60 protein-coding genes (2 of these 60 cut by a window edge) are annotated in these 55,120 nt (G+C 59.7%); 33 read left to right on the forward strand and 27 right to left on the reverse strand.

Features of this window, described 5'->3' with window-relative positions:
* The 4 genes from ACOQOY_RS13525 to ACOQOY_RS13540 form a co-directional block, all read left to right on the forward strand.
* Positions 1-128, forward strand: partial view of a flagellin gene (locus ACOQOY_RS13525; RefSeq protein WP_420585930.1) — the final stretch only. It extends 1,084 nt beyond the left edge of the window; 128 of the gene's 1,212 nt are visible here — the last part of the coding sequence; its start codon lies beyond the left edge, outside the window; its stop codon occupies positions 126-128.
* A gap of 77 nt (positions 129-205) precedes the next feature.
* Positions 206-580 carry a flagellar biosynthesis regulator FlaF gene (gene flaF / locus ACOQOY_RS13530; RefSeq protein WP_420585931.1) on the forward strand — a complete coding sequence of 125 codons (375 nt, stop codon included), beginning with the start codon at positions 206-208 and terminating at the stop codon, positions 578-580.
* Positions 580-981, forward strand: coding sequence for a flagellar biosynthesis repressor FlbT (gene flbT, locus ACOQOY_RS13535; protein ID WP_420585932.1), 402 nt, complete (start codon positions 580-582; stop codon positions 979-981). Before flaF ends, flbT begins: the two co-directional genes overlap by 1 nt.
* Entirely contained in the window at positions 978-1,769 is a 792-nt protein-coding gene (locus ACOQOY_RS13540; protein ID WP_420585933.1) for a DUF1217 domain-containing protein, read from the forward strand. Before flbT ends, ACOQOY_RS13540 begins: the two co-directional genes overlap by 4 nt.
* Before the next feature lie 8 nt (positions 1,770-1,777).
* Here ACOQOY_RS13540 and ACOQOY_RS13545 read toward each other — a convergent pair whose 3' ends face one another.
* The 3 genes from ACOQOY_RS13545 to ACOQOY_RS13555 form a co-directional block, all read right to left on the reverse strand.
* Positions 1,778-3,349, reverse strand: a complete 1,572-nt coding sequence (locus tag ACOQOY_RS13545) for a DUF427 domain-containing protein (protein ID WP_420585934.1) — start codon at positions 3,347-3,349, stop codon at positions 1,778-1,780.
* A gap of 105 nt (positions 3,350-3,454) precedes the next feature.
* Entirely contained in the window at positions 3,455-4,156 is a 702-nt protein-coding gene (locus ACOQOY_RS13550) for a winged helix-turn-helix domain-containing protein (protein ID WP_420585935.1), read from the reverse strand.
* Positions 4,128-4,415, reverse strand: coding sequence for a hypothetical protein (locus tag ACOQOY_RS13555; protein WP_420585936.1), 288 nt, complete (start codon positions 4,413-4,415; stop codon positions 4,128-4,130). The genes ACOQOY_RS13550 and ACOQOY_RS13555 overlap by 29 nt, the downstream gene beginning before the upstream one ends.
* A 174-nt stretch (positions 4,416-4,589) precedes the next feature.
* Between ACOQOY_RS13555 and ACOQOY_RS13560 the strand changes: the two genes are divergently transcribed.
* From ACOQOY_RS13560 to ACOQOY_RS13575, 4 genes are all read left to right on the forward strand, one after another.
* The gene (locus tag ACOQOY_RS13560) at positions 4,590-5,057 is read left to right on the forward strand and encodes a hypothetical protein (RefSeq protein WP_420585937.1); all 468 of its coding nucleotides are present in this window, start codon (positions 4,590-4,592) and stop codon (positions 5,055-5,057) included.
* Positions 5,058-5,168: 111 nt separating this feature from the next.
* Positions 5,169-5,786 (forward strand): ribonuclease HII, encoded by a 618-nt coding sequence (locus tag ACOQOY_RS13565; protein ID WP_420587247.1) that lies wholly within the window; start codon positions 5,169-5,171, stop codon positions 5,784-5,786.
* A 107-nt stretch (positions 5,787-5,893) separates the two neighbouring features.
* On the forward strand, positions 5,894-6,994 hold the full coding sequence (locus tag ACOQOY_RS13570) for a site-specific DNA-methyltransferase (RefSeq protein WP_420585938.1): 1,101 nt from the start codon (positions 5,894-5,896) through the stop codon (positions 6,992-6,994).
* 146 nt (positions 6,995-7,140) lie between these two features.
* The gene (locus ACOQOY_RS13575) at positions 7,141-8,529 is read left to right on the forward strand and encodes an adenylate/guanylate cyclase domain-containing protein (RefSeq protein WP_420585939.1); all 1,389 of its coding nucleotides are present in this window, start codon (positions 7,141-7,143) and stop codon (positions 8,527-8,529) included.
* A gap of 78 nt (positions 8,530-8,607) precedes the next feature.
* Here ACOQOY_RS13575 and ACOQOY_RS13580 read toward each other — a convergent pair whose 3' ends face one another.
* Entirely contained in the window at positions 8,608-9,744 is a 1,137-nt protein-coding gene (locus tag ACOQOY_RS13580) for an alkane 1-monooxygenase (RefSeq protein WP_420585940.1), read from the reverse strand.
* Positions 9,745-9,811: 67 nt separating this feature from the next.
* Positions 9,812-10,867, reverse strand: a complete 1,056-nt coding sequence (gene mutY, locus ACOQOY_RS13585; RefSeq protein WP_420585941.1) for an A/G-specific adenine glycosylase — start codon at positions 10,865-10,867, stop codon at positions 9,812-9,814.
* Between the two features lie 81 nt (positions 10,868-10,948).
* Between mutY and ACOQOY_RS13590 the strand changes: the two genes are divergently transcribed.
* Positions 10,949-11,455 carry a DUF721 domain-containing protein gene (locus tag ACOQOY_RS13590; RefSeq protein WP_420585942.1) on the forward strand — a complete coding sequence of 169 codons (507 nt, stop codon included), beginning with the start codon at positions 10,949-10,951 and terminating at the stop codon, positions 11,453-11,455.
* 14 nt (positions 11,456-11,469) lie between these two features.
* Positions 11,470-12,132, forward strand: a complete 663-nt coding sequence (locus ACOQOY_RS13595) for a DsbA family protein (RefSeq protein ID WP_420585943.1) — start codon at positions 11,470-11,472, stop codon at positions 12,130-12,132.
* A 36-nt stretch (positions 12,133-12,168) separates the two neighbouring features.
* Here the strand turns inward: ACOQOY_RS13595 and lpxK are convergent, their stop codons facing one another.
* The 5 genes from lpxK to ACOQOY_RS13620 form a co-directional block, all read right to left on the reverse strand.
* Complete coding sequence (gene lpxK, locus ACOQOY_RS13600) at positions 12,169-13,167, reverse strand: tetraacyldisaccharide 4'-kinase (protein ID WP_420585944.1); 999 nt, start codon at positions 13,165-13,167, stop codon at positions 12,169-12,171.
* Complete coding sequence (locus tag ACOQOY_RS13605; protein WP_420585945.1) at positions 13,154-14,389, reverse strand: 3-deoxy-D-manno-octulosonic acid transferase; 1,236 nt, start codon at positions 14,387-14,389, stop codon at positions 13,154-13,156. The genes lpxK and ACOQOY_RS13605 overlap by 14 nt, the downstream gene beginning before the upstream one ends.
* Complete coding sequence (locus tag ACOQOY_RS13610) at positions 14,386-15,186, reverse strand: inositol monophosphatase family protein (RefSeq protein ID WP_420585946.1); 801 nt, start codon at positions 15,184-15,186, stop codon at positions 14,386-14,388. Before ACOQOY_RS13610 ends, ACOQOY_RS13605 begins: the two co-directional genes overlap by 4 nt.
* The gene (locus ACOQOY_RS13615) at positions 15,173-16,519 is read right to left on the reverse strand and encodes a TldD/PmbA family protein (RefSeq protein ID WP_420585947.1); all 1,347 of its coding nucleotides are present in this window, start codon (positions 16,517-16,519) and stop codon (positions 15,173-15,175) included. The genes ACOQOY_RS13610 and ACOQOY_RS13615 overlap by 14 nt, the downstream gene beginning before the upstream one ends.
* A gap of 156 nt (positions 16,520-16,675) precedes the next feature.
* On the reverse strand, positions 16,676-18,199 hold the full coding sequence (locus tag ACOQOY_RS13620) for a DUF2125 domain-containing protein (protein ID WP_420585948.1): 1,524 nt from the start codon (positions 18,197-18,199) through the stop codon (positions 16,676-16,678).
* A gap of 139 nt (positions 18,200-18,338) precedes the next feature.
* On the opposite strand from ACOQOY_RS13620, the gene ACOQOY_RS13625 reads away from it, so the two are divergent.
* Both ACOQOY_RS13625 and ACOQOY_RS13630 read left to right on the forward strand, forming a co-directional pair.
* Positions 18,339-19,085 (forward strand): SDR family oxidoreductase, encoded by a 747-nt coding sequence (locus tag ACOQOY_RS13625; RefSeq protein WP_420585949.1) that lies wholly within the window; start codon positions 18,339-18,341, stop codon positions 19,083-19,085.
* A 79-nt stretch (positions 19,086-19,164) separates the two neighbouring features.
* Positions 19,165-19,902, forward strand: coding sequence for a VOC family protein (locus ACOQOY_RS13630; RefSeq protein ID WP_420585950.1), 738 nt, complete (start codon positions 19,165-19,167; stop codon positions 19,900-19,902).
* Here the strand turns inward: ACOQOY_RS13630 and ACOQOY_RS13635 are convergent, their stop codons facing one another.
* Entirely contained in the window at positions 19,903-20,199 is a 297-nt protein-coding gene (locus ACOQOY_RS13635; RefSeq protein WP_420585951.1) for an HNH endonuclease, read from the reverse strand.
* A 48-nt stretch (positions 20,200-20,247) separates the two neighbouring features.
* On the opposite strand from ACOQOY_RS13635, the gene ACOQOY_RS13640 reads away from it, so the two are divergent.
* Complete coding sequence (locus tag ACOQOY_RS13640; RefSeq protein WP_420585952.1) at positions 20,248-21,429, forward strand: TIGR03862 family flavoprotein; 1,182 nt, start codon at positions 20,248-20,250, stop codon at positions 21,427-21,429.
* On the opposite strand, the gene holA is transcribed toward ACOQOY_RS13640, so the two are convergent.
* The 4 genes from holA to ACOQOY_RS13660 all read right to left on the reverse strand — a co-directional run bounded on the left by holA (position 21,426) and on the right by ACOQOY_RS13660 (position 26,024).
* On the reverse strand, positions 21,426-22,454 hold the full coding sequence (gene holA / locus ACOQOY_RS13645) for a DNA polymerase III subunit delta (RefSeq protein WP_420585953.1): 1,029 nt from the start codon (positions 22,452-22,454) through the stop codon (positions 21,426-21,428). The two genes, ACOQOY_RS13640 and holA, sit on opposite strands and share 4 nt — an antisense overlap.
* The gene (gene lptE / locus ACOQOY_RS13650) at positions 22,451-22,942 is read right to left on the reverse strand and encodes an LPS assembly lipoprotein LptE (protein ID WP_420585954.1); all 492 of its coding nucleotides are present in this window, start codon (positions 22,940-22,942) and stop codon (positions 22,451-22,453) included. Before lptE ends, holA begins: the two co-directional genes overlap by 4 nt.
* Positions 22,929-25,463, reverse strand: a complete 2,535-nt coding sequence (gene leuS, locus ACOQOY_RS13655) for a leucine--tRNA ligase (RefSeq protein WP_420585955.1) — start codon at positions 25,461-25,463, stop codon at positions 22,929-22,931. The genes lptE and leuS overlap by 14 nt, the downstream gene beginning before the upstream one ends.
* 72 nt (positions 25,464-25,535) lie before the next feature.
* Complete coding sequence (locus tag ACOQOY_RS13660) at positions 25,536-26,024, reverse strand: DUF3576 domain-containing protein (protein WP_420585956.1); 489 nt, start codon at positions 26,022-26,024, stop codon at positions 25,536-25,538.
* 281 nt (positions 26,025-26,305) lie between these two features.
* Between ACOQOY_RS13660 and ACOQOY_RS13665 the strand changes: the two genes are divergently transcribed.
* Both ACOQOY_RS13665 and ACOQOY_RS13670 read left to right on the forward strand, forming a co-directional pair.
* Positions 26,306-27,328 (forward strand): porin, encoded by a 1,023-nt coding sequence (locus ACOQOY_RS13665; protein ID WP_420585957.1) that lies wholly within the window; start codon positions 26,306-26,308, stop codon positions 27,326-27,328.
* 102 nt (positions 27,329-27,430) lie between these two features.
* Positions 27,431-28,090 (forward strand): YggS family pyridoxal phosphate-dependent enzyme, encoded by a 660-nt coding sequence (locus ACOQOY_RS13670; protein ID WP_420585958.1) that lies wholly within the window; start codon positions 27,431-27,433, stop codon positions 28,088-28,090.
* On the opposite strand, the gene ACOQOY_RS13675 is transcribed toward ACOQOY_RS13670, so the two are convergent.
* Both ACOQOY_RS13675 and ribA read right to left on the reverse strand, forming a co-directional pair.
* Positions 28,074-28,574: a L,D-transpeptidase family protein gene (locus ACOQOY_RS13675; RefSeq protein WP_420585959.1), complete on the reverse strand. Its 501-nt coding sequence runs from the start codon at positions 28,572-28,574 to the stop codon at positions 28,074-28,076. The genes ACOQOY_RS13670 and ACOQOY_RS13675 overlap by 17 nt on opposite strands.
* Positions 28,571-29,665 (reverse strand): GTP cyclohydrolase II, encoded by a 1,095-nt coding sequence (gene ribA, locus ACOQOY_RS13680; RefSeq protein ID WP_420585960.1) that lies wholly within the window; start codon positions 29,663-29,665, stop codon positions 28,571-28,573. Before ribA ends, ACOQOY_RS13675 begins: the two co-directional genes overlap by 4 nt.
* A gap of 162 nt (positions 29,666-29,827) precedes the next feature.
* Between ribA and ACOQOY_RS13685 the strand changes: the two genes are divergently transcribed.
* Positions 29,828-30,514 (forward strand): response regulator transcription factor, encoded by a 687-nt coding sequence (locus tag ACOQOY_RS13685; RefSeq protein WP_420585961.1) that lies wholly within the window; start codon positions 29,828-29,830, stop codon positions 30,512-30,514.
* A 510-nt stretch (positions 30,515-31,024) separates the two neighbouring features.
* Here the strand turns inward: ACOQOY_RS13685 and ACOQOY_RS13690 are convergent.
* Complete coding sequence (locus tag ACOQOY_RS13690) at positions 31,025-31,264, reverse strand: hypothetical protein (RefSeq protein WP_420585962.1); 240 nt, start codon at positions 31,262-31,264, stop codon at positions 31,025-31,027.
* A gap of 56 nt (positions 31,265-31,320) precedes the next feature.
* Here ACOQOY_RS13690 and ACOQOY_RS13695 point away from each other — a divergent pair, with 56 nt between their 5' ends.
* The 4 genes from ACOQOY_RS13695 (at position 31,321) to ACOQOY_RS13710 (ending at position 33,951) form a co-directional block, all read left to right on the forward strand.
* Positions 31,321-32,109 carry an exodeoxyribonuclease III gene (locus ACOQOY_RS13695; RefSeq protein WP_420585963.1) on the forward strand — a complete coding sequence of 263 codons (789 nt, stop codon included), beginning with the start codon at positions 31,321-31,323 and terminating at the stop codon, positions 32,107-32,109.
* Between the two features lie 76 nt (positions 32,110-32,185).
* Positions 32,186-33,100 (forward strand): thioredoxin, encoded by a 915-nt coding sequence (gene trxA / locus ACOQOY_RS13700; RefSeq protein ID WP_420585964.1) that lies wholly within the window; start codon positions 32,186-32,188, stop codon positions 33,098-33,100.
* 27 nt (positions 33,101-33,127) lie between these two features.
* Positions 33,128-33,769: an LON peptidase substrate-binding domain-containing protein gene (locus ACOQOY_RS13705; protein ID WP_420585965.1), complete on the forward strand. Its 642-nt coding sequence runs from the start codon at positions 33,128-33,130 to the stop codon at positions 33,767-33,769.
* A complete protein-coding gene (locus ACOQOY_RS13710) occupies positions 33,766-33,951 on the forward strand; it encodes a Trm112 family protein (RefSeq protein ID WP_420585966.1) in 186 nt (61 codons plus the stop codon). The genes ACOQOY_RS13705 and ACOQOY_RS13710 overlap by 4 nt, the downstream gene beginning before the upstream one ends.
* On the opposite strand, the gene ACOQOY_RS13715 is transcribed toward ACOQOY_RS13710, so the two are convergent.
* Positions 33,948-35,210: an FAD-dependent monooxygenase gene (locus ACOQOY_RS13715; RefSeq protein WP_420585967.1), complete on the reverse strand. Its 1,263-nt coding sequence runs from the start codon at positions 35,208-35,210 to the stop codon at positions 33,948-33,950. The two genes, ACOQOY_RS13710 and ACOQOY_RS13715, sit on opposite strands and share 4 nt — an antisense overlap.
* A 55-nt stretch (positions 35,211-35,265) precedes the next feature.
* Here ACOQOY_RS13715 and ACOQOY_RS13720 point away from each other — a divergent pair, with 55 nt between their 5' ends.
* The 4 genes from ACOQOY_RS13720 (at position 35,266) to ACOQOY_RS13735 (ending at position 41,456) form a co-directional block, all read left to right on the forward strand.
* Positions 35,266-36,594: an amidase gene (locus ACOQOY_RS13720; RefSeq protein ID WP_420585968.1), complete on the forward strand. Its 1,329-nt coding sequence runs from the start codon at positions 35,266-35,268 to the stop codon at positions 36,592-36,594.
* 108 nt (positions 36,595-36,702) lie between these two features.
* Positions 36,703-37,884 carry an aminotransferase class I/II-fold pyridoxal phosphate-dependent enzyme gene (locus ACOQOY_RS13725; RefSeq protein ID WP_420585969.1) on the forward strand — a complete coding sequence of 394 codons (1,182 nt, stop codon included), beginning with the start codon at positions 36,703-36,705 and terminating at the stop codon, positions 37,882-37,884.
* A 14-nt stretch (positions 37,885-37,898) separates the two neighbouring features.
* Positions 37,899-40,820, forward strand: a complete 2,922-nt coding sequence (locus tag ACOQOY_RS13730; protein WP_420585970.1) for a DNA translocase FtsK 4TM domain-containing protein — start codon at positions 37,899-37,901, stop codon at positions 40,818-40,820.
* Between the two features lie 39 nt (positions 40,821-40,859).
* Positions 40,860-41,456: a LolA family protein gene (locus ACOQOY_RS13735; protein WP_420585971.1), complete on the forward strand. Its 597-nt coding sequence runs from the start codon at positions 40,860-40,862 to the stop codon at positions 41,454-41,456.
* Between the two features lie 12 nt (positions 41,457-41,468).
* On the opposite strand, the gene ACOQOY_RS13740 is transcribed toward ACOQOY_RS13735, so the two are convergent.
* Both ACOQOY_RS13740 and ACOQOY_RS13745 read right to left on the reverse strand, forming a co-directional pair.
* Positions 41,469-42,050, reverse strand: coding sequence for a lytic transglycosylase (locus ACOQOY_RS13740; protein WP_420585972.1), 582 nt, complete (start codon positions 42,048-42,050; stop codon positions 41,469-41,471).
* A gap of 60 nt (positions 42,051-42,110) precedes the next feature.
* Positions 42,111-42,992 (reverse strand): AEC family transporter, encoded by an 882-nt coding sequence (locus ACOQOY_RS13745; RefSeq protein ID WP_420585973.1) that lies wholly within the window; start codon positions 42,990-42,992, stop codon positions 42,111-42,113.
* Positions 42,993-43,072: 80 nt separating this feature from the next.
* Between ACOQOY_RS13745 and hspQ the strand changes: the two genes are divergently transcribed.
* The gene (hspQ, locus tag ACOQOY_RS13750; RefSeq protein ID WP_420585974.1) at positions 43,073-43,399 is read left to right on the forward strand and encodes a heat shock protein HspQ; all 327 of its coding nucleotides are present in this window, start codon (positions 43,073-43,075) and stop codon (positions 43,397-43,399) included.
* A 25-nt stretch (positions 43,400-43,424) separates the two neighbouring features.
* Here the strand turns inward: hspQ and ACOQOY_RS13755 are convergent, their stop codons facing one another.
* The 3 genes from ACOQOY_RS13755 to ACOQOY_RS13765 form a co-directional block, all read right to left on the reverse strand.
* A complete protein-coding gene (locus tag ACOQOY_RS13755) occupies positions 43,425-45,002 on the reverse strand; it encodes a gamma-glutamyltransferase family protein (protein ID WP_420585975.1) in 1,578 nt (525 codons plus the stop codon).
* Between the two features lie 212 nt (positions 45,003-45,214).
* Positions 45,215-45,652, reverse strand: coding sequence for an ATP-binding protein (locus ACOQOY_RS13760; RefSeq protein ID WP_420585976.1), 438 nt, complete (start codon positions 45,650-45,652; stop codon positions 45,215-45,217).
* A 31-nt stretch (positions 45,653-45,683) separates the two neighbouring features.
* Positions 45,684-46,022: an STAS domain-containing protein gene (locus ACOQOY_RS13765; RefSeq protein ID WP_420585977.1), complete on the reverse strand. Its 339-nt coding sequence runs from the start codon at positions 46,020-46,022 to the stop codon at positions 45,684-45,686.
* Between the two features lie 101 nt (positions 46,023-46,123).
* Here ACOQOY_RS13765 and ACOQOY_RS13770 point away from each other — a divergent pair, with 101 nt between their 5' ends.
* Entirely contained in the window at positions 46,124-47,296 is a 1,173-nt protein-coding gene (locus tag ACOQOY_RS13770) for a thiolase family protein (RefSeq protein ID WP_420585978.1), read from the forward strand.
* A 21-nt stretch (positions 47,297-47,317) separates the two neighbouring features.
* On the opposite strand, the gene ACOQOY_RS13775 is transcribed toward ACOQOY_RS13770, so the two are convergent.
* Positions 47,318-48,274, reverse strand: coding sequence for an IS1595 family transposase (locus ACOQOY_RS13775; RefSeq protein ID WP_420584042.1), 957 nt, complete (start codon positions 48,272-48,274; stop codon positions 47,318-47,320).
* A gap of 135 nt (positions 48,275-48,409) precedes the next feature.
* Between ACOQOY_RS13775 and ACOQOY_RS13780 the strand changes: the two genes are divergently transcribed.
* Complete coding sequence (locus ACOQOY_RS13780; protein WP_420585979.1) at positions 48,410-48,868, forward strand: GAF domain-containing protein; 459 nt, start codon at positions 48,410-48,412, stop codon at positions 48,866-48,868.
* Between the two features lie 9 nt (positions 48,869-48,877).
* On the opposite strand, the gene ACOQOY_RS13785 is transcribed toward ACOQOY_RS13780, so the two are convergent.
* The gene (locus ACOQOY_RS13785) at positions 48,878-49,321 is read right to left on the reverse strand and encodes an inorganic diphosphatase (protein ID WP_420585980.1); all 444 of its coding nucleotides are present in this window, start codon (positions 49,319-49,321) and stop codon (positions 48,878-48,880) included.
* Between the two features lie 27 nt (positions 49,322-49,348).
* Positions 49,349-49,624 carry a DUF1294 domain-containing protein gene (locus tag ACOQOY_RS13790; RefSeq protein WP_420585981.1) on the reverse strand — a complete coding sequence of 92 codons (276 nt, stop codon included), beginning with the start codon at positions 49,622-49,624 and terminating at the stop codon, positions 49,349-49,351.
* A 116-nt stretch (positions 49,625-49,740) separates the two neighbouring features.
* On the opposite strand from ACOQOY_RS13790, the gene ACOQOY_RS13795 reads away from it, so the two are divergent.
* The 6 genes in view from ACOQOY_RS13795 to ACOQOY_RS13820 are tightly spaced (at most 16 nt apart) and all read left to right on the forward strand, a layout consistent with a single transcriptional unit that may run on beyond the window.
* Complete coding sequence (locus ACOQOY_RS13795; protein ID WP_420585982.1) at positions 49,741-50,310, forward strand: helix-turn-helix domain-containing protein; 570 nt, start codon at positions 49,741-49,743, stop codon at positions 50,308-50,310.
* Positions 50,310-50,933 (forward strand): LysE family translocator, encoded by a 624-nt coding sequence (locus ACOQOY_RS13800; protein WP_420585983.1) that lies wholly within the window; start codon positions 50,310-50,312, stop codon positions 50,931-50,933. Before ACOQOY_RS13795 ends, ACOQOY_RS13800 begins: the two co-directional genes overlap by 1 nt.
* 4 nt (positions 50,934-50,937) lie before the next feature.
* Complete coding sequence (locus ACOQOY_RS13805) at positions 50,938-51,318, forward strand: GFA family protein (protein WP_420585984.1); 381 nt, start codon at positions 50,938-50,940, stop codon at positions 51,316-51,318.
* Positions 51,319-51,333: 15 nt separating this feature from the next.
* Entirely contained in the window at positions 51,334-53,781 is a 2,448-nt protein-coding gene (locus ACOQOY_RS13810; RefSeq protein WP_420585985.1) for a GcvT family protein, read from the forward strand.
* A 16-nt stretch (positions 53,782-53,797) separates the two neighbouring features.
* Positions 53,798-54,274 carry a cupin domain-containing protein gene (locus ACOQOY_RS13815; RefSeq protein WP_420585986.1) on the forward strand — a complete coding sequence of 159 codons (477 nt, stop codon included), beginning with the start codon at positions 53,798-53,800 and terminating at the stop codon, positions 54,272-54,274.
* Between the two features lie 12 nt (positions 54,275-54,286).
* Positions 54,287-55,120 carry the 5' portion of an alcohol dehydrogenase family protein gene (locus ACOQOY_RS13820; protein ID WP_420585987.1) on the forward strand. The gene runs 219 nt beyond the window's last position, so 834 of the gene's 1,053 nt are visible here — the first part of the coding sequence; its start codon is at positions 54,287-54,289; the stop codon falls past the right edge of the window.

Raw genomic sequence — 55,120 nt, forward strand, 5'->3', positions numbered from 1 at the left:
TGGTCGACGCCGACATGGAAGAGACCTCGGCCCGTCTGCAAGCCCTTCAGGTGCAGCAGCAGCTGGCCACCCAGTCGCTGTCGATTGCCAACCAGGCACCGCAGTCGATCCTGTCGCTGTTCCGCTAAACTTCGGAACCTGACCGGGGCGTGGAACCGCGCCCCGGTCCTGACCGCCAAAAGACGGCCTATTGGAAGGATTTCAAGTGACACCGCAAACTCTTGCACAGCGTGCCTATGCGCAGACTGCCGCTCCGACCCGAACTCCGCGCGACACCGAGTACGAGGCGATTTCCAAGATCACGCATCGGCTCAAGGCCGCGGCTGCCCGGCGCAAGGCCGATTATGGCGGGTTTGTTCAGGCGCTGCACGAAAACCGCCGTTTGTGGACTGTTCTGGCCACCGGCGTTTCGGATTCCGACAACGCTCTGCCCAACGAGTTGCGCGCGCGGATTTTCTATCTGGCAGAGTTCACAGAACAGCACAGCAGTCAGGTGCTGGGCAACAAGGCAACCGTCGAGCCGCTGCTTGAGATCAACATGGCGGTGCTACGTGGTCTGCGGCAGATGGGGGCAACCTGATGGGGGGGCTGGTTCTGAAACTGGCACCGAAGGAAAGGGTGCTGATCAACGGTGTGGTCGTCGAAAATGGGGACCGTCGAAGCCGGTTCTCAATCATGACGCCGGACGCCAATGTCCTGCGCCTGCGCGATGCGATCCATCCCGATGAGGTGAACACGCCCGTGCGGCGAGTGTGCTATGCCGCTCAGCTTGTGCTGTCGGGCGATATGGAACCGGACAGCGCACGACAACAGCTTTTGCGCCGTGTTGAGGAGCTGAGCCAGGTCTTCACGGATGCCGACAGCCGTCGGGTCCTGTCCGAAGCGACTGAGGCCCTGCTGGCCGAGCAATACTACAAATGCCTCAAATCGCTGCGGGCGTTGTTGCCGCGCGAAGAGCGCCTGATGGCCTATCAGCAATGACCTTTCAACCAGTCATCCCGTCAGGCGGTGTTGTCGGCTGGCGTTTCTTGCAGCGCACCTATGACGCGCAGCTTGAGAGCTTTGCGTCATCTGCCGTCAATGAAAGGGAGACGAAGTATTTTCTGGAAAACATCGGCAACGTACAAACTGCCGAGGATCTGGTGTCAGACCGGCGCTTATTGCAGGTCGCGTTGGGGGCCTTTGGGTTAGAGGATGACATCAATAACCGGTATTTCATTCAGAAAATTCTGTCGGATGGCACCAGCGCCGATGACGCCCTGTCCAACCGTCTGGCCGACAGGCGGTATCGGGAGTTTTCCGAAGCCTTCGGACTGGGTCCGGGTGAAATCCGCAGGACTGGCTTGGTCACGTTTATGGAAGACATTGCGCAGGACAATGTTGTTTCCCGGTTCGAGGTCGCTGTGGGTGAGACCGATGAGACGATGCGCATTTCGCTTTATACCCAACATACACTGACTGATCTGGCGGCGCAGGACAGCAGTGCGGATACCAAATGGTTCGACCTGATGGGCCAGCCGCCCTTGCGCAGCATGATGGAGACAGCGCTGGGCCTGCCATCAAGCTTCGCTCAGCTGGACATCGACAGACAACTTGAGGTGTTCAAGGACAGGCTGTTGGGTGTGACCGGGTCGGATGATCTTGCGCAATTCACGGATGAGGCGGCGGTGGCGACGCTTACGGATCAATATCTGGCACGCAGTCAGATCGCGCAGTTGCAAAGCACGATCTCGCCGGCGCAAACTGCTTTGATCTTGCTGGGTGGCTAGAAAAGCCGTCACGCACCCAGAATAGCGTCCGCCGATGTCCTGAGCGCATAAGATGACACCGGCTGAGAAACATTATGCAGTTTGACATCCCCCAAAGGCAGAGCATTGGCACATGCGGGTTGAATATCCCCGGATACAACGATCCGGTGCCCCACCGTTTTGCCGTACTCGCCCAGCCGGGCGGCGATATTCGCGGCCTGACCGATGACGGTGAAATCCAGCCGCTCGCGCGAGCCTACATTGCCGTAAGTCACGCGCCCATAGGCGACACCGATTGAGCAGTCGCAATGGATGTCGGACCCGTCCTTGCGCAACTCTCCCAACCGCTCGACGATTTCGACGGCTGAGCGTTGTGCATTTCCGCGCGCGACGATGGAGTCCTCGCCCTCTGGGAAGACAGCCAGCACAGCGTCGCCGATGAACTTCAGCACTTCTCCGCCGTTTTCATGCACGATGCCGGACACGGTTTCAAAGAAATCGTTCAACAGGTTGATGTAAGCGGCGCGGCCCAACTGCTCTTCCAGACTGGTCGAGTTGCGCAGGTCGCAGAACATGATGGCGGCGTCGATCTCATCCCCGTCGCCGCGCCGGATCTCGCCGCCCAACACCCGGGCGCCGGACCGTTTGCCCACATAGGTTTCCAGCAGAACCTGCGCGTTTTCGCGTTGCATGAACACTTCGTAATACCGGGCGATTACGGCAGAGCATTCAAAAACCAGCCCTAAATTCTCTGTTGTGAACCCATGCGGGTGATCGCATGTCAGGGTCAGCACATTGGTCCGGCCATCCGAGAACGGCAACGGCATGGCGACATAGTCGGTGGCCCCTTTGGCCCGCAGGTCCTCCATGATGGGAAAACTGTTTTGCGGGTTGTCGTCATTCAGGCGCTGACGTACGCCGCCCAATCCGTTTGAGACATGACGCAGAGGGCTATTGATGTAAGCCGGATGGTCGTGGATTTCATAAGTGGGAACGTTGGTCGAAATCTCGGCCTCGCCTTTTTCCCAGATGTAATGCTTGCCAGCGATCAGTGGGTGCAAGGACCAGGCCAGAATGCTGAGCCGCTGAATGGCGATACCGTGTTCCAGCATCTTTTCGGCCAATGCCTTGGTGAAGGTTTCGGGCGTGTCATTCTCGGACGCGCCGCGCATCAACCAGTCAATCAGTGGACCGCTGATATTGCCGTCCTCAGGCGCGCGCAGTTTGTTTTCCCCCAGATCGACCCGGGTGTAGGCGCTGGGCATGAACCCGATATGCCCCTGAATGGCTGCACTTTCCGGCAGGGCGTCCTCATAAGCCCAGACGGAATTGGCCAACCGCTGACCGTCAACAACGACATCGTGATAGGTGGCGGTTCCTTTGAACGGGCAAAAGGTCTGTAACTCGGTCTCGTCCCCCAGATCGACGCAGACATCATCGCGCGGGATGTAGATCATCGCGGGCAGCCGTGTTTCATACATGACCTTGGCGTTGGTGCTTTCGGCCAGCAGGGTCTGATCCCGGTATATCGCGATCCGACCGTTCAGCGGCTCGACCGAGATACCGTAGCCTGTGGACTTGGGTGTGGAATGTGCATTCATCATCAGACTCCCTGACGCGACCCTTATTAGGATGGGTCTTTCAACGGTACATTCCAAGGGTAAGACTGTTATTTTATCACACATATAGTGTGCAATGCGGCAGGGTCAGACCATCTGAATGACGTCTTTTTCGATCGACAGCATATATCCTTTTTTGGCGATGTTCTTCACCAGCAGCTCACTGACCATCTGGTTGCCCAGCGCGTCGCGCAGACGTTTGATCCGTGTTGCGCCTGCTGCCTCGTCACAGTCGGCGGCGTCCTTGCCGGAAATCACCGCCTCGATCTGCACACCTGAGAGCACTTCGTCATCCAGTCGGGATTCAGCCAGCACCGAGAGGGTTTCCATCGCTGCGGGGGTTAGTTTGAAATCCATATTGTTCAGGTAGACGGTGTTTTCCTCGCGGCTGATCAGCAGGGATGTGACCTGAATGCCTGTGCGTTCAATCTGGGCCATGCGTCTGTTCAGCATGACCAGCATGACCAGAAACACCAGCGCGGTGATCAGCATGGCAGTGGCAAAAACCAGCAGCACAAAGATCACCATACGATAGCTGGACAGCGTATCGGCAAAGGCAGTGCCGGATTGCGCCAGAATTTCCAGCAGACGAATCTCGGTCTGTGAGGTCAGGTCGCTTTCGACAAACAGCCGCTCGACCCGCGCGTTAAAGGCGTTGGCGTCGGGCAGGGTCCAGAATAGGAAGATCGCGGCCGTCACCAGAATCAATACGATCGCCGCGATGCCCGCGCCGACCAACCTGACACCAGAGCGGCGGGCCTCAGTAACGGAGATAGAATTTTCCGGCATTGGCCTTCCTTTTATCCAACCCTTCCGGCCCAAACACGGACATGACGTTCAGCAGGGTCCAGCCAGATCCACCGAGGCGCTGAGCGACCTCTTTTTTTGCCTGTCCTTTGTCGCAGGCCGAAACCTGCATGACGCCGTAATGCAGACGCAGCGGGTTATCCTGCTTGGCCTTGTAATCGGCATAGCAATCGGCCGCCGAAGCCGCAGTGCTTAGGGATATCAGGGCCAGGAAAGCCAGAGAAGAGAGGATCTGTTTCATAGGCCGCATCCTGCGCATGGCTTCGACGGATATTCAATAACCAAAGGGGTTTCGGCCTCCTGATATCCGATAACACTTGCGCGTTATTGCTTGTCTGAGTGGGGCGCCCCCAGTGTCGGTGCAAGGAATTCACGATCCTGCCCGGATCGCATCAACACAAAAAGGACGAGCATCATGCACCGGAAATTCATCGCACTTATCGTAGCCACGGCAATTGCTGTAACGGGTGTCTCGGCGTCGCAGGCGCGGGCCGCGGATGCGAAAGACATCCTGGGCGGTTTGGCGGCCATCGCGATCATTGGTGCGGGGGTTCACTACTACAACAAGGAAAAAGACAAGCAGCGGGTTCATCGGCAGCGCACGCAGGTCCACCGCCCCAAGCCCGTGCAACCCTATTATCCGGTCCGTCCGCTGCCGCATCACGTCGCCAAATACGATCTGCCGCAGAAATGCCTGAAGACTTATAACAAGTATTCCCCAAGGCACCCTCTGCTTGGGCCGAAATGCCTCAAGAAACACTACAAATATGTCGATAGCCTGCCGCGAGAGTGCAAAGTCGGGTTCTGGAATGGCAAAAAGGTGAAGCGGGCGTATGAACCTGCGTGCCTGCGCCAGCAAGGATACCGCGTCGTTTACCAGTAATCGTTTTCGAGCAGGAGCAGCGCCACAGAAGCGCCGCGAAGAGGGAGGGTGGCCAGCGCTGCCCACTCTTTTTTTCTTGCGGCGGGTGGTGAAACGCGGTTTGCCAGTGGGATGACGACTCCGGATTATGAACTTGAAAAGGCGCTGATGGCGCGGGGATCGCTGCGCATTGCAGGGGTGGATGAAGTTGGGCGTGGCCCGCTGGCCGGGCCAGTTGTGGCTGCGGCGGTGATCCTGAACCCCGAGGATATTCCCGAGGGGCTGAACGATTCCAAAAAACTGACCGCCAAACGGCGCGCGGCATTGGATGCGGCGCTGCGCGACAGGGCCGAGTTTGCCGTGGCCGAAGCCTCGGTTTCTGAGATTGACGAACACAACATCTTGCGTGCATCGCATCTGGCGATGGCGCGTGCGGTGGCTGCACTGGACCCGGCCCCGGATTTTCTGCTGATCGATGGCAACATGATCCCTCGGGGTTTGAAAATCCCGTCGCAGGCGGTGGTCAAAGGGGATGCCCGGTCGGTGTCGATTGCGGCGGCATCAATCCTTGCCAAAAACTGGCGCGATCAGCTGATGGTGGATTTGGCGCAACAGCATCCCGGCTATGGCTGGGAGACAAACGCAGGTTATCCGTCGAAACAACACAAGGAAGCACTGCGAAATCTTGGTGTAACCCCACACCATAGACGTTCGTTCAAACCGGTCCACAACATCTTGTATCAAGAGTAAATTGTAAGTCGCTGATTCAAAAAAGAAATTGACGGCGAATCGTCTTTGACTCATCCTTGTCTCAACCAAATGAGCGCAAAAGCGCCGTGGACACTTGAGGCAGTGATATGACGACAACCACCAAAAAGGGCGCAAAAGCGCTCCCTTTAAACACGATTCTATCCGGGGACTGCATCGACGTGATGAACAGTCTGCCCGAGGCGTCGGTAGACCTGATCTTTGCAGATCCGCCCTATAACTTGCAGCTGAAAGGCCAGTTGCACCGGCCCGATAATTCTCAGGTCGATGCGGTCGATGATCACTGGGATCAGTTCAGCAGCTTCGGTGCTTATGACCAGTTCACGCGTGAGTGGCTGAAGGCGGCGCATCGTCTGCTGAAGCCCAACGGCGCGATCTGGGTGATCGGCTCATACCACAACATCTTCCGTGTGGGCTCGGCCCTTCAGGACGCGGGATACTGGATTCTGAACGACGTCGTGTGGCGCAAGTCGAACCCGATGCCAAATTTCCGCGGTAAACGTTTCACCAACGCGCATGAGACGATGATCTGGGCGTCCAAACGTGAAGGTGCGAAATACACGTTCAATTACGAAGCGCTGAAAGCCCTGAACGAAGGCGTGCAGATGCGCAGCGACTGGGTGCTGCCAATCTGCACCGGGCATGAACGCCTTAAGGACGAAAACGGCGACAAGGCGCATCCGACGCAAAAGCCGGAGTCTCTGCTGCATCGCGTTCTGATCGGCTCGACCAATCCGGGTGACGTGATCCTTGATCCGTTCTTTGGGACTGGCACAACCGGTGCAGTCGCCAAGATGCTGGGCCGCGAGTTCATCGGCATTGAACGCGAAGAAGCCTATCGCAAGGTTGCCGAAAAGCGCATCGCCAAGGTTCGCAAATTCGACCGCGAGGCTCTGGAGGTCAGCGCCAGCAAACGCGCCGAGCCGCGCGTGCCCTTCGGCCAACTGGTCGAGCGCGGTATGCTGCGTCCGGGCGAAGAGCTGTATTCCATGAACCAGCGCCACAAAGCCAAGGTTCGGGCCGATGGCACGCTGGTGGGTGATAACGTCAAGGGCTCGATCCATCAGGTGGGCGCGCATCTGGAAAACGCGCCATCCTGCAATGGCTGGACTTACTGGTGCTTTAAGCGTGACGGCAAGACGGTGCCGATCGACGTGCTGCGTCAGCAGATACGGGCCGAGATGAATTGATTTCACGAACACCGCCGGTGCCTGTGGCCTGACACAAGGCACTACGCCTTGCCCCGCCGATCGTTCGGCGGGGTCTTTTGTTTTTCTGATATCTGGTCTCAGATCGTGCCTTCTGTATCCTGCACCGCAGTGAAGGAGCTTGTGCCATGTCGGATACCACAGCCAGCGAATCCCGCTTTGACCGATTCTTTGTGACCCGTCCGGATACCTTCGACCTGGAGAACAAATACACCGAGGCCGCGCTGGAACGACACAAGCGCGAAGGCTTAGAGCTTGCCGTCCGCGCCCGCTGGATCGCGATGGCGCTGACCGGGGTTTTGCTGATCTTCCTCAATCCGCATTGGGAGGTGCTGTGGTACCACTTCATCCTGCTGCTGATCTGTGCCAACGGCTGGCTGATCCGTCGCGCGGGGCGCGTGGGGCAATCGCGGGTGGAACTGCTGCTGATCTTCGTAGACCTGCTGATCATGACGCTTGGGATGATTGTGCCGAACCCGTTCAGCGACGATGTTCGCCCGCTGGCGATGCAGTACCGGTTCGATAATTTCCAGTATTTCTTCATCATTCTGGCGGCGGGTACGCTGGCTTACTCCTGGCGTACGGTGATAGCGATCGGGTCGTGGACGGCCGGAGTCTGGACGGCTGGCTGGATCATCGCCTGGTGGGTGGCGACGCCGATCCCAGGTATCAGCGAAAAGGTAGCAGAGGCGCTATCGGGTTATCCGGATGTGGCTGAGTTGATGGACCCGAACAGTTTTCGGCCGAACCTGCGCATTCAGCAGATCGTCGTTTTCGTGATGGTCGCGGTGACCCTGGGGGTGTCCATGCGGCGCTTAAACCGGCTTTTGATGACCAATGCCGGCCTTGAAAGGGAGCGCGCCAACCTGTCACGCTATTTCTCGCCAAACGTTGTGGACGAGTTGAGCCAGAATGATGAGCCACTGAAACAGGTTCGCAAAGAAGATGTAGCGGTTCTGTTCATTGATATCGTTGGGTTCACCAAATACGCGGCAGGTCGCGATCCGTATGAAGTCATCGAAGTTCTGCGCGGATTTCACGCTCGAATGGAAACGGAGGTGTTCCGCCATCACGGCACTTTGGACAAATATCTGGGGGATGGGTTGATGGCCACGTTTGGGACACCGGTGCCGACGCCTCTGGACGCCAGCAACGCGGTGGCCTGCGCGCGTGATATGGTCACTGTGATTGATCGCTGGAACGTTGATCGCCGCCGGGCGGGCGAGTCCGAGATCAATGTCGGGATCGGCGTTCATTACGGTTCGGTGGTTCTGGGTGATATCGGGGCCAATCGTCTGGAGTTTGCGGTGATCGGGGACGCGGTGAACGTAGCAGCCAAGCTGGAGGCGCTGACCCGGGATTTTCAGGCGCGTGTGGTGATCAGCGATGCGGTTCGGGGTCAGTTACAGGCCGAAGGTTTCAGCCCGTCGGACCTGATGGCGGGGTTTGAAAAGCACGAAAGCCACATCGTCCGAGGCGTTGAGCGCCCGATGGATGTGTGGGTGATGCCGGGGTAGCGGCTCCCGCCGATCCGCCATGCATCATAGATGCAAGTCGGCTCGTTGGGCCGGGCAGCGCGCTGACGCGCGCTGCGGTCAGGCACCTGGCAGCGGGTTTTGTGATTTGTTGTAGGGCTGCCAGTCTGTGACCTCGGGGTAGTATTGTCGACGCCAGGCGCGCACGCGGGGATTCATGACGCGGCGCCAGAGCGGTGGGATCATGGCAGCGACTGTCATCACCGGGTAGCCGTAAGGTAGCTGCGGGGCGGTATCTTCAGAATGGTGTTGCAGCAGCGGGAAGCGCCGGTTGGGTTTGTAGTGGTGGTCCGAGTGGCGTTGCAGGTTAATCAGCAACCAGTTTGACGCTTTTTGAGAGGCGTTCCACGAATGGCGCGGCTGGACGTGTTCATACTTGCCCTCACCCAAGTATTTCCGGGTCAGGCCGTAATGTTCGATGTAGTTGACCAGCTCCAGCTGCCAGATGGCGACGCCCGCCTGTACCAGGAACAGGGCGAGGCCGGACAGCCCTCCGATCACTAAGGCCAGAACCAGCATTGCGCATTGCAACGCCCAATAGCGCCAGAATGGGTTTGAGAGGTCGGTCCATGGACGGTCCTTACGGGCCAGCATATCGCGTTCAGCCCGGAAGGCCGAGACGAGGCATTGCTTCAGCACACGGGGGTAGAAACGATGAAAGCCTTCATTATAGCGCGCAGTGACGGGATCACGGGGTGTGCCGACATAGCGGTGATGGACCAGAAGATGCTCGGACCGGAAGTGTGAATACAGCACCATAGCCAGTAGGATGTCGCCCAGCCAGCGTTCCAGCCGCCCTTTCTGGTGCATCAATTCATGGCTGTAGTTAATGCCGACAGTCCCCGAGATCACTCCCATGCCAAAGAACAGCCCGACCTTGGCCGCCGTTGAAAGGTGCTCTGTGTGCGTGGCGTACCAGATTAGTCCGTACAGGGTCAGGAACTGCACCGGGACCCATGCCTTGGTCAGCAGGATATACCAGCGCAGCGGGGCGTCGGGCGTGTCGGGATCGGCGTTTTGCAGCTGTAGCCCCGTGAGGCGGTCCAGCACCGCGAAGGCCCACCATGTGGACAGCGGCACCAGCAGAACCCACCAACTGCCCGCTATCGCAGTGAACCAGATCAACGGGATCAACAGGAACGAGATCCAGAAGGGCAGGGCCGATTGCCAGCGGGACAGGGTTTCTGATGCGATCATGGGCGGCTCCGGAGCGTTGGCGTCAGACTAACGTCAGTTTCAGGGGCCGCACAACGGTGACCGTAGGTTATTGGTTTCGCCAGAGGTCATGAGCCTTGCGCATCACGGTTGGCAGGTCGCTGGGTCGGAAATCGTGCTTCTCGATAACGATCAGGTTTGATGGGGCCGCGTTTGTGGGCAAAGGCGCTTTCCAGATACGCAGGATCAGGTGGAAATGAGTGAAGGTGTGTCGCACCTCGCCGGTCAAAACCTGCCAATCCGCTGCAAAGGGCGGAGTTTCAGCCGGTGCCTCGGACCAATCGGACCCCGGCCAGCCGAGCATCCCGCCCAGCAAGCCTTTGTTAGGGCGGCGCTCCAGCAGTAGTGCCCCGTCTTCGCGCTGGGCGATATAGGCATGGCCATACCGCGTAGGTTTGGGCTTTTTCGGTGTTTTGCGTGGCAGATCGGGTTGGGTTCCGGCGACATGTGCCCGACAGAGATCGCGCAGAGGGCAAATGCCGCAGGCCGGAGATTTCGGGGTACAGATCGTGGCCCCAAGGTCCATCACTGCCTGCGCATAGTCTCCGGGGCGCAGGTCGGGCGTCAGCGCGGCAGCCTTTTCTTTCAGCAGGGGTTTTGAGCCGGGCAGGGGCTCGTGAATGTTGTGTAGCCGCGCCATCACCCGTTCGACATTGCCGTCCAGCACAGTCTCGGGCCTGTCGAAGGCGATCGCCGAGATGGCGGCGGCAGTGTATGGGCCGATGCCCGGCAGGTTCAGCAGGGCATCGCAGCTGTTGGGGAAGGTGCCGTCATGATCTTTGGCCACCACACGCGCACATTTCAGCAGGTTGCGGGCGCGGGCGTAATAGCCCAATCCGGCCCATTCGCCCATGACCTGATCGTCCGGGGCGGCGGCCAAAGCCTGAACCGTTGGCCAGCGCGTTGTGAAGCGCATGAAATAGTCGCGCACGGCGGCCACAGTGGTCTGTTGCAGCATCACCTCGGACAGCCAGACGCGATAGGGGTCGGGCAACACACCCGCCGCCCGGTCCGCAGGGCTAACCCGCCATGGCATTTCGCGGGCGTGGCGGTCATACCAGGCCAGTAACGCGCCGCTCAGGTCTTGTTGAATGCTGTCACGCAAGTTTTATCTATCTCCCTGTCGGGTTTCGCTGGCGCCCGGTGCCATGGCCTTTACAATAGCGGCGCAGGAGTTGGAAACCAGATGCAGCGCAGACGTTCTTCGACCCGCGGGTTCAAACGCACCGCGACATTGCTGAACGGCCAGATCAGGCGCGCCGGTGAAAGCCGGGGCTTTGCCGTATCGCGCCTGTTGACCCATTGGGCCGAGATTGTGGGTCAGGATCTGGCCGCCATCGCACGGCCGGTGAATGTGGGCTATGGCAAGGGCGGCATGGGCGCCACGCTGACGGTGCTGACCAACGGCCCGCAGGCTCCGATGCTGGAAATGCAAAAGGAACAGCTGCGTGGCAAGGTGAATGCGGTTTATGGCTATAACGCCATCAGCCGGGTGCGCATCACTCAGACCGCTCCGACAGGATTTGCCGAGGGGCAGGCCAGTTTCGATCACAAACCGAAATCGGCAAAACCCATGATTGACCCAGAAATCGAGGCCGAGGCAGGCCGGACCGCACGCGACGTTCACGATGGTGACCTGCGCGCGGCCCTTGAACGTCTGGGCCGTAACGTTCTATCCAAACAAAAACGCTGAGAAAGGGCTGAGTAATGAGCCGTATTGCAACCGGAATCTGCGCGGCTGTCGCAATAGCCGCAGGCGGCTATTGGCTGTCGCTGTCGAATTCCTCGCCAAGCTATCCGCTGATCAGCAGCGCCGAAGCACAAGAGGCCGATCTGGACACCTCGACCATTGTCGAGATGGTTCAGGGGGCCGAGGACGCGCCGGTCGAGATCATCGAGTATGCCTCCTACACCTGCCCGCATTGTGCGAACTTCCATCAGGGTGCGTATAAGCAGCTGAAGAAGGATTTCATCGACACCGGCAAGGTCAAGTTCATCTATCGTGAGGTGTATTTTGACCGCTATGGCCTGTGGGCCTCGATGGTTGCGCGCTGCGGCGGACCCGAGAAGTTCTTTGGCATCTCCGATCTGATCTATGAAGGTCAATCCGAATGGACCCGCGCCGGTGGCCCCGCCGAGATCGTGGAAGAATTGCGCAAGATCGGACGTCTGGCCGGGATCGACAATGACCAGCTTGAGGCCTGCCTGCAGGACGGCACGCGCGCCCAGACTCTGGTGGCCTGGTATCAGGAAAACGCTGAGCGTGACGGCATTCAGGCGACCCCGTCCTTCATCGTGAACGGCAAGAAGGTCGACAATCAGTCTTATGCCGATTTCAAGGCGCTGATCGAAGAAGAACTGGGCAGCTAAGTCCAATTTGCGACCGGCTTTCGGGCCGGTCGCCTGTCAGGGCGACGGGGCGATTTTCAGCAGCATCTGCCGGACCCTGTCGGCCTCATTCACTTTCAGGCGCACGGGCAGAGTGATGACCTTGCTGCGGAACGCAGGTGGCAGGCGCACGGCGTCTTTTTCCGTCGTAACCATCTGAGCGCCCAGCTGGCGGGCCTCGTTTTCCAGGCGGGTCATCAGGGCAGGTGTCAGCGGCTGGTGATCATCCAGCGCCTCGGCCCGTAGCAGCGTGGCACCTTGTTGGCGCAGAGTGGCAAAGAACTTTTCCGGGTGACCGATGCCAGCGAAGGCCAGAACCTGTGTATCGCCCCAATCCATGCCGGTTTGCAGAGGCTCAACCGCGCCAGTGGCGTGAGGGACTGTCAAGCTCTGTCCCCAGCGGTTCGCAAACTGGCTTTGTGCCGCTATGTCGCCCAGCGACAGCACCAGATCAGCGCGTTGCAGCCCGACTCCGACGGGTTCGCGCAACGGCCCGGCGGGCAGGCACAAGCCGTTGCCGAAGCCGCGCACTGCATCCACCACGATGACCGAGAAGTCCTTGGCGACCGATGGGTTCTGAAACCCGTCATCCAGCAGAATCACCGTTGCCCCGGCCTCGGCTGCAGCCTGCGCACCGGCTGCGCGGTCCTTGGCGACCCACACTTCGGCAAAGGCAGCCAGCAGCAAAGGTTCATCCCCGACCTGAGCGGCGGTATGCTTGCTGGGGTCGACGCGCACCGGCCCTTCCAGTGATCCACCGTGACCGCGTGTGACCACATGAGTGTCGTGAAACGCGTCGCGCAGTTGCTCGATCATCCAGATCACGGTCGGGGTCTTGCCGGTGCCGCCCGCATTCAGATTGCCGATGCAGATCACCGGCACGCCGGGTTTGAGGCCAGTCTCCGAAGCAACCCGCCGCGCGGTGGCGGCGGCGTAGATGTGCCCCAATGGGGCCAGCAATCGCGCGCGCAGGTCCAACTGGTCAGGGCTTGTATTCCAGAACTCAGGTGCGCGCATTGTCTGTCCCCCGATGATCCAGGCAATCCTGTACCATGTCGATCAACTGATCTGCCTGTGGCGCGCCCTCGGACACGATTTCCCACCCGGCCAGCGCCATATCCGCAGCCCGGTCCGGTGCCAAAAGATCGACCACGGCGTCGCCCAGCTCGGTCGCGGTTCTGACCATGCGGGCGGCCCCTGCCGCATCCAGCTGATCGTAGATCTGCTGATGACGTTGCACAAATGGCCCATGGATGATGGCCGACCCCAGAGCTGTTGCAATCAGTGGGTCATGCCCACCTGCACCACGTTCCAGCGAACTGCCCATGAACGTCACCGGCGACACCCGATGCCAGAGGCCCAGATCTTCGGGTGCAGCCGACAGAATGACCTGTGTCGTGTCTTCGATATGTCCTTCGCCGTCCCAGTTGGTGCAGCGCAGGTCCATACTCTCAAGCCGGCGATGCAGCGGCGCGGCCTCGGTCATGTCCGCCACCTGCAACACCAGCGCCAGACGCGGCAGGATGCGCGTGGCCTGCCGGTGGGCGCTGAGGATCGAGATGAACTCGGTATCGCGCACACAGGCCGCCAGCCAAACAGGGCGCCCAGCCAAGGCATGGTTGGTTTCGATCAGCTCGTCTTCGGGCCACGGTCGCGGATTGGGGCTGACATGCAGCGGCGGGGCCTCTTTGACCTTGCCCGACGCGATACCCATTCGGCGAATGGCCCGAGCCGTGTCGGTGCTTGTCGACAGGATCGAACCGAAACAGTCCAGCGTATAGCGGGCGATATCGGGCAGCCACTTTGCGCCGCGAGTGACCTGAATGTCGATTTGGGCCTCGATCAGGATCAGGGGGATGCCGCGTTCATCGGCCCGGGTGATCACGTTGGGCATCAGCCCGCCCCCGACCCAGAGGCCGATATCGGGGCGCCAATGGTCCAGAAAGACGCGGGCCGCACCGGTCTGGTCGGGCGGCAGGGCAAGCAGCGGGTATTCGCTTTGGTCCCAGCGGCTAAGGTCAGCCTCCGGAGGGGCCGTTAGCAGAATGGACAGGTTCGGGCGCGTCTGTTGCAACCGACGGCACAGGTCGAGAACGGTGCGCAGCCGATCCTGCGCGTTAACGTGGACCCAGATCAGCTCGCCTTCCGGGCGCGGGTGTTCGGGCTGACCTGCCGCATTCGGAACGCCCCAGGACAGCACCCGATAGGCGGCAAGGCTCAGAGAGCGCGGTTTGCTCATGGCTGGATACCGGCGCTCTTGGGGTCGAGCCGCGCGTACAGAGTTTTGTGAATGTCAGCCCCGGCCCCAATGACCCCGTTCAGGCGCGGATGGGCATTGTTGAACCGCAGCGGCTGACCCGTCCGGTCCGAGCAGATCCCTCCGGCCTCGCGGATGATCAGATCCCCTGCGGCGATGTCCCATTCCCAACTGGGGCGCAGCGTCAGCATCCCGTCAAAGCGGCCCTGCCCAACCAGTGCCAGGCGATAGGCCAGTGACGGGCGGTAAACCCGCTTGAACTGTGGCACCTCACCTTGCTGCCAGTGGCGCGGGTCGAGATTGGGTTTGGCGGCCAGAATCTCGGACGTGCCGAGATCAGAGATGTCTGACACCTTGATCGGCGCGCCGTTCAGCGTCGCCCCTTGGCCTTTGGCCGCAGCATAGAGCAAATCACGGCGGGGCAGGTAGATCACCGCCGCTGTCACTTCACCCTGTTCCGCGATGGCCAGAGAATGCGCCCAGGTGCGCGACCCTTCGGCAAAGCTGCGGGTGCCGTCGATCGGGTCGATGATGAATACGCGATCCTTGTCCAGACGGTCGTCAGAATCCTCAGTCTCTTCGCTCAGCCAGCCATAGCCGGGGCGGGCGGCGGGCAGCCGCTGTTCCAGCATCGCATTGACGGCCAGATCAGCCTCGGTCACGGGACCGGCACCGTCGGGCTTGTCCCAACGTTGCGCGGTTTCGCCGGAATACCGGGTCGCGATCTGTCCGGCCTCACGCGCGGCGTCGATCAGAAGGTGCAGGTCAGCTGCCGGCAAGTGTCATCCCTTCGATCAGCACCGATGGAACCACACGCGACAGGTAAGGGCGCGCGTCATTCGCCGGGATGATCCGTTTCAGCATGTCGCGCAGATTGCCTGCGATTGTGCATTCGTTGACCGGGTGCGTGATTTCCCCGTTCTCGACCCAAAAGCCCGAAGCCCCGCGCGAATAGTCGCCCGTATTCGGGTTGATGGTCGAACCGATCATCGACGTCACCAGCAGCCCTGTGCCCATGTCGCGCAACAGGTCCGCGCGGCTGTGGGTGCCGGGTGTCAGGGTCAGGTTCCAGTTGCTAGGCGAGGGTGGACCGGACACGCCGCGCGCCGCGTTGGCGGTCGATGTCATGTCGAGCTTGCGCGCGCTCGACAAATCCAGCGTCCAGCCGGTCAGAACACCGTTCTCGACAATCGCGCGGCGGTGGGTCGCCAGCCCTTCGGCATCAAACGGGCGCGAGCCTGAAATGCGGGGGCGATGCGGGTCTTCGACCAGCGACAGATGCGCGGGCAGGACTTGTTCGCCCAGGCAATCCTTCAACCACGACGCCCCACGCGCGATTGCGGCCCCGTTGCTGGCGCCCAGCAAATGGCCGATCAGCGAAGACGAGATTCGTTCATCAAACAGCACCGGAAACGTGCCGGTCGCGGGCTTTTGCGCGCCGACCAGCGCCACGGCGCGGTCGCCTGCGGTACGGCCGATTTCCTCGGGGCTGCGCAGGTCGCTTTGGAAGGTGCGGCTGTCGCCGTCATAGTCCCGCTCCATCCCAGTACCTTCGCCCGAGATCGCCACGCAGGAGGTCGAGCGGCTGCTGCGTGCGTATCCTCCGCTAAATCCATTGGTGGCGGCAAGATTCACGCGATGGGTGCCATAGGCCGCCGCTGCATCGGAAACCTGTGACACACCCTTAACTGTCAGCGCCGCAGCTTCGGCAATCAAAGCGTCACGCATCAGATCTTCGGCGGAGGGTTCGGGGCTTGGGTCGAACAGTTCCAGAGCGGGCAAATCCCAGCCTTTTGCAAGTTGATCCGCGTCTGCCAGACCGGTGAACGGGTCCTCGGGCGCTTCGCGGGCCATGGCAACGGCGCGTTCGGCCATCGCCGTCAAGGTTTCCGGGCGGCTATCCGAGCTGGATACGATGGCCTGCCGTTTCCCAAGAAACACCCGCAGTCCAAGGTCGGTGCCTTCAGACCGTTCCGCATGTTCCAGCGCGCCACTGCGCACCTCGACCGAAACCGAAGAGCCATCAATCACGATGGCGTCCGCCGCGTCGGCCCCGGCCTTGCGGGCGGCGTCCAGCAGGTTTTGGCTGATATCTTCGGGTGTGCGGGTCATGCGGCCTCCGGTCTCAATGCTCTGGACCTAGCCTTGCACCGCCCGTCTCGCAAGACCTGTGGCAGCATTGAATCGCGCAAAATCGGGTGAATGCGGTGAGGGGACTACGCCCCGGAGGTGGGCAGAAGGCAGCTGCGCCGCCCTCTGCCAAGGTTATCACTTGATACGCTGCCCGTTGGCCAGAATCTGGCCGTCTTCGGTAAACTCGATTTTCGAGTTCAGCGTGTCGGGTTCTTCGCCCGGTACAGCCATCAGACCCATCATCATCCGAGCGCCCAGGGCGTCGCTTTCCTGAAGCAGGCCCATGCCGATCAGCTTGTCGATCAGCGCGTTGGCCCCAACCAATTGCAGGTTGGCAACGCCCGAAGGCGTCGGCAGCGCGCCAAATTCACCGGCAGCCGAGTTGTCAAAGCTGAAATCGCCATCGCCGGTCAGCTTTGCGCCGACCAGAGACACCAGCAACTCGTTGATCTTCAGCGAGTGCAGCTCGCCCGGTGCGGCACCTGAGGTCTCCAGCGCTTCGACAGAGGCGGGATCAAAGAAGTTGGTCAGGATTTTCGCGGTTCCGGTGGTGTCCAGCGCAATGGTCGCGGGATCGCGGGGCAGGTTGCCGGCGGGGTCGAAAATGCTCCACAGAATATCCGACATGGTGAAGTCGGTCAGGTTGAGGGCAAAGCCAAATGGCTGGACTTCATCGGTCTGTCCGACCGGAAATTCGAATTTCAGACCGGCATTGGCCATCGCGATTTCAATCGGGAACGGAACGCCATCCGTTGTAACCGCCAGCTTCGCGCTGTTCTGCTGGACGTCATAGGCGACACGCTCGGAATCAAGGCTGCCCGCGAGGCGACCGCCCTGAGATTCACTGCCCAGTACAAACGCCTCACCTTCGCTGGTGCCTGCGACGGCAGTTTGGCTGGAGCCATAGGTGAACTGTCCCGAGAATGAGAAGCCCGCGTCATAAAACGCCTGAGGATCGGCAACGTCAAAATCCGACGGGATCACGCTGGAGCCTTTGAAATCCAACTGGTTCAGCGCACCGTTGATCTTGCCGTCATCCTGGCTTTCAGGGTCTTGGAAAACGATGTCATAAGTCAGGCTGGAGGCGGTGAATTTCTGATCGACATCGCGGTTTTCACCGATTTTCATCGCCGAGCTGCCCGCTAGGTCGCTGATCTCGAACGCCATAGCCAGGGCGTCTTCGGGCAGTGTCTCGCCTTCAAAGTTCACGCTGTCCAGCTTCAGGCCCAGCGCGTCGGCCGAATAGTCGTAGGTCATCTCGTCCGGGTCGCCTGACACCACCATCTTCAACCCGGAATGGGTGTAGAGGAGATCGACCGAGAATTCCTCGCCCTCTTCTTCGCCTGACAAGGTCATGGGGAAACTTTCCGGCAAGCCGATGCTGACAGTGCCGTCGCCATTCTCGGTCAGCGTCATCTGCGGGATCGTCAGCTGAAACGCACCGCCTTCTTCACCCATATCCATCGCAGCGGTCATGTCCGTGATGGTGGTCACGTCGCCTGCAGTGGACTGATCCGCCGTAACATCATAGCCCATCTGTGTCAGGTAAGCCTGCCAGTCGTCCCATACCTGCTGTGCGGTGACATCGGCAAAAGCGCCTTGGGTGGCGATGGCATAAGCCAGAACTGCGCCGCTGCTGCGGCGAAGGAAAACGGACATTATAGAACCCTTCTTGATCAATTTTGCGCGCATCGTCGTGCCTGCGGCGGCGGGCGTCAAGGGGCAAGGGCTGGACGCATTCCCCGCAGGCGGGGTAAAGATTCACACAATCTCAAAACTACGGGGGTAGAGCGTCCTTATGCAGGGGAAAACCGTACTGATAACAGGGGCCAGCCGCGGTATCGGGGCCGAAGCGGGGCGCGTATTTGCCGCAGCCGGGGCGAATGTTGCGCTGGTGGCGCGCAACCGCGATCAAATCGGCACGTTGGCCGAGGCGCTGGGCGAAAACGTAATCGCATTACAATGCGACGTCAGCGATTTCGCCCAGGTGGAGCAGGCCGTTGCCGATTGCGTCGACCGGTTCGGCGGGCTGGACGTTCTGATTGGCAATGCAGGTGTGATTGATCCGATCTTTCACCTGTCCAATGCCGACGTCATGGCGTGGAGCGCTGCGATCGACATCAACCTCAAAGGTGTTTTCTACGGTATGCGCGCCGCGCTGCCGGTGATGCGGGCCGCGGGCGGGGGCACGGTGATCACGGTGTCTTCGGGTGCTGCATCGAGCCCGATTGAGGCGTGGAGCCATTATTGCGCGTCCAAAGCCGGGGCCAAGATGCTGACCGAGTGCCTGCATCTTGAGGAGGCTATCCACGGTATCCGTGCCGTGGGTCTTTCACCGGGGACAGTGGCCACAGACATGCAACGGGTCATCAAGGCCAGCGGCATCAACGCCGTCAGCCAACTGGATTGGAACGATCACATCCCCGCCGACTGGCCTGCACGGGCGCTGCTGTGGATGTGTTCGTCGGACGCGGATGAGTTTCTGGGACAGGAAATCTCGCTGCGGCGCGAGGATATTCGCAAAAGGGTTGGCTTAACCAATTGATGACCACAGCACATGATATGGCGGCGCACAGTCTGACGTTTGTCCGACAGATTGCGCCAGGTTTCGCGGGAATAAGCAGATGAGATTATCCGCAGTGATGTTGCGCGTCGCCGACATTGATCGGCTGGCCGGTTTCTATCGAGACGTACTGGGGATGGACCTGCGCGTGCAGGGGCCGAACCGGCGAATTGGCTATCCGGGGCAGGATGCCGATCTGTTGCTGATGCCGGGTGGCGGCGGGTATATTCACGACGGTGGACAGCGTTATTGGAAGATCGGGATAACCGTGCCGGATGTTGATCTTGCCGTGTCCCACCTGCGCAAGAACGGGGTTGAGGTTTCGCAGCCGAAGCAGTTCCTCGACATCGGTTATATGTGCCACCTGAAAGACCCCGAAGGGTTTGTAATCGAACTGCTGCAACATGATTTTGAGGGCAACAAGCCTGACAAAGCCGCTGATCCTGCGGTGCCATTCGCCAGGGCATGTATCGGCCAGATCACCCTGCGAACCGGCGACATCGCCGCCGAGGATGCGTTTTGCCGCGCGCAAGGGATGCGGTTGCTGTCGATTCAGGATGTGGCCCAGTACGGCTTCGACCTGCATTTCTATGCTTTCACGGATGAGGTGCCGCCGAAATCTGACCTCTGGGCCGTCGAAAACCGCGAATGGCTGTGGAAACGCCCCTACACCACGCTCGAGTTTCAGCACCTTGCCGGGGCGCAATTCGCACCGGCACCCGACTATCGGGGGTTAGAGGTTCAGGGCCTGAAGGACTCTTTGCGCGACGCGTTTGGCGATCCGGTTCGTCCGGGCTGATCACCGCCCACGCCGGTTGCCCGGCACTTTCGAGCGGAATCCGGGTGGACGTTTGCGCACCCAGTTCAGGAATTTCTCAAGCCTTGGGTGGGTACGCAGGGCTTCGACTGTGTTGAATGCGCGGGCGAGTTCAGCCTCGGACAGGGTGGCGTGGACCTCTTTGTGGCAGATGATGTGCAGCAAAACAGTGGGTCCGCCCTTGCCCCCTTTGAGTTTTGGGATCAGATGGTGCAGGCTGCCGCCCCCATCCGGGATGGGGCGGTCGCACAGCGGGCAGATCGGATCGTTGTTCGACATGGCAGGGGTAAGTTTGCGCTGGATGGCGCGAAAGGCAAGAGGACGGTAATGGCGCAGGCAGTGGTAATCGGGGCCGGACCCGCAGGCCTGATGGCGGCGGAAGAACTGGCCGCTGCCGGTCATGACGTTCTGGTTGCCGAGGCCAAACCCTCGGTCGCGCGCAAATTCCTGATGGCGGGCAAATCGGGTCTGAACCTGACCAAGGACGAACCGTTCGAGACGCTGATGCAGTCTTATGGCCCTGCGGCAGATTGGCTGGCGCCGATGATTGCCGAGTTTGACGCCGACGGGGTGCAGGATTGGGCGCGGGATTTGGGGCAAGAGCTGTTTACCGGCTCGACCGGTCGGGTGTTTCCGCCCGTTATGAAGGCCTCAACGTTGTTGCGCGCGTGGCTGGCACGGCTGGATGGGGCGGGTGTGCAGATCAGAACCCGTTGGCGCTGGTTGGGTTGGGATGCTGACGCATTGCAGTTCGATACACCGGACGGCATGCAGCGCGTCACGCCGGATGTCACTGTCCTCGCGCTGGGCGGGTCCAGCTGGGCGCGGTTGGGGTCGGATGGGCAATGGGCGCAGGTTCTGCGGAATAGTGGCGTTGCGCTTGCGCCATTTGCCCCGGCAAACTCGGCCCTTTCGGTGGATTGGAGCCCGCATATGCGATCCCATTTCGGTGCAGCGTTGAAGTCGGTGCGCTGGACGGCTGGTGACCTGCACAGCAGAGGAGAAGCCGCGATTTCGGCCAGCGGGCTGGAGGGCGGAGGGCTGTATTCCCTGACCCCAGCCTTACGTGACGGGACGCCTTTGTTTGTGGATCTTGTACCCGATCTGGACAAAGAGGCTCTGCAATCCCGATTGGCCGCAAAAAAACCGAAAACCACTCTGACGCAATGGCTTAAGAAGTCGCTCCGCCTGCCGCCGCAGAAGGTCGCGCTGTTTCATGAGATGGTAAAAGCCGCGGCAGTGCCACAGGTGGAATGGGGCGCTGCCCTGAAGCATCTGCCCATCCGTCATGAGGGATTGCGTCCGATGGACGAGGCAATCTCGACTGCCGGCGGCGTCACACACGCTGCGTTGGATGATGGGCTGATGCTGACCGCGCTGCCTGGCGTATTCTGCGCCGGAGAGATGCTGGATTGGGAAGCCCCGACCGGGGGATACTTACTGACCGCCTGCATGGCGACCGGACGCTGGGCCGGGCGCTCTGCCGCAGATTGGTTGCGCGGCGGTTAGCGCGATCGCGCCAGCATCGCCAGACGGATCATCGCGCGTTCGACCAGCGCCATCGCGGGTGCGGTCTGACCGGCCGAACGCAATGACAGGTCAGTATCCGTAAGAACTGTCAAAGCCGCCTGCAATTTCGGCGCACCCCAACCCTGCGCCTGCCGCAGAATCCTGTCGCGGCGTTTTCCGTAGACCGGCGGTCGCAGCTTGCCAATCCCCTGAGCCGCCCCGCCGGGGTCGGAGGCGCAGGCATACAGAGTTCGGAAATGCCGCGTCGCCCCGATACACAGGCTGACCGCATTGGTGCCTTGCGATTGCAGACGCCGGATCAGCGGGCCGATCTCGCCCGCGCGGCCTTCAGCCACCACGTTCAGCACATCGTCTAACGCGGCTTCGGTCGAGCGGGGCGCGCAGGCCTCGATGTCTTCGATGGTCAGTTCCGAACTGTCCCCACGTTTGTAAAGCGTCAGTTTTTCAATGGTTTGCGCAAAATCACCCGGGCTGATGCCGGTGGCAAGCTCGGTCAGAGCTGACATCGAATCGCGTGGGATGTTCTGCAATCCGGCCTCAGACAGAATCCGTTCGATTTCGCCCCGTGACGGTGGGTCGTCATAGATGCCAACCGCATACGCCGCCGGATGCGCCTCAAACGTTTTGCGGATTTTCGAGCTGGGCTTCAGCTGTCCGGCGGTGACAATGATCTGCGCGTCCCCCGGCACCCAATCTTCAAAGGCCGTGATGATCGCAGGGGCTGCAATGTCCGTGGTATCTTCGACAAAGACGGCGCGCGGGCCAGGGAAGAACCCAACCGCCTTGACCGCATCCAGCAACAGGGCAGGATCGCCGCGCAGATCGGAACCAGGCATGCGGGTCAGGCGCATTTCTTCTTCGGCATTGGGGCCGAGCAGCGCCGCCAGAACCTGCTGGCGCTTCAGCGCCACGCGCATCGCGTCCGCGCCGTAAATCAGAAGCCCGGCCTTGTCGGCGTCTGGTCGGGCAAAATACCCCTCAGCCTCGCGCGGGCTGAGCTTCATGTGCCGAGACCCGGTGTTGCGTACAGACGATTCACGATCTGGTCCGACAGAATCACCATCAGCCTTTGCTTGGCATCGCGTTCGTCCGCCAGCGTGGATACGGTAGAGCCCGCCGCCGAATATCCGACAAAATCATTGACCGTGCCAGAGGCCAGAACCTGCCCCGTCTCACTGGACCGCAGAGAATAGTTCGCGCGTCCGTCGATGGAATAGCGGTTGGTTTCGTTGGTGGTCGTGATCGCTGCGGCCCGAATGACAGTGGCGACGGATACGTTCAGGTTGTAGGCACCGCCCGACGTCGCGCTGCGGCCCAGACGTTGCTCCAGGTTCTGGACCAGCAAGTAACTGTCGGTCGAGTTCGGGGCCGATACGGCCACATTGCCGTTCAGTGCCAAACCCGCGCCGCCGGGCGCGTAGACCGGTTCAAAGCCGCAGGCGGCAAGCGCCAGCGGCATCAACAACAGGGTTCTGCGGTCAAACAACGACATTCACGATCCGGCCCGGGACAACAATCACCTTCTTCGGCGCATTGCCATCCAGCGCCTTTTGCACAGCTTCGGTGCTGAGCGCGATTTTTTCAACCTCGTCCTTGGCCATATCCTTGGCCACGCTGATTTCCGCGCGGCGTTTGCCGTTGATCTGAATCGGCAGGGTGACGGTGTCATCGACCAGCATCGCCTCATCGGCCACGGGCCATGGCGCAGTGGCCACCAGACCTTCACCGCCCAGTAAATGCCAGATCTCTTCCGACAGGTGCGGGGTTATAGGTGACATCAACTTTGCCATCGTTTTTAAGGCGAAACGTTGCACCTCTTTGCTTGCGCCATATTTTTTGATCGCATTTCCGAGAGTGTAAAGCTTTCCTATCGACGTGTTGAAGCCAAAGGACTCGTAACCAAGCGATACATCCCTGATTGCAATGTGCACTTGCTGAAGCAGTGGTTCATCTCCACGCATGGGGTCGGTGGTACGATCATCTACTTCAGTCGCGAGGCGATAAGTTCTCGCTAAGAAACGATGAGCAGATTCGGCTCCGGATGCTGTCCATTCCACGTCGCGTTCAGGTGGAGAATCGGACAGCACAAACCAGCGCGCGGTGTCGGCACCGAATGCCGAGATAATGTTGACTGGATCGACCACGTTTTTCTTGGATTTCGACATCTTGGCCGAGGGGATGATCTCGACCTCGGTGCCGTCGGCCAGTTTGCCGTCGATCACGTCCTCGGGCAGGTGATAGATCGGGCGGCCATTGGCGTCGCGGGTCTGGTAGATCTCATGCGTGACCATGCCTTGGGTGAACAGCGCATCGAAGGGCTCGATGGCCTTTTTCGGCAGGTGGCCAGTGATCTGCATCGCCCGGGCAAAGAACCGGGAATAGAGCAGGTGGAGAATCGCGTGCTCGATGCCGCCGATGTATTGGTCGACATTCATCCAGTACTCGGCTTCGGCCAGATCGGTCGGTGTTTCAGCACGCGGCGCGGTGAAACGGGCAAAGTACCACGACGAATCGACGAATGTGTCCATCGTGTCGGTCTCACGCTTGGCCGGGGCACCGCATTTCGGGCAGGTGCAATCGCGCCAGGTCGGGTGACGATCCAGCGGGTTGCCTGGTTTGTCAAAGGTGACATCGTCGGGCAGGCGGACCGGCAGGTTCTCTTTCTTTTCAGGAACGACACCGCAAGAATCGCAATGCACGACTGGAATCGGACAGCCCCAATAGCGCTGACGCGACAGGCCCCAGTCACGCAGGCGGTATTTGGTGACCCCTTCGCCCCAGCCCGCCTTTTCGGCGAAATCCACGGTCGTGTTGATGGCCTCGTCACCTGTGGCCTCGGTCAGGCCCGCGAAATGGTTCACCCAGCGGACTTTTTCGGTTTTCGGCGGAACAAAAGCGATCTTGTCGACTGGCGTATCGTTATCCAGCGCAAAGAACGTGTCGACCACCGGCAGGCCGTATTTGCGGCAGAAATCGAGGTCACGTTGGTCATGCGCCGGGCAGGCAAAAATCGCGCCGGTGCCGTAGTCCATCAGGATGAAGTTGGCGATCCAGACTGGCAGTTCCCAATTCGGGTCCAGAGGGTGCTTGACGCGGATACCAGTGTCATAGCCCAGCTTCTCGGCGGTTTCGATGGCCTCTTCCGTGGTTCCACCCTTGCGGCATTCTGCCACGAATTCAGCAACTTCAGGGTTTTCTGCCTCAAGCTGCTTAGCAATTGGGTGATCCGGAGAGATACCAACGAAAGACGCACCCAGCAGAGTGTCAGGGCGAGTCGTGTAGACGGTGATCGGCTCTCCACCATCGGTGCGTTCAAAGCCAAACTGCAGACCGCGCGACTTGCCGATCCAGTTTTCCTGCATCAGGCGGACCTTGGCAGGCCAATTGTCCAGAGTATCCAGAGCGTCCAGAAGTTCTTCGGAATAGTCCGAAATCTTGAAGAACCACTGAGTCAGCTCGCGCCGCTCAACCAGTGCGCCCGAACGCCAGCCGCGCCCGTTTTCGACCTGCTCGTTCGCCAGCACGGTCATATCAACCGGGTCCCAGTTCACCACCGCGTTCTTGCGATAAACCAGCCCGGCTTCGAGCATATCAAGGAACAGCGCCTGCTGCTGGCCGTAATATTCGGGGTCACAGGTGGCGAACTCACGCGACCAGTCGATGGACAGGCCCAGAGGCTTCATCTGCCCGCGCATGTCAGCGATATTGCCATAGGTCCAGTCCTTGGGGTGACCGCCGATGGCCATCGCGGCGTTTTCCGCAGGCATCCCGAACGCGTCCCAGCCCATGGGGTGCAGTACGTTATGCCCAGTCGCCAACTTATGCCGCGCGATCACGTCGCCCATCGTATAGTTGCGCACATGCCCCATATGGATTCGGCCCGAGGGGTAGGGAAACATTTCAAGCACATAGTATTTCGGCTTGTCCGCCTTGTGGTTGGCAGTGAAGATTCCGGCCTTGTCCCAGGCCTCTTGCCATTTTGCTTCGATTTCGTTGGCCGAGTAGCGAGACATCGTGCGGTCCTTCGTGAATGAAAACGCCGGGTAGGAACCCGGCGTGGTAATATTGTGATTTTCGGCGGGTTGCTAGAGCTTGTTGTCCGCAATGCGTAGCTGGCGCGCGCGAGAAAGGATCGCATCCTCGACCGCGCGGGTGGTTGCCGCGCTGACCGGGTTGCCGCCGCTGGTCTGCAAAGATACCGACAGCGACCGCGCCGCCAATGCCGGATCGCTGATGTGAACCGTGGCCCGGTATTGCCGCCCTCCGCCCGGCGGTGTGCCGTAACCCGTTACGATCACACCGGTAAACGGATCGACCTCTTGCACAGGCAAGAAATTCAGTACATCCAGTGACGCAGCCCACAGGTAGCGATTAACATTCGTAATCTGTTCGGCATTCGCGGTGTTGAACACATCCCAGATCGTCGAGCGATTCGGATCGTTCAACTCGCGCTCTTCCGTGCGGGTGCTATCCGTATACAGAAGATCGGGATTGGGTGCGGCACCCCGATTCTGCCCGCAGGCCGACAGTGCGGCAGTCGCTATGATCAACCCGAAAATCGTCTGCAAACGCATTGTCGACTGGTCCTGTTCACTATGGTCAACGTTGTTCCCTGCTACTCCTAGACAAGGACAAGTTCAGCAACAACCCTCTTATTGTCACATGCAGGTGGGGGTTGGGCCGGTCGGGGGCGTAAAACCGACTGTGGCATCCTTGCACCAATCTGGTGCCAATGCGCTGTTCACATTTATGCCAAGCTTGCGTGTTGGGGGCAAAAAGAGCGAAACGGTTCCCGTGCTGAGACATGTGCTGAGGCATGTGTCGAGTAGAAAACTTTGAAACCGAGGGAAACAAGATGAAAAAAGTTCTCTTCGCATCGACCGCTCTGATCGCAACCGCATCGGTTGCCGCGGCCGAAGTAAGCTTCAGCGGTTATGGCCGCTTTGGTATTGGCTACGTTGAAGATCGTTCCGGTGCCGTAACAAACATCAACACATCTGCTGGCGTTGTAACAAGCACCGGCACCGCAGTTGTTGACACCGACGACGCAATCCTGGTCTCGCGTTTCCGTCTGAACATCGACGGCTCGACCGAAACCGACGGTGGAGTTGAGTTCTCGGCTCGTGTTCGTCTGCAGGCTGACGAAAACAGCGCAAACGGCGAAGCCAACTCGGCTGGCCTGAACGGCGCACGTTTCTCGGTCATCTACGGTGGTCTGCGCGTTGACGCCGGCAACGTTGCGGGTTCGTTCGACAACCTGGCAAACTACTACGGTAACGAAGTTGGTCTGGAACTGTTCGCTGGCCAGTACTCGGGCGTCGACTATGACTTCCTGGCCTACTCGTCGACCGGTTCGGGCTCGAACGCCGTGTTCTTCCAGTACGCAGTTGGCGATTTCGCATTTGGCGCGTCGTACGACCAAGCGACCCTGGGCCTCAACGGCTCGGCAGCTGACGCTGACCGTTGGGACATCAGCGCGACTTACACCTTCAACAACATCACTGCAGCAATCGCTTACGGTCAAACCGACCTGGGCGACTTCGGCCTGAACGATCCGAGCCTGACCGTCCTGACCCTGGGCGCAGAATTCGGTGACTTCTCGGGTACCCTGTTTGTTGCAGACGATGCGACCGAAATCACAGCTACCGACGGTACTGCATGGGGTCTGTCGGCCGCCTACAACCTGGGCGCTGCAACCACCCTGCTGTTCACCTACGGTGACGGTAACGCGGACGCAGACCTGCAGCAGGTTGCTATTGGTGCCATCTACGACCTGGGCGGCGGTGCATCGCTGCGCGGTGGTATCGGCGTCAACGACTGCGACATCTGCGCGGACTCGACCACCCAAGCTGACTTCGGTGCATACTTCAACTTCTAAGTTGATGTGAACCGTAAGGTTTAAGGGCAGGTCTTCGGACCTGCCCTTTTCTTTTGCGCCGACATGGTGTTTTGCTGCGCAGGAAGCAGATTGAGGAACCCCATGTCGCTGCAAGATATCACCGCTCGTATTGCCAAAGCTGAGACTTCCGCCGGGCGGCCTGCCGGGTCAGCCAAACTGATCGCCGTGTCCAAAGTGCAGCCGGATGAGCGTGTGCGGGATGTTCTGGAACAAGGACACAGATGTTTCGGCGAAAACCGGGTGCAAGAGGCGGCGGGTAAGTGGCCGGGCTTTTTTGAGCAGTATTCAGGTGTTGATCTGCACCTGATCGGCCCTCTGCAAACCAACAAGGCGCGTCAGGCGGTCGAGTTGTTCTCGACCATCCATTCCGTCGACCGGCCCAAGCTGGCCAAAACGCTGGCGCGGTTGGCGCAGGAGGTGGGCCAATGCCCCGACCTGTTCATTCAGGTCAACACCGGCGAAGAAGAGCAGAAGGCCGGTATCCTGCCTGCTGAGGCGGATGCATTCATTGCCGAATGCCGCACCATGGATCTGCCGGTGCAGGGCCTTATGTGTATCCCGCCGGTGGATGAAGAACCCTCGCTGCATTTCGCTTTGCTGGCCAAGATCGCTGCGCGCAACGGGTTAACCGGTCTGTCGATGGGCATGAGCGGCGATTTCGAGCAAGCCATCGCGCTTGGGGCAACCCATGTCCGCGTCGGCTCGGCCATTTTTGGCGAGCGGGTCAAAGCTCAGGGATAATCAGGCGCGTGCCAACCACGACCTGCTCCGCAATCCAGTGAAGGTGGTCGCGACGGAAGGCAATACAGCCCTCGGTCGGGTATCCGGGGCGGCGCCACTGGTGGATAAAGATCGCCGACCCACGCCCCGGCACGGCATTGGGCCAGTTCCAGTCGGTGAGCAGAACCAGATCGTATAATGGGTCGGCGCGTCGCAGTTTTTCGTGGCTAAACGCGTAAGGGGCAGTGACCAAAGTATTGTAACTACTGTCCCGCCCGTCATCCGACCACAGATCACAAGGACCAATAGGCAGCGCCCATGAGGCAGGCCGGGCAATCCGGTCAGGTCGGTACAGCATTCCAACGATGTGATGAACACCGGTCGGAGTGGCCCCATCCCCTTCTTTTTTGGAAGTGCTGAGCCCACCCTTGCCGATCGTGCAGGGAAAGACCCGCCCGGCAAAACGCACACCGCGCGGGGTCAGCACCAGATCAAGGGGTGTCACAGCAGATGTCCCGATTTGGCAGCTTTGGTGGCCAGATACCCGCGGTTGTGGGCGGTTTCACCCACTTTCAGTGGTACGCGTTCGGTAACGGCAATCCCGGTCTTTTCCATCATCGCGATTTTCGCCGGGTTGTTGGTCAGCAGCCGAACAGAATTGAAGCCCAGCGACTTCAGAATGTCCGATCCCAGCCGGAAATCGCGCTCATCATCCTCGAACCCCAACCGGTGGTTGGCCTCGACCGTATCGAATCCCTGATCCTGAAGGAAATAAGCGCGCATCTTGTTGGCCAGGCCAATCCCGCGCCCTTCCTGGTTCAGGTATAGAAGCACTCCGGCCCCTTCCGAACCCATCTGCGCCAGCGCGCCGCGCAGCTGAGGACCGCAGTCGCATTTCAGACTGCCCATCAGGTCTCCGGTGAAACAGGCGGAATGCAGCCGTGCCAGAACGGGTTTGGAGCGATCCGGGCGCCCGATCTCGACGGCATAATGCTCTTCCCCGCCATCTTCGGGGCGGAAGACATGCAGTCGCCCAGCCTCGGACACCTCCATTGGCAGGCGGGCCGCGACCACCGCGTGCAGCTCGCTGCGGTCGGCCAGATGCGGTGCGGCGCGGGTGTGGTCAATACAGGTCAGGCCGTTCTGAGCTGCAAATCCGCGCCCGTCCTCGATGGGCAGCACGACGGCAGCGGGCAAGAGCCGCGCCGATTTGGTCAGGGCGATCGCGATCCGGTGCAGATTAGCATTGCCCTGACGTTCAGACATCAAAGGGCCTTTCATTGGCGCATTCAGATCATCCGACGGGTCGGCCACAGCCTGAACCCATCCGATATCCGCATCCGCGGGAATCAGCACCCGGGCCAAATCGCCGTCATAGGCTCGCGCCTTCAACGTCTCTGCCCGGCGCACTGTGATGGTGACAACCGGATCGCCACCAAGGCCGCGCAAATCCGCCAGCCGCTGCGCGCTGAGCGTTTCGGTCGCAATGGCCAACACGCCAAAGCCGCTGTCGTCGGTTAGGGCAACCGGAACGCCCATGCGCAGATCGGCGCGGGCCCGTGCCAGCAATTCTGAAATATCCGGGATCAGACTCATCTATGTTACCCTGTAACGTTATGGCCCTCCTCCTAGCCTGATAAGACGGAAATGTGAAACATTTCCTCCGCATCAGACACGAGGGCGTGAAACCGTTGCAGCAAACCTTGTTGATTGCATCTTCTACGCGCAAGTGGTGGAAAAGGCTTAGGAGGACCGGACATGGCTCAGCTCAAGAAAATCCTGCTGGTGGATGACGACGAAGACCTGCGCGAAGCGCTTAGTGAGCAACTTGTGATGACCGAGGACTTTGATGTCTTCGAAGCATCCGACGGCACATCCGCTATGGAGCGAGCGCGCGAAGCGATTTACGATCTGGTCATTCTGGATGTCGGCCTGCCGGATACCGATGGGCGTGAGCTGTGCCGCCTGATGCGCAAACAAGGCGTTAAAAGCCCGATCCTGATGCTGACCGGCCACGACAGCGACGCGGACACCATTCTGGGTCTGGACGCCGGTGCCAACGACTATGTTTCCAAGCCGTTCAAATTCCCGGTCCTGCTGGCCCGTATCCGCGCACAACTACGCCAGCATGAACAATCCGAGGACGCTGTGTTCGTTCTGGGGCCCTATACCTTCAAGCCGGCGATGAAGATGCTGATCACCGAAGAAGATCGCAAAATCCGCCTGACCGAGAAGGAAACCAACATCCTCAAGTTCCTCTATCGCTCGGCCGATGGTGTGGTCGCCCGCGATGTGCTGCTGCACGAGGTTTGGGGCTATAATGCCGGTGTCACCACCCACACGCTTGAGACGCATATCTATCGTCTGCGTCAAAAAATCGAGCCCGATCCGTCGAATGCGCGCCTTTTGGTCACAGAATCGGGCGGATATCGTCTGGTCTCTTAACTCGTTGTGGATTGACGTGGATCAAAGTGATACTCTGGATGCGTAATTAGATTACTCCCAACCCGCGCATGTCCGGGTTAAGACATGCACCTCCCTGTTGGACTGCCGGGCCTATGGCCCGGCTTTTTTTGTGGGGAGGAGGCGGCTGAGAACCTCGCTGGGTGGAAAGCCCGTCACATCAGGGCCGACACATACCTGTCGACAGAAGCTTCAAGAAGACAAAAGACCAACAGCAGAAAACACAGAGCAATCGGACAAGCGACCCTAAGGGATTCCATCATGGGTTTTAGGTACCTGTTCCCGCTCGGAACCTGAATGCAAGGCTCGATGCTATGCAGCGGCGGGAACAGTTCCTTTTTACGTTGTTCAACCATTACTAACTCGTAAAAAAACTACAAAATCTTTCTATTAGTCGCCATTTTAACTGAATGTTAACGCGGAAAATTTCCCAGCATTTGCAAGATTATTGGGATGAATTGATGGACAGTAATTCACCAGGCTCAGTAATTGTTAACACCAGCAGAACGGTGCTGGGTGCGGTCGTCGGTTGCCGGCCGGTTCGCGAATTCTGACTAGAGAAATAGGCGCGGCAACCGCGACGAACAGCAGTTTATAGTTGGGAGTAATCAACCTGACGGTAAACGCGTCGCGCGGCATTGAATGAACAGCTTTTTGCCGCTGCCCCGCGACGTTCAGCATTGAATCCATTGCGGCCAAATGACTTTCGGATGTCTGCCATTCTTTTCCCATGGCACCCCATCCCGCACCACGCTAACCTCCGCCCAATCGCGACAGAGGAATCCCCCATGCCCTTTACCCTTGCTACTTGGAACATCAACTCGGTCCGCCTGCGCGAGCCCATCGTGCTGAAACTACTGGAAGAAGAGGCGCCGGACGTTCTGTGTTTGCAGGAGTGTAAGTCGCCGGTCGAGAAAATCCCGACCGAGGGGTTTGCGGAACTGGGCTATACCCACATGGTCGCGCGTGGGCAAAAGGGCTATAACGGTGTCGCCATCCTGTCGCGCCTGCCGATGGAAGAGGTGGGCGACAAGGATTTCGCCGGTCTCGGCCATGCCCGCCACATCGCGGGACGGCTGGAAAATGGCGTTACCATCCACAACTTCTACGTCCCGGCGGGTGGTGACATCCCAGATCGCGAAAAGAACGAGAAATTCGGACAAAAACTCGAATATCTGACCGACATGCGTGACTGGTTCCATGCGGAAAAGCCCGAAAAATCCATTCTGGTCGGCGATCTGAACATCGCTCCGCGAGAAGACGACGTTTGGTCGCATAAACAGCTACTCAAGGTAGTTTCGCACACGCCGATCGAGGTTGAAACGCTGGCGGAAACGCAGGATGCGGGCGGTTGGGTCGATATTACTCGGCAGGATATTCCCGACGGGCAGCTTTATAGCTGGTGGTCCTACCGGGCGCGGGATTGGGACGCGGCGGACAAGGGTCGGCGTCTGGATCACGTCTGGGCCACGCCCGATATCTCGAACGCGGGGCATTCCAGCCGCATCCTGCGGGACGCGCGCGGGTGGGAGAAACCAAGCGATCACGCCCCCGTTTTCGCCAGTTTCGACCTGTAAAGACGCAACTCTGCCCTTGGTTTCCGCAGCCAGCGGTTGCATATAGGGCGCAAGTTCGAACCAAAGAGTGGATGCCATGGACCTACTGAACGCCGCAGCCAGCCCCGATGTCGACCTGATCAAGGACGGATCCGAGGCCACCTTTATGGCCGACGTGGTCGAGGCCTCGCAGGAGGTTCCGGTCATCGTGGATTTCTGGGCGCCATGGTGTGGCCCTTGCAAGACGTTGGGTCCCTTGCTGGAAGAGGCCGTGACCGCCGCAAAGGGTGCGGTCAAAATGGTCAAGATCAACGTGGACGAGGCGCAGATGATTGCCTCGCAGATGCGCATTCAGTCGATCCCGACCGTTTACGCGTTTTTCAAAGGCCAGCCCGTAGACGGGTTTCAGGGCGCTGTGCCGGGATCTGAGATCAAGGCCTTCGTGGATCGTGTGATTGAAGCCGCAGGCGGCGAAAGCCCCGGTGGTCAATTGGAGGATGCCGTTCAGGCGGCCGAAGAGATGCTGGCCGAAGGTGCGGCCAGTGATGCGGCGCAGACATTCGCTGCCATTCTGGGCGAAGACCCGAACCACGCTGCCGCCTATGGTGGTTTGATCCGTGCACATATTGCGGTGGGTGATCTGGAACAGGCCGAGGCGATCCTGAATGGTGCGCCTGCTGAGATTTCCACCGCGCCAGAGGTCGAAGCGGCCCACGCACAGCTGGAACTGGCGAAACAGGCGGCAGATGCAGGCCCCGTGGCCGAGCTGACCGCAGCTGTTGAGGCTGAACCCGACAACCATCAGGCCCGGTTTGACCTCGCGCAGGCGCTGCATGCCAATGGCGAGGTTGAAGAAGCCGTCGCTCAGCTACTGGAGCTTTTCCGCCGGGATCGCGAATGGAATGACGGTGCGGCGAAGACGCAGCTGTTCACGATCTTTGACGCGCTCAAGCCCAATGACCCGGTTGTTCTGAACGGGCGACGCAAGCTGAGCTCGATGATATTTGCCTAATCACTGATCAGAGCTACACTCGGATACATGATGCATCCCGCTGACCTGCCGGAAACGGTATCCGTTTTTCCATTGCCCGGGGCGTTGTTGTTGCCCCGCTCGCGCCTTCCGCTGCATATCTTTGAGCCGCGCTATTTGCAGATGCTGGACGACGCTCTGAAAACGCAAGAGCGCTTGATTGGCATGGTTCAGCCAAACCCCTGTCAGAGCAATGAGGCCAAGTTGCACCAGATCGGTTGTGCGGGGCGGGTGACGCAATTCTCTGAAACCGAGGACGGTCGCTATCTGATCACGCTAACCGGAATCTCACGGTTTCGGGTTAAATCAGAACTGGATGCCTTTACCCCTTATCGGCGTTGCACTGTCTCGTGGGATGGGTTCGACCGCGATTTGGGCAAGGCGGAACTGGACAAAGGCTTTGATCGCTCGCAGTTTTTGAACTTGCTAGAGCGGTTCTTCTCGTCCCGTCAGCTGTCCACCGACTGGGATACGCTCAAGGATGCGGACGATGAATTGCTGGTCAATTCCCTGTCCATGCTGTTGGATTTCGACCCGGAAGAGAAACAGGCCCTGCTCGAGGCACCCTGTTTACGCACCCGGCGGGAAACTCTGGTGACGTTGATCGAATTCGCCATGCGTGGCGGCTCAAATGAGGAAAAACTACAATGAATGACGCGGAACATGCGTTTGACCGCCACATGCTTGAGGCGCTGATCTGCCCCCAGACGCACACCACGCTGAAATACGATGCGGAAAAGCAGGAGCTGGTGTCAAAGGCGGCAGGGCTCGCCTTTCCCATTCGCAACGGCATCCCGGTCATGCTGGTCGATGAGGCGCGGGTGCTCGATTAAATCGGGCGGCCTTGAAGCAATTTAGGCAGGTCCCCGGTCAACCCGGCGGCCTCGCGCACAAAGCCGCGGCGCAGACCGGGCAGAGAGCCGACGATGCCCATGCCGATATCGCGACCGATCCGCAGTAGCGGATTATCGTTGGAAAACAGCTTGTTGAACACATCTGTCGCCATCGCCAGCGACGCCGTGTCGAACCGCCGCCATTCCTGATACCGCTCGAGCACCAGCACTGAGCCGATATCCTCACCGCGCCGTCCGGCCAGCGTCAGCACCTCGGCCAGCGCGCCCACGTCGCGCAATCCGGCATTCAGGCCTTGTCCGGCGATAGGGTGCATGCCGTGGGCGGCATCCCCGACCAGCGCCATTCGCTCACCGATGAAGGAATTGGCGATGGTCAGGTTCAGAGGATAAGTGAACCGGTCCCCTTGCAGGCGGATATCACCCAGAAAATCACCGAACCGGGGGCGCAAGACTTGCAGATAGTCGGCCTCGGGCAGGGCGTTGATACGCTGTGCGGCCTCAGACCGTTCGCTCCAGACAATCGAGCTGCGGTTGCCGGTCAGGGGCAGGATGGCCAAAGGGCCGGGCGGCATGAAGAACTGATGCGCCACGCCGTGATGCGGCAGGTCGTGTTCGATGGCACAGACAAGGGCGGTCTGGCCGTAGTCCCATCCGCTGCGCCTGATACCTGCGCGTGCTGCGGTGCCGCTGCGGCGTCCGTCGCAACCGACCAGCAAGCCACCGCTCACGGTGCTGCTGTCGTCCAGCGTCAGGGTGACACCGGTTGCGCCAGCCTCTTGCGCGACAACGGTTTTGCCGTTGATCTGCGTGATAGTCTTTTCCTCAGCCATTGCGTCCAGAAAAGCCCGGCGCAGGTGGCGGTCTTCGACCATGTAACCCATCGGGCCTTCTTCGATTTCGGCGTGGTCGAAATGCATGAAAAACGGAGATGGCCCTGCACCCGCATGCCCATCGGTCACTTTGATCTCAAGCATCGGTTGGGCGTGGTCTTCGACCCGCTCCCACACTCCGATTGCGTCCAGCAACCGTTGCGAGGCCAGCGCCAGCGCATAGGCGCGACCGTCAAAGGCGGCGTTCTTGCGCACAGTTTCGGCCAATGCGTCGATTACGGTGACGGAATGCCCGGTTTGCGCCAGCGCCAATGCCAAAGCCGGGCCATTCAGGCCGCCGCCTACGATCAGGATATCGGACTTGTGTTCCATGTCCCGCAATATGCGCGCCCAAACGGGATTGTCCATGTGCGGTCCTGTCGCTACCGTCCGGAACAACAGAGTTTTTCCAAGGGAGGCAGGGATGCAGGACTGGCTGACCATGACGGCGTGTGATCTGGGGCGAGGGATCGGCATGGGTCGGATCGACCCGGTTGAGCTGACCGAGACCTATCTGTCCGCCATCGACACCCACCGTCATCGCGACCGCATCTATGCCCGCGTCACCCACGACCGCGCCCGCGCTGAGGCCAAAGCGGCGCAAGAGCGTGCCAAGTTGGGACTGCGCCGGTCGCTGTTGGACGGGGTGCCGATCAGTTATAAAGACCTGTTCGACAGCGCCGGAACTGCGACCGAGGCCGGATCGGCCCTGTTGCAAGGCCGGGTGCCAGAGGCCGACGCGGTCGTGCTGCGCAATGCCACCGCGATGGGGGCGGTTTGTCTGGGCAAAACCCATATGAGCGAGCTGGCCTTTTCCGGCCTTGGCCTGAACCCGATCACCGGAACGCCACCCTGTATCGACGATGAAGAGGCGGTGCCGGGGGGATCATCCTCGGGGGCTGGGGCGTCGGTAGCTTGGGGGCTGGCGGCTGCGGGGATTGGCTCGGATACGGGTGGTTCGGTGCGCATCCCAGCGGCCTGGAATAATCTGGTAGGTCTGAAAACAACAGCCGGGCGGATTAGCCTAGAAGGGGTTGTGCCCTTGTGTTTGCGGTTCGACACCGCTGGCCCTTTGGCCCGGTCGGTCGAGGATGCTGCCCATCTGCTGGCGCTGATGGAGGGCTCCACCCCTGCCGATCTGCGTGGGGCCAGCCTGAAAGGTCGCCGTTTCGCCGAGTTGCAAAATGTAGCGCAGGAGGATCTGCGCGATGTGCCGCGCAAAGCCTATGAGGATGCCGTGGCCCGACTGCGGGATGCCGGGGCAGACATTGTCCCGCTCGAGGTGCCGGAACTAAATGAGGCGATGGGCCTGTCCGGCGTCCTGTATACGACCGAGGCTTATGGGCTGTGGCGCGACGTGATCGAGGCCAACCCGGACGCGATGTATCCCGAGATTTTGGAACGCTTTCGCACTGGCAAGAATACCACGGGCGCCGACTACATCGCCGCATGGTCCAAGCTGAAAGCCAGCCGGGCCGCCTGGGATGCGGCCACGGCCGGGTTTGACGCGGTTCTGGCCCCCACATCGCCCATCCTGCCGCCGAATCTGGAGCGGTTGATGAAGGATCATGACTACTACATCACCGAAAACCTGCTGGCCCTGCGCAACACGCGTATCGGCAACCTGATGGGGCTGGCCGCGCTGACCCTGCCCACCGGAACCCCCGGGTGCGGATTGATGATGCTGGGATATCCGGGCTCGGAAGAGGCGTTGCTAAGGCTGGGATCGGCGGCCGAAGCCGCATTGGCCTGAATGCCACAATCCCCTGATTCGGCACCTCTTTGTCTGGACGAAGTAGGGCGTGGCCTGTAACCTGTCTGTAAAACGGGGCGCAATGATCCCGATATTGAGGCAGCAGTTATGAATTTCCCCGAGCGGTTCTCGAACCTACCGGAATATGCATTCCCACGTCTGCGCACCCTGTTGGATCATCACCAGCCGGGTGGTGACGTGATTCATATGACCATCGGTGCGCCGATGCACGATTTTCCGTCCTGGGTAACGGATGTGATCACCGAAAATGCCGCCGGGTTTCAAAGCTATCCGCCGAATGAAGGCTCGGCTGAACTTCGCAGTGCGATCACCGACTGGATCAGCCATCGTTATGGCGTGTCCATGGACCCCGACATCAACGTGATGGCCCTGAACGGCACGCGCGAAGGGTTGTATAACGCCGCGATGGCGCTGTGCCCGGAACAGAAGAACGGGGCAAAACCGGTCGTTCTGTGCCCGAACCCGTTCTATCAGGTTTACATGGTCGCCTCGATCTCGGTCGGGGCCGAGCCTGTCTTTGTGCCTGCGACTGCCGCCACAGGTCATCTGCCGGACTATGCCGGGCTGCCCGAGGATGTGCTGAACCGCACCGCTGTGGCCTATATCTGCTCGCCTGCAAACCCGCAGGGGGCGGTGGCTTCGCGTGACTATTGGGCCGAGCTGATCCGTCTGGCCGAGAAATACGATTTCCGCATTTTCGCCGATGAGTGTTATTCCGAGATTTATCGCGACGCAGCCCCGGTCGGTGTGCTGACAGTAGCACAGGAGCTGGGCGCTGATCCCGAGCGGATCACACTGTTCAATTCCTTGTCCAAACGCTCGAACCTGGCGGGTCTTCGGTCTGGCCTGATCGCAGGCGGCCCTGAAACCATCAAGCGGGTCAAACAACTGCGTAATTATGCCGGTGCGCCGTTGCCGTTGCCATTGCAGGCCGCCGCCGCCCGCGTCTGGGCTGATGAAGCGCATGTGGTCGAAAACCGCGTGCTGTATCAGGAGAAATACGCGATTGCGGATGAGGTCTTTGCCGGCGTGCAGGGGTACATGTCGCCCGAGGCCGGGTTTTTCCTGTGGCTGCCGGTGGAAAACGGCGAGGAAACCGCATTGAAGCTGTGGCAGGAGACCGGAGTACGGGTTCTGCCAGGCGCATATCTTTCCCAAGGCGATCCGGGGCAAAACCCGGGCGAGCAATTTATCCGGGCCGCTATGGTGGCCCCAAAAACAGAGTTGCAGCGCGGGCTGATCACGCTTCGCGACTGCATCTATTCGTGAGGTACGAGGGCAAAATGGCATCATTGAACGCGCGCAACCGCGATCCATTACTGGACAGCACAACGCAGGCCGCCATTGAACGGCGCAGCAAAGAACTGATCGGGATCGCCTTGATCCTGCTAGGGTTTGCCGCCGCCGCGATGATCTGGTCCTACACGCCGGATGATCCGAACTGGATGGTGTCGACGGATGCGCCTGTGCAGAACTGGATGGGTCGGATCGGTGCCTCGATCGCCGCGCCTTTGTTCATGATCGTAGGCTGGGGCAGCTGGAGTATTGCGCTGGTGCTGATCGGTTGGGGCGTGCGTTTTGCCGGGCATTTTGGCGAAGACCGCGCGGTCGCCCGTCTGATTTTTGCGCCCATCTGGATTGCGGTTGTGTCCGTCTATGCTGCGACTCTGGTGCCGGGTGAGGCATGGCGTGCGACCCACAGCTTTGGTTTGGGTGGATTGTTCGGTGACACCGTCATGGGCGCGTTGCTGACGCTGCTGCCAATCTCTTCGCATTTCATGGTCAAGCTGATGTCATTGGCGATGGCCGGTGGGATGCTGGCGCTGGGCATTTTTGTTCTGGGCTTCACCAAGTCGGATGTCCGCCAAGGGTTCCGCGCCTTCTTGCTGGGTCTCGTAATGTCGTATGACATGCTGATGAACCTGCTGGGTCGTGGGGCCTCCGCAACCGCGCAGGCCGCGCGCGATCGTCGCGCGCAATGGGATGAACGCAAGGTCGCCCGCGCCGAAGCCGCCGAGGCCGTTTTTGACGATGATCTGGTCTATGCCGATCCGGTGTTCGAAGAACCCGAGTTTGAAGAACCCGAACCTGCGAAAACCGGTCTTCTGGCCCGTATGCCCAGCCTGATCCGTCGCCCCGAGCCTATGCCCGAACCCGAACTGATCGACCGTGAGCCGGTCGTCGGATTTGATGAGATGCCGGGCGAGGATCGTATCCGGTCCAAGATCTCTGCCGCCGTGCGCAATCGCAAAGTCGCCGCCGGTGAGGTGGCTCCGGAACATGACCCGAACCTGCCGCTGACCAAAGGACGGGGCCGGGGGCCGGATCCATTGATCCTGAATCACGGAGGTGGGGAAAAGCTGCCGCCTGAGCCGCCTATGACCTCGGCCGGATTGCCGCCGGTACCCATGCTGACGGCCGAACAGGAACCGGGGTGGCATCAGGAACCGTTGCATCAGGACTTAGCACCCGCGCCAGACTTTGAGGATGAGGCCATCTTTGAGGACACGCCGCAGCCTATGCCCGTTGCCGAACCTGAACCCGCTCCGCAGCAGCGTCCAGCGATGAAAATCCCGGTGGCTGAGCCGCGCAAACCGGTCGTGGCGCAGCCTGTGCGCCGCACACCTCCGCCCTCGCGCCGTGCACAGGCCGAGGCGCAGCCTGCGCTGTCTTTCGAGGACAAACATTCCGATTTCGAACTGCCGCCTCTGAACCTGTTGGAAAATCCGGCCAGCATTCAGCGCCATCACCTCAGCGACGAAGCGCTGGAGGAAAACGCGCGGATGCTGGAAAACGTGCTGGATGATTACGGCGTTAAGGGTGAGATCGTCAGCGTCCGCCCCGGCCCCGTTGTCACAATGTATGAGCTTGAGCCTGCTCCGGGTCTGAAAGCCAGCCGTGTGATCGGTTTGGCGGATGATATCGCGCGCTCGATGTCGGCTCTGTCGGCGCGTGTTTCGACCCTGCCGGGGCGTTCGGTGATCGGCATCGAACTACCGAATGAAAACCGCGAGATGGTAGTGCTGCGCGAAATACTCGCTAGCCGTGATTTCGGAGATGGCAACCACGCACTGCCGCTGGCCTTGGGTAAGGATATCGGTGGTGAGTCCGTCGTGGCGAACCTGGCCAAGATGCCTCACCTTCTGATCGCGGGGACCACCGGGTCCGGTAAGTCGGTGGCGATCAACACGATGATCCTGTCGCTGTTGTATAAACTTACGCCGGACGAGTGTCGCCTGATCATGATCGACCCCAAAATGCTGGAACTGTCTGTCTATGACGGCATCCCGCATCTGCTCTCGCCCGTTGTGACCGACCCGAAAAAGGCGGTCGTTGCCCTGAAATGGGTCGTGGGCGAGATGGAGGATCGCTATCGCAAGATGTCCAAGATGGGCGTGCGTAACATCGCGGGCTACAATGGCCGCGTGAAGGACGCACTGGCCAAGGGTGAGCTGTTCAGCCGCACGGTTCAAACCGGCTTTGACGAAGAAACCGGCGAACCCATGTTTGAAACCGAAGAATTCGCCCCCGAAGCGATGCCCTATATCGTGGTCATCGTCGACGAGATGGCTGACCTGATGATGGTCGCGGGCAAGGAAATCGAAGCCTGCATCCAGCGTCTGGCGCAGATGGCGCGGGCTTCGGGCATTCACCTGATCATGGCAACACAGCGGCCTTCGGTCGATGTGATTACCGGCACGATCAAGGCGAACTTCCCGACCCGGATTTCGTTCCAAGTGACCTCGAAAGTCGACAGCCGCACCATTCTGGGCGAGATGGGCGCCGAACAACTGCTGGGGCAGGGCGACATGCTGTATATGGCAGGCGGAGCCAAGATCACTCGCTGCCACGGCCCGTTTGTTTCGGATGAAGAGGTCGAGGAAATCGTTAACCACCTGAAACAGTTCGGCCCGCCGGATTATGTGGGTGGGGTTGTCGACGGTCCAGCCGAGGAAAAAGCCGACAATATCGACGCCGTTCTGGGCCTGAACACTGGCGGTAACACCAACGGAGAGGATGCCCTCTACGATCAGGCGGTGGCGATTGTGATCAAGGATCGCAAATGCTCGACCTCGTACATCCAGCGGAAACTTGCCATTGGCTACAACAAAGCGGCGCGGCTGGTTGAGCAGATGGAGGACGAAGGCGTTGTTTCGGCGGCAAATCACGTCGGTAAGCGGGAAATCCTCGTCCCCGAGCAATAGGATATTTAATAACAAGGGCAGAGCGCATATCTGTGAGGCATGAAACAGATTGCTTTTGCCCTTGCCCTGACCCTTGCAGCTCCGGCTGCTTGGGCGGCTGAAAAACTGCCGCTGTCGCAGATCTCAAACTATCTGAACGGATTGAAAACCGTTGAGACGACGTTCACTCAGGTGAATGACGATGGCTCGCTCAGCACCGGGAAGCTGTGGATGCAACGGCCGGGCAAGATGCGGTTTGAATACGACCCGCCCAACAGTGCAGTGGTTCTGGCCAACACCGGAACAGTGCAGATATTCGACCCGAAATCGAACCAGCCGCCTGAACAATACCCGCTGAGACGGACACCACTGTCACTGGTGCTGGCCCGGAATGTGAACCTCGGCCAGGCGAATATGGTTGTAGGTCATGATTTTGATGGTACGGCCACGGTCGTCACAGCGCAGGACCCCAAAAACCCCGAGACCGGGCGGATCGAGCTGATGTTCACCGACAACCCGATCGAACTGCGCAAATGGGTGATTCATGACAACGCAGGCAGCCAGACGACTGTTCTTTTGGGTCAGTTGACGACCGATACCAGCCTGAGCCGGGATCTGTTCACAAAGTCAAAAAGAAGCGGGTCAGGCAATCGCTGACCCGCTGATCTGTCAGTACCGGCACCCGTCCAGCTGCGCCTGATACAAGCGCGCCCGAGCGTCCACGTCATTGGCGACGTTCAGCAGCCAGGTCTTGCCGTAATGGCTGCCGCGGGCGTAACCAGTATGCCCTTCGTGATAGGCGAGGTACTGGTTGCGCGTGTCAGTTGGGTGAATACCGTTCCGCTGATAGCTTTTGTTCATGTACCAGCCGATAAAATCCGAAGCATCGCGGATGCGGTCTCGCTTGGCGCGACGCTTGCCGGTTTCCTTCTGGTATTCTTCCCACGTGCCGTCCAGCGCCTGACTGAAGCCATAGGCGCTGCTCTGACGGCCCATCGGGATCACGCCGAGCACGTATCTGTGCGGCGTGCGCGCATCATGCCGATACCGGCTTTCCTGATAGATCGTGGCCATCTGAACGTGGACCGGGACACCCCATTTACGCTCGGTGCTTTTGAAGGCCTTGATAAAATCAGGTCGTTCGCGCGCAATACTGCACGCGTCATTCAATCTGCTAGGCGGCTGTTTTGACCCGCCGCCACAGGATGCCAAAAGCAGCACCCCAAGGAGTACGAAAAGAATTCTGCTCATGTGCCTCGTGCCTTTTTTCTTTATTCTAGCGCAGATTGAGCTTTGAGGAAATCACAATCGTTACAGAACAATAGCGAGGATCAGAGGCAAAGCGCCCACGGACAAGGCGGTCGAGACCATCACCATCCCCGCAACGGCGTCAGAATCGGCGTCGAACCGCTCGGCCAGCAAATAAGATGTGACGGCCACAGGCGTGCACATTTGCAAAACCATGACGCCAAATGCCACGGAATCCAGATTGAAGGCCACGGACAAGGCCCAACCCAGGGCGAAGCAAACGATCAGCTTCAGCAAAGACAGCCAGATTGCTTGACCGATCTTTTGCGTGGTCAGACGGGCGATGGCGACCCCAACGGTGATCAGCATCATCGGCACGGCCATCTGACCCAGCAACTCCAGTGTGTTGGTCAGAAAGACCGGAGTCTCCCACCCGCGCCACAAAAACAGCGCCCCCAGCAGCGTGGCCCAAACCATCGGTTCGCGGGCAGCTTTGCCAAATGCGCCCTGTCCGGCGACCAGATAAATCCCGTAAGTGAAAGACAGCAGCGCTGTGACCGCCAGAAACACAACCGCATAGCCCAGCCCGGCCTGACCAAAGGCAAAAATGCACAGCGGCAGGCCCAGATTGCCGGTGTTGCCAAAGATCAGCGGCGACAGGTATGTCCGACGATCCAGCCCGCGCAGCCGAACGAACAGCTCAAACACGATGGCCAACCCCACGTGTCCGGCAATGGCGGCCAGGGTAAAGCGGGTCAGATCCCCGCCTGGAATCTCGGTTTGCATCAGGGCGACAAAGATCAGGCTGGGTACGGCGAGCGTGACGCCGAGGCGGGTTACGAACTCTAGCCGGTATTCAAATCCAAGCTTGACCCACGTAAACCCAATTGCTGCCAGCAAAAAAACCGGAGCTACGATTTCGAACACTGTCAGCAAGAGGTTCACAGACTGTTTCCCTTATTTTCGGATCATTGATTGGCTTTTCACCCCGGAAAGAGGTAGTAAGACCATTGGGGGCAAAGACAATGCTTAAGACAAATGCCAAGTACGGTCTGGGCCAGGTGGTCCGCCACAAAAAACATCCCTTCCGAGGGGTGATTTTTGACGTGGACCCTGAATTTTCAAACACGGAAGAATGGTATCAGGCCATTCCCGAGGATAGCCGCCCGATCAAGGATCAGCCGTTTTACCATCTTTTGGCGGAAAACGATCAATCTTTCTATGTTGCTTATGTTTCTGAACAAAATCTGATTGCGGATCAGTCGGGTGAACCGGTTGAGCACCCCGATATCCCTGATATGTTCGGCCCGTTCGAAAACGGGGCCTATCCGCTGCATTTCCACCTGAACTAAATCCTGGAAGCGCGTTTGGCGCGCCTTAATATCCAAGGGCGCATCCGTCTTTTCGGGGGTCGCTTGCACCCACAAGTGTACCGTTCTCACAGATTCGGATTGCCTGAGCGCCCCCGAGTGGTGTTTCTGGAATTTCGACAGTGTGTCCCATTTCGATTAATTGTTGTGCAACGCTGCGCGAAATTCCGCGTTCCAGCTTTAGAACGCCATTGTCCGCAAAGGCGCGTGGGGCGTCCATATTGGCCTGCAATCCTATCCCGTGATCGGTCAAATTTGACACGAACCGGGCGTGGCCGGTGGGCTGATATGCGCCACCCATGACGCCGAAAGGCATGATGACACGGCCATCTTGCTTCAGCACGCCGGGAATGATGGTGTGCATTGGACGTTTGCCGCCGCCCAGCTCATTCGGATGGCCGGATTGCAGCGTGAATCCGGCCCCTCGGTTTTGCAGCAGAATCCCGTATTTCTCGGATGCGATTCCTGAGCCGAAGCTGTGAAAGATCGAGTAAATTAGCGAAACGGCCATCCTGTCCCGGTCCACAACCGTGATATAGACGGTGTCTTTGTGGATGGCTTCGGTCAGAGGGGTCGCAGCGGGCATCGCGCGTTTCGGGTCAATCAGCGCGGCCAGCCGGTCGGCCAGGTCTTGGTCCAGAAAACGGTCTGCCTGCGCGGTGTATTCGGGGTCGGCGATGAACCGGTTTCGTGCGTCATAGGCCAGCTTTGAAGCTTCGGCCTCGATATGCAGACGCTCCGCGCCAAACGGGTCCATGCTGGCGAGGTCGAAATTCTTCAGGATATTCAACAGCAGAATAGCTGTTGCGCCCTGACCATTTGGCGGATGCTCCACCAGTTCCAACCCGCTATATGTGCCGCTGACGGGCTGAGTTTCGGTGCAGGCCGTGGTCAGAAAATCCTCGGCCGTGTGCGTGCCACCCAACTGTGTCAGCGCGGTGATCATATCCTCGGCGATGGGGCCGGAATAAAACGCGTCTCGTCCGTTGCGGGCAATCTGCCGCAAAACTTCGGCCTGACCCGGGGCGCGAAAGACCTGCCCAATATCCGGCACTTTGTCATTGATTAGATAATGGTGCCGCGCGGCCCCTTGCAGATTTTTCGCTCCGGTTTTCCAATCGAAGGCGACCCGCGGGGCTACTGGCACGCCTGCTTCGGCATAGTGGATCGCAGGTTGCAACAGGGCGTCGAGCCCCAGTTTCCCCTCGGTTTCTGCCAGATGACAGAATGCGTCGACCGCGCCGGGAATGGTCACTGCATCTGCCGAATTCAAAGGAACAGCCGTCAGCCCCTGTGCCCTCAACCGTTTTGCATCCGCTGCAGCAGGGGCACGGCCTGAACCGTTCAGTGCGCGCACCTGTTCTTCGCCCGCGCGGTTGAACAGCACAAAGCAGTCGCCGCCAAGGCCCGTCATCTGCGGCTCGCAAATTCCCAGCAGAACCGCCCCGGCTATGGCAGCGTCCATGGCATTGCCGCCCTGCGCCAGAATATCGAGGGCGATCTTTGCAGCCAGAGGGTGAGATGTCGCGCACATCCCTTCGGTGGCCAGTACTTCGGACCGACCCGGAGAGTGGAAGTCCCGCATGGTGTTGAATCCCAATTGAACGCGCCGAAGGTACCGTGCGGTCTGAACTTGTCCAGTCAAATGAATGGGAAGTTCCTCGGCACCGTTCACTGGGTGGGGGCTGTGACAACCGGCGCCGAGGGAAGCTATCTGAGCTACAGTTAACGTTTTGCCCTTTGTTTGCGGCGCGACAATGGTTCGATCTGGGCGTTTTTGTGACCTTTTTCGACCTTTTACGGTTCGGGAAAGTCAAATCTCAGCGACAGTCGATTGCACCCGTTGCTGCGTTCATAGTGGATATCGCTGGTCAGTTCGTGGATCAGGAACCAGCCGAATCCACCCTCGGGCAGGTCATCAATCGACGACCCCAGCTCAGCCGGGACGCCATCTGGCACCCGAAACCCGGGCAGGGGGCTGCCGGTGTCCGAGATCAGTATGTGCAGCCAATTCCGATGTAGACGGCACCTTACCTTCACCTTAGCCGGAGTTACGTCGGCGTAGGCGTGTTCAACGACGTTGTTGATCGCCTCGGCCAGTGCGATTTTGACATCGCCCGCTTTTTGCGCCGGCAGCCCTTGGGCCGCAAGGCATCTACTGAGCTGGGCGATTCCAGCACTGGCCTCAACCTCGGTTGCTGCAAAGTTCAGATCCAAACATTTGCCGTTACACATGGGCATGGCGCCTATTCTGGTAAACTACGGATCAGTCTGCGGTGGCCGACAGGGCCTCATCCAGCGTTGGATACAGTTTGAAAACCGTATCCATGCGCGTCAGGCGAAACACCTTTTCGACAAAGGGATGCAGGCCAGCCAGGTCCAGCCTGCGACCGTTCCCAAGCTGCTTCATCGAAGCGACAATGGCCCCCAGACCGCTGGAATCAATGAACTCGACCCCAGAAAGGTCCAGCACGACCCGCGCCGCCCCTCCGTCGGCCTCGTTGCGCATATCCTCCTTGAACTGGATCGCCATTGCCGCATCAATCCGGTCGGAATGCACCTTGATGATCTGTGCGGTGTCGGTCGTAGTACTGCTAAGGCCCATGCGAAACGGTCCTTTAATCTGAATTTCACTGGTAGAAATACGCTAGACGGCAAATCTTACCATTCGGTATCCATCCAATGGAAAAAACGGAGGAGCATGCTTTGAAACAGGTTGTGATCGCGGGGGCAGCCCGTACGCCCATGGGGGGATTTCAGGGTATGTTCGATGGAATCCCAGCCGCCGATTTGGGGGGCGCAGCGATAAGCGCGGCCTTGAAGGGTGCGGGGGCCGAAACCGTGGATGAGGTTCTGATGGGCTGCGTTCTGCCTGCCGGTCAGGGGCAGGCCCCGGCGCGGCAGGCCGGGTTCGCCGCCGGTCTTGGCCAAGAGGTTCCGGCGACCACCCTGAACAAGATGTGCGGGTCGGGCATGAAGGCCGCAATGATGGCCTATGATCAGATCGCTTTGGGTCACGCGGACACAATGATTGCAGGCGGGATGGAGAGCATGACCAACGCCCCCTATCTGCTGCCCAAGATGCGCGGTGGGGCGCGGATCGGCCATGGTCAGGTGGTTGACCATATGTTTCTGGACGGCCTGGAAGACGCCTATGACAAAGGCCGCCTGATGGGAACCTTCGCCGAGGATTGCGCCGAAGCGTTCCAGTTCACGCGCGAGGCGCAGGATGAATACGCGCTGCAATCCCTCTCCAATGCTTTGTCCGCGCAGGAAAATGGTGCGTTTGTGGGGGAAATCGCGCCGGTCAAAACCAGCACCCGTAAGGGCGAGGTCACGCATTCCGAGGACGAACAGCCCCGTTCTGCCCGCCCCGAGAAGATTCCGACTCTTAAACCTGCCTTTCGCAAGGATGGCACGGTAACTGCTGCCAATTCTTCGTCCATATCCGACGGGGCGGCGGCGTTGGTCCTTGCGTCATCCGAGGCGGCCGAGGCGCAGGGTCTGACCGTGCGCGCCCGGATTGTCGGCCATGCAAGCCACGCTCAGGCACCGGGCCTGTTCACAACGGCACCTGTTCCGGCGGCGCAAAAACTGCTGTCAGCGATCGGCTGGTCCAAAGACGATGTCGACCTGTGGGAGGTCAACGAGGCCTTTGCCGTTGTCCCAATGGCCTTCATGCACGAGATGGGCTTGCCCCGCGACAAGGTGAACGTCAACGGCGGCGCGTGTGCGCTGGGCCATCCCATTGGCGCATCCGGCGCACGGATCATGGTCACATTGCTGAACGCATTGGAAAAGCGGAACCTGCACCGCGGGATCGCTGCCATCTGTATCGGCGGCGGAGAAGGCACTGCCATCGCCATCGAACGTGTTTGACGCTGCTTCTTTTTCCAAGGCTCAGTTCGCAAATTGTGTGCATGAGGTCCCAATCGCGGTCGCGAGACAGGATCTGGCCGATGATTTCAGCAGGTCACACCGTTCGAACCATCGCAGGTAGTTTTCGAGGTATTTGCTCGAAACGCCGCGATAGCGGCGCAGGAAGTCCTTCAACCCACTGTGCCGATTGTTGGCTGTTTGTATGTGAGCCACCCCACGCACCCGTTCACCGGCGGACTGGTTCAATGCTTCGTGTCTGACCCCAAGTGACTTGGCGCAGGGCGGGTAAACGTTGTTTCCATCAGTGACCAGAAGGATGTCATCATCAATCCGGGGTTCCAGAACGCTGTGTATGCTGTCAGCTGTGACAGATGGAAGGACGGAACACGCCGTTGTGCCGCCTCGGTCCACGGCAACCAATATCGGAACCTGTTCGTCTGACAGACCGCGCTTGCTGGCCTTGCCGCCCCTGCGGCGCGCCTTGCGATCAAGTTTGCGATCGCCCTTGCGGCTCTTGAGAACATAGGTCTCGTCGGCTTCGACAATGCCCTTGAGTTTTGGAGGGTCCTGGTCCTTCGTGCCTAAAAATCGGTGCCGCCAACGAAACGCCGTAGAGACGGCAAAATTACAGCGCTTTGCAGACGCGCGAACGGTCAGCCCATCCGCAAGGCAGCCCCCAAAGGCGAGCCATCTGTCCTTCTTGTGCAGGCCCTGTAAAGCCGTGCCCGTTGCCGCGTTGAAAGTCTTGTTGCAGGCCTTGCATTGATACCGCTGTAGCCCTCGGGCTTTGCCCCGCGAAACCGCGCCAGGCGTGCCACAATGCGGGCACTCACGGTCCTCGGCGACGCGCGCTTCGATCGCTGCCAGCGAAGCGGATGGCTCAGTTTCCCCCAGCAACACAGCCTGTGCTTGCTGCCTCTGCGCCAGACTGAGACCGTCTATGCGGGATAACCACTCCTGAAACTGCTTGTGATCCACTGTCAATACCTCCTCGATTTTCCCAAGATCATATCAGAAACGTGAAGCTTGCATACGATTTACGAACTGAGCCTTTTCCAAATACTCCGAGGGTCCCGGGGGCAGCGCCCCCGGTGCGTTTACGGAAAGCAACCCATGACTGTCGATTACACCACGCTCGCCAAAACCATTGCCGCCTTGACCGAGGGTGAAACCGATCAGGTTGCTTTGATGGCGACCATCGCCTGCGAAGTGCATCATTCCGATGACCGCTTTGACTGGACCGGGTTTTACCGCGTGACCGAACCGGGCGTGTTGAAGATCGGCCCGTATCAGGGCGGGCATGGCTGTCTGGTGATCCCCTTCGACCGAGGTGTCTGCGGTGCGGCGGCGCGAACCGGAGAGGTGCAATTGGTCCCGGACGTAGACGCCTTTCCCGGCCACATCGCCTGTGCTTCGTCCACGCGGTCAGAGCTCGTTTTGCCAGTGCGGGACGCCATGGGGCGTGTAATCGGGGTATTCGATATCGACAGCAATCAGCCCGACGCATTCACCGAAGACGACGCCCGGCACATGACGAAAATTCTGGAGCCCGTGTTTGCCAAGTCGTTCTGAGCGAGTGCTCTACGCCGCACTTACTCTATGAGCGTCAAGGTATCGCCGCGCGTGATCCGGGCTGAGAAACGCTCCTAGTTCGACGACCTTGCCGGTCTGGGTTCCGAAGACGTCTGTCTCAAAGGCCCGGATGCGCTCGACCTCGGGGGTGACACAGGCCGGGTCACATGTGTGACCCAATATGATCTTGTGGTCCGTCTCGCCGTTCTCCCACATCTCAAGCAGGCCGATCAGGTCGCATAGGAATTTCTGACCGCGTGCCAGCGGTCTGTCCGAGATGACAAAGCAATCGACGCAATCCCCGTCCTCGCCCAAAGTTCCCGGCAGAAACCCGTAATTCTGCGGATAGGCCTGCGCCAAAGCGGATGCGCCCAAAAAGGTGCCGGTTTGTTCGTCATACTTGTGATTCATGAGCGAACCGGCCTCATTCTCAATGAAGGCTTCGATCTTCAACCTTTTCACCCTTTCTAGCAGGTTGCCTTAGGGCAGTGCAGAACCGTTCAGGATAAAAAAGGCAATAGCCGCCTGTGCACCTAAGATTCCGAACAGCCGTCCCGAAAACCCGCGTTTAAGTGTCTTGTGTCGGAACATCCAACGCCCCAACACGGCACCGGGGCTGCCGCCAACCGCTGCCAGCCAAAGTAATTTTCGTTCCGGAATACGCTTCTTGCGACGCTGGGCGCGCAGTTTGTCCCAGCCAAAGGCCAGTAAAGTCAGGGTGTTGATGGCCCATAGATACAGCACCGCGATCCACATACCCCATCACTAGTCCGGGATCGTCTCTATCACAAATGAAATAATGCTTGGAAATTTCATCGACTCAGGTCATCGTGAAAAACAGGGATAAAATTTCATGAGATTCGGAGCGGCCTTTGAACAGCCAAGCCCCTAACAGCGCGACACTCGGAGCAGACATTCGTGCTTTGCGCAAGGCGCGCGGTTTGACTCTGACCGAGATTGCCGAGCGGCTGAATCGCTCGGTCGGGTGGCTCAGTCAGGTTGAGCGAGACATGTCCGACCCTTCGATCTCGGACCTGCGTCAGATTGCCGAATGTCTGGGCGTGCCGATGTCGATGCTGTTCGCGCATTCCTCAGTGCCTGCGGACGAGCAAGGCTACATCGTGCGCGCGGGGACGCGCCGCCCAATGGGATCGGGGGAAGAAGGGTTGATCGAGGAACTGCTATCGCCCGACCTGACCGATGATTTCGAAATGGTGCACTCCACCTTTGAACCGCGGTCGCAGATGCAAAAGCCCGCCAATCGACCGACGCAGGAGGTCGGCTATATGGTCTCGGGCCGGTTGGATCTGATGATCGGGACGCACCAGTTCACCGTCGGTCCGGGGGACAGTTTCCGCATCAAGCACGAACCCTATCAGTGGGCCAACCCTTATGATGAGCCCGCCGTGGCCATCTGGGTCATTGCCCCTCCGGTGTATTGATGAGCTTTGAGGCCTGGACCATATTCGCGCTGTTTTGGGTGGTGTTCGTGACCACTCCGGGGCCGAATGCGGTCAACTGTATCTCAAACGGGATGAGCCTGCCGTTTCCCAAAGCGATGCTGGGGGTGTTGGCGATCCTGACGCAAGCCAGCGCGTTTCTGGTCCTCTCGGCGCTGGGCATCACGGCGCTGATCGCGGCATCCCCCACCGGGTTTTTCATTGCTAAACTGGTGGGTGCCGGGTTCCTGATCTGGGTCGGTATCCGAGGCTGGATGAACGCGACCAAGCCCGCGCCAGCCTCTGAACGCCCTGCGCGGCATGTGTACCTGCACGCGCTGGCGGTGGCGACGATCAATCCCAAAAGCGTGGCTGGGTATCTCGCTGCCTTTTCGCAATTCGTGCAGCCCGACGTACCGATCTGGCAGCAAATGGGGGTCATCATGCCCACAGCACTGATCATCACTACGCTCAGCTATACTGGCTTCACGCTGCTGGGCGCGCTGATGGGCAAGGCTGCGCTGGGGGCGGTGTTCAACATTTGGGTCCGTCGCGTGATGGCGACCTGTTTCATCATCTATGGCGTGTTGCTGGGGGCCAGCTCCACGCCCGCAGCAAGGGGGTAATCTTATGCACACCGGTTCCTGCCTCTGCGGCGCGGTCGCGTTTACCATCGACGGAGAGCTATCGCCGCCCTCGGCCTGCCATTGCGGCCAGTGCCGCAAACAATCGGGCCATTTCTGGTCTTCGACGTCGACACATCAGGACAACCTCAGTTTCACCGCCAGCGACACGCTGAGCTGGTTTCGCGCCTCAGATATCGCCCGACGTGGGTTCTGCAGCGCGTGCGGCTCGTTCCTCTTCTGGCAGCACAATGAAGAGGACACGATTTCGATTTCCATGGGGGCGTTCGACGACCCCACCGGATTGATGCTCTCGAAGCATATATTTGTCGCCGACAAGGGCGACTACTACGACATCACAGACGATCTGCCCCAACGGGCACAGTAATAGGGATCAAGAGCAATGAGCGATTTTCCGACAAAAGCCCGCGTGGTTATCATCGGTGGCGGTGTGGTGGGGACCTCCTCGCTGTACCATCTGGCCAAGAAGGGCTGGACTGACTGCGTTCTGCTGGAAAAGAACGAGCTGACCGCCGGTTCGACATGGCATGCGGCGGGCAACGTGCCGACCTTTTCGAACTCGTGGGCGATCATGAACATGCAGCGCTATTCGACCGAACTGTATTCGCGCCTGGCGGATGAGGTCGACTATCCGATGAACTACCACGTCTCGGGTTCGATCCGTCTGGCGCACAGCAAAGAGCGGATGCAGGAGTTCGAACACGCCATGTCCATGGGCCTGTATCAGGGTATCCCGATGGAGATGTGGACCCCGGAACAGGCCAAAGAACGCTACCCGTTCCTTGAGACCCATGATCTTGAGGGCGTTCTCTATGACCCGACCGACGGTGACATCGACCCGGCGCAGCTGACGCAGGCGCTGGCCAAGGGCGCACGAGACATGGGCCAGAAGATCATTCGCTTCTGCCCGGCAACAGGTGTGACTCAGCACGATGACGGCACTTGGACCGTGCATACGGATAAGGGCGATATTGACTGTGATTACGTGGTCAATGCCGCGGGTTACTATGCGCAGCGCGTGGGTGAGATGTTCAAACCATTCGGTGGTCGCACCGTGCCTGCGATGGTCATGAGCCACCAATACCTGTTGACCGACGAAGTGCCCGAGGTCGAGGCGTGGTCGAAAGAACACGGCGGCAAGCTGCCACTGCTGCGCGACGTGGATATCTCTTACTACCTGCGGCAGGAAAAGAACGGCTTCAACCTCGGCCCCTATGAGCCCAACTGCAAGGGCCACTGGATGACCGAAGACGATCCGATGCCCGAGGATTTCAGCTTCCAGCTGTGGAACGACGATCTGGACCGGATCGAAGATATCATGACCGACGCGATGGAGCGCGTGCCGCTGATGGCAACCTCGGGCGTAGGCCGGGTGATCAACGGCCCGATCCCCTATGCGCCGGACGGTTTACCGCTGATCGGCCCGATGCCAGGTGTGAAAAACGCGTTTGAGGCGCACAGCTTTACCTTTGGCATCGCGCAGGGCGGTGGCGCTGGCAAAGTGCTGGCCGAATGGATCGTGGATGGTGCAACCGAATGGGATATGTGGGCCGTCGATCCGCGCCGCTACACCGACTACACCGATCAGGACTACTGCAACCAGAAGGGGATGGAGGTCTACGGCAACGAATACGCCATGCACTTCCCGCACCACGAATGGCCTGCTGCGCGCGATAAAAAGCTGTCGCCAGTCCATGCCAAGATCAAAGAACTGGGCGGCGTGATGGGCGTTTACAACGGCTGGGAACGCGCCAACTGGTTCGCGCAGCCGGGTGACGATACATCGCTTGAGGCCACGCATACTTGGGGTCGCTCCGGTCCGTGGGAGCAGCGCATCAAGGAAGAATGCGAAGCCGTGCGGGATCACTGCGGCGTGCTCGACCTGCCCGGTTTCTCGCGCTTCATGGTTAAAGGCGAAGGGGCCGCCGAGGCGCTGCGGGGTCTGATCACCGGCGGGTTGCCCAAGGTAGGCCGGATCAATCTGGTCTATATCTCAGATGACCGGGGCCGCATCCTGACCGAAATGTCCTGCCTGCGTTTGGGTGACGATGAGTTTGTCATGATCACCGCCGCAACCGCGCAATGGCATGACCGCGATATCTTGGTGAATGCAATGCCCGCCAGCGTATCTGTCGAGGACGTAACCACCACCCGCGATACGTTGATCGTGACCGGCCCCAAATCGCGTGAGATTCTGTCGGGTCTGACCGACGCCGATCTGTCCTCGGGCTGGCTGACCCATCAGGCCGCAAGCGTGGCTGGCAAACCGGCCCATCTGATCCGCGTGTCTTTCGCTGGTGAGCTGGGGTGGGAGGTCCACGCGCTGAACGCGGACATGCCAGCGATCTACGACGCGATCCTAGACGCCGGGGCCAAGCCGTTTGGCATGTATGCCCTGAACTCTCTGCGCATCGAAAAAGGCTATCGCGCGTGGAAAGGCGACCTGAGCACCGATTATTCGCTGCTGGAAGGTGGTCTTGAACGCTTCGTAAAGCTGGACAAGCCGCAGGACTTCCCGGGCAAGGCCGCGATCCTGAACGAAAAGCAGCAGGGCGTGAAGAAGTCCTTCGTCACGCTGACCGTGGACGCAGGTGATTGCGATGCGCCGTATATGTCCTGCATCTGGCAGGGCGATCAGATCGTGGGCGAGACCACCTCGGGCGCTTGGGGCTACCGCGTCGGTAAATCCATCGCGCTGGGCATGATCAAGGCCGAACTTGCCAACCCTGGCACCGAGCTTGAGGTCGAAATTTACGGCCAGAAGCACCGCGCTGTGGTAGAGCAGGATCAGCCGCTCTGGGATCCTCAGAACGAGCGGCTACGCGCGTAAACCCGATGGAGGGGCCATGAGCAAGCGATACTCGAAACTGGGGCCCGGAGAGGGCCCCAATTATGACTGGGAAAATGACCACACCTTCGTGAAGGTGTCCTGTCAGGATACCGGTGGCGCTTACACGCTCATGGAAGACAATCTGAAGGCCAGCTTCGCGCTTGGCCTTCATCGTCATGAAACCCATGCCGAAACCTTCTATTTTCTCGAAGGCGAGGTGGATTTCTACGTCGATGGCGACTGGCATCGTTGCACCGCAGGGACGACGATCCATGTGCCGCCGGGCGTTCCGCATGCCAGCCGCGTGGCGGGCGGCAAACCGGCGCGTATGCTGATGATCTTTCAGCCTGCGGGGTTTGACGGCTTCCTTGCAGAACTTGCGAAAATGAGCGAAGCCGATTTCACCGATGAGGCAAAAATGGCAGAACTCAACGCCCGTTACGATATCGTGCCGATGGGCCCGGTTCCGCCTCATCCCGACGATCAGGCGTAAAGGCAAAACCCGATGACGACCCCCAAAACAATGTCCGGAGTTCACCTGACCCATCACGGCGGCGCAGAAGCGTTGACGTGGCGCGAGGACATTCCGGTTCCTGTCCCGGGTCCGGGTCAGGTGCTGGTGCGCGTGACGGCGGCGGGTGTGAACAACACGGATATCAACACACGGGTCGGCTGGTATTCCTCAGACGTGACCGGCGCGACTGACGCGGTTGATCAGGAGGTCGAGGCCGGGGGCTGGGGCGGTGCGCTGCAATTCCCGCGCATTCAGGGCGGCGATCTGTGCGGTATTGTCGAAGCGGTGGGGCCGGAGAATGCGTTTCGGCCCGGTCAACGCGTGACCTGCCCGATCAACCTGCCTCGCCCGCGCCCCGGCCATCCGACCGGCTTTATCGCGTTGGGCTCTGAGATCGACGGAGCATTCGCGCAGTTTTGTCTGGTTGAGGCCGGAGACCTGTATGATGTCAGCGTCTCGCCCCTGTCGGATATAGAGATTGCGGCCATCCCCTGTGCCTTTGGAACGGCCGAGAACCTGCTGGCCCGTGCGGGCGTGACCTCGGGACAGACCGTGTTGATTACGGGCGCATCGGGCGGTGTTGGTCTGGCGGCTGTCCAGCTGGCGGCGTTGCGCGGGGCAACGGTGTGGGGTGTGACCAGCCCGGCCAAGGCCGAAGTGGTTAAATCTCAGGGCGCGGTGGACACGTTTGACCGCGATGCCGCGTTGCCTTCGGATAAGTTCGATGTGGTGATTGACGTGGTGGGCGGCTCGGCGTGGCCCGGCCTGATCCTGGCTCTGAAACCCGGCGGGCATTATGCGGTTTCTGGCGCGATTGCTGGACCA

It is taken from the genome of Ruegeria sp. (assembly GCF_965221235.1).
Classification (GTDB): domain Bacteria; phylum Pseudomonadota; class Alphaproteobacteria; order Rhodobacterales; family Rhodobacteraceae; genus Ruegeria.

Bases quoted from the DNA above. Each gene is read 5' to 3' on its own strand.
- flbT (WP_420585932.1), top strand. From the start codon at position 580: ATGGGGGGGCTGGTTCTGAAACTGGCACCGAAGGAAAGGGTGCTGATC.
- ACOQOY_RS13540 (WP_420585933.1), top strand. From the start codon at position 978: ATGACCTTTCAACCAGTCATCCCGTCAGGCGGTGTTGTCGGCTGGCGT.
- ACOQOY_RS13545 (WP_420585934.1), bottom strand. From the start codon at position 3,349: ATGAATGCACATTCCACACCCAAGTCCACAGGCTACGGTATCTCGGTC.
- ACOQOY_RS13550 (WP_420585935.1), bottom strand. From the start codon at position 4,156: ATGCCGGAAAATTCTATCTCCGTTACTGAGGCCCGCCGCTCTGGTGTC.
- ACOQOY_RS13555 (WP_420585936.1), bottom strand. From the start codon at position 4,415: ATGAAACAGATCCTCTCTTCTCTGGCTTTCCTGGCCCTGATATCCCTA.
- ACOQOY_RS13560 (WP_420585937.1), top strand. From the start codon at position 4,590: ATGCACCGGAAATTCATCGCACTTATCGTAGCCACGGCAATTGCTGTA.
- ACOQOY_RS13565 (WP_420587247.1), top strand. From the start codon at position 5,169: ATGACGACTCCGGATTATGAACTTGAAAAGGCGCTGATGGCGCGGGGA.
- ACOQOY_RS13570 (WP_420585938.1), top strand. From the start codon at position 5,894: ATGACGACAACCACCAAAAAGGGCGCAAAAGCGCTCCCTTTAAACACG.
- ACOQOY_RS13575 (WP_420585939.1), top strand. From the start codon at position 7,141: ATGTCGGATACCACAGCCAGCGAATCCCGCTTTGACCGATTCTTTGTG.
- ACOQOY_RS13580 (WP_420585940.1), bottom strand. From the start codon at position 9,744: ATGATCGCATCAGAAACCCTGTCCCGCTGGCAATCGGCCCTGCCCTTC.
- ACOQOY_RS13590 (WP_420585942.1), top strand. From the start codon at position 10,949: ATGCAGCGCAGACGTTCTTCGACCCGCGGGTTCAAACGCACCGCGACA.
- ACOQOY_RS13595 (WP_420585943.1), top strand. From the start codon at position 11,470: ATGAGCCGTATTGCAACCGGAATCTGCGCGGCTGTCGCAATAGCCGCA.
- lpxK (WP_420585944.1), bottom strand. From the start codon at position 13,167: ATGCGCGCACCTGAGTTCTGGAATACAAGCCCTGACCAGTTGGACCTG.
- ACOQOY_RS13605 (WP_420585945.1), bottom strand. From the start codon at position 14,389: ATGAGCAAACCGCGCTCTCTGAGCCTTGCCGCCTATCGGGTGCTGTCC.
- ACOQOY_RS13615 (WP_420585947.1), bottom strand. From the start codon at position 16,519: ATGACCCGCACACCCGAAGATATCAGCCAAAACCTGCTGGACGCCGCC.
- ACOQOY_RS13620 (WP_420585948.1), bottom strand. From the start codon at position 18,199: ATGTCCGTTTTCCTTCGCCGCAGCAGCGGCGCAGTTCTGGCTTATGCC.
- ACOQOY_RS13625 (WP_420585949.1), top strand. From the start codon at position 18,339: ATGCAGGGGAAAACCGTACTGATAACAGGGGCCAGCCGCGGTATCGGG.
- ACOQOY_RS13630 (WP_420585950.1), top strand. From the start codon at position 19,165: ATGAGATTATCCGCAGTGATGTTGCGCGTCGCCGACATTGATCGGCTG.
- ACOQOY_RS13635 (WP_420585951.1), bottom strand. From the start codon at position 20,199: ATGTCGAACAACGATCCGATCTGCCCGCTGTGCGACCGCCCCATCCCG.
- ACOQOY_RS13640 (WP_420585952.1), top strand. From the start codon at position 20,248: ATGGCGCAGGCAGTGGTAATCGGGGCCGGACCCGCAGGCCTGATGGCG.
- holA (WP_420585953.1), bottom strand. From the start codon at position 22,454: ATGAAGCTCAGCCCGCGCGAGGCTGAGGGGTATTTTGCCCGACCAGAC.
- lptE (WP_420585954.1), bottom strand. From the start codon at position 22,942: ATGTCGTTGTTTGACCGCAGAACCCTGTTGTTGATGCCGCTGGCGCTT.
- leuS (WP_420585955.1), bottom strand. From the start codon at position 25,463: ATGTCTCGCTACTCGGCCAACGAAATCGAAGCAAAATGGCAAGAGGCC.
- ACOQOY_RS13660 (WP_420585956.1), bottom strand. From the start codon at position 26,024: ATGCGTTTGCAGACGATTTTCGGGTTGATCATAGCGACTGCCGCACTG.
- ACOQOY_RS13665 (WP_420585957.1), top strand. From the start codon at position 26,306: ATGAAAAAAGTTCTCTTCGCATCGACCGCTCTGATCGCAACCGCATCG.
- ACOQOY_RS13670 (WP_420585958.1), top strand. From the start codon at position 27,431: ATGTCGCTGCAAGATATCACCGCTCGTATTGCCAAAGCTGAGACTTCC.
- ribA (WP_420585960.1), bottom strand. From the start codon at position 29,665: ATGAGTCTGATCCCGGATATTTCAGAATTGCTGGCACGGGCCCGCGCC.
- ACOQOY_RS13685 (WP_420585961.1), top strand. From the start codon at position 29,828: ATGGCTCAGCTCAAGAAAATCCTGCTGGTGGATGACGACGAAGACCTG.
- ACOQOY_RS13690 (WP_420585962.1), bottom strand. From the start codon at position 31,264: ATGGGAAAAGAATGGCAGACATCCGAAAGTCATTTGGCCGCAATGGAT.
- ACOQOY_RS13695 (WP_420585963.1), top strand. From the start codon at position 31,321: ATGCCCTTTACCCTTGCTACTTGGAACATCAACTCGGTCCGCCTGCGC.
- trxA (WP_420585964.1), top strand. From the start codon at position 32,186: ATGGACCTACTGAACGCCGCAGCCAGCCCCGATGTCGACCTGATCAAG.
- ACOQOY_RS13705 (WP_420585965.1), top strand. From the start codon at position 33,128: ATGATGCATCCCGCTGACCTGCCGGAAACGGTATCCGTTTTTCCATTG.
- ACOQOY_RS13710 (WP_420585966.1), top strand. From the start codon at position 33,766: ATGAATGACGCGGAACATGCGTTTGACCGCCACATGCTTGAGGCGCTG.
- ACOQOY_RS13715 (WP_420585967.1), bottom strand. From the start codon at position 35,210: ATGGACAATCCCGTTTGGGCGCGCATATTGCGGGACATGGAACACAAG.
- ACOQOY_RS13720 (WP_420585968.1), top strand. From the start codon at position 35,266: ATGCAGGACTGGCTGACCATGACGGCGTGTGATCTGGGGCGAGGGATC.
- ACOQOY_RS13725 (WP_420585969.1), top strand. From the start codon at position 36,703: ATGAATTTCCCCGAGCGGTTCTCGAACCTACCGGAATATGCATTCCCA.
- ACOQOY_RS13730 (WP_420585970.1), top strand. From the start codon at position 37,899: ATGGCATCATTGAACGCGCGCAACCGCGATCCATTACTGGACAGCACA.
- ACOQOY_RS13735 (WP_420585971.1), top strand. From the start codon at position 40,860: ATGAAACAGATTGCTTTTGCCCTTGCCCTGACCCTTGCAGCTCCGGCT.
- ACOQOY_RS13740 (WP_420585972.1), bottom strand. From the start codon at position 42,050: ATGAGCAGAATTCTTTTCGTACTCCTTGGGGTGCTGCTTTTGGCATCC.
- hspQ (WP_420585974.1), top strand. From the start codon at position 43,073: ATGCTTAAGACAAATGCCAAGTACGGTCTGGGCCAGGTGGTCCGCCAC.
- ACOQOY_RS13755 (WP_420585975.1), bottom strand. From the start codon at position 45,002: ATGCGGGACTTCCACTCTCCGGGTCGGTCCGAAGTACTGGCCACCGAA.
- ACOQOY_RS13760 (WP_420585976.1), bottom strand. From the start codon at position 45,652: ATGTGTAACGGCAAATGTTTGGATCTGAACTTTGCAGCAACCGAGGTT.
- ACOQOY_RS13765 (WP_420585977.1), bottom strand. From the start codon at position 46,022: ATGGGCCTTAGCAGTACTACGACCGACACCGCACAGATCATCAAGGTG.
- ACOQOY_RS13780 (WP_420585979.1), top strand. From the start codon at position 48,410: ATGACTGTCGATTACACCACGCTCGCCAAAACCATTGCCGCCTTGACC.
- ACOQOY_RS13790 (WP_420585981.1), bottom strand. From the start codon at position 49,624: ATGTGGATCGCGGTGCTGTATCTATGGGCCATCAACACCCTGACTTTA.
- ACOQOY_RS13800 (WP_420585983.1), top strand. From the start codon at position 50,310: ATGAGCTTTGAGGCCTGGACCATATTCGCGCTGTTTTGGGTGGTGTTC.
- ACOQOY_RS13805 (WP_420585984.1), top strand. From the start codon at position 50,938: ATGCACACCGGTTCCTGCCTCTGCGGCGCGGTCGCGTTTACCATCGAC.
- ACOQOY_RS13810 (WP_420585985.1), top strand. From the start codon at position 51,334: ATGAGCGATTTTCCGACAAAAGCCCGCGTGGTTATCATCGGTGGCGGT.
- ACOQOY_RS13815 (WP_420585986.1), top strand. From the start codon at position 53,798: ATGAGCAAGCGATACTCGAAACTGGGGCCCGGAGAGGGCCCCAATTAT.